The organism is Stenotrophomonas sp. 109824_Sma, assembly GCF_056480025.1.
Genome location: NZ_CM151078.1, coordinates 521,792 through 575,828, shown reverse-complemented (window position 1 = coordinate 575,828; position 54,037 = coordinate 521,792). Strand labels below are relative to the sequence as shown.

The window sequence follows — 54,037 nt, the reverse complement described above, 5'->3', positions numbered from 1 at the left end:
CCATTCTAAGGGCACAGCAAAGGCAGTCGAGCAGGCTCGACGCTACGGGCCGCCTGTGATGCCGTAGACTGCGCGCACTTCCAGGTGACCTGCGGCCACGGCCGGCAGGTTGAAACGGGAAGCCGGTGACGCGTGATGCCACGCCAGGCCGGCGCTGCCCCCGCAACGGTAAGCACGTCAGTTCCAGGCAACAACGCCACTGTGCCGCAGGCATGGGAAGGCGCCTGGACGGTGGCCTCGCGCCACCCGGCGGCAAGCCCGGAGACCGGCCAGGAAGCCTCAGGTCGCGATGCGGTGGGCATGGCGCTGGATGACCGCAGCCTGCGCTGCGGCGTCGGCGCATGCCCGCCTTCGCGGCTCCTCCCCTTCGCCACGCGGGCGTGCGTGGCACCTGGAGTCCCCCATGAAGCTGCAGTCCCGAATACTGTCCCTGGCCGTGCTGGCCGCCCTGCCCGCGCTGGCCCAGGCCGCCGATGACACCACCGCGCTCGACCAGATCCTGGTCACCGCCACCCGCACCCCGATCGCCCTGCAGGACAGCATCGCGCCGGCGCAGGTGATCGACCGCGCGCAGATCGAATCCAGCCAGGCCACCTCGCTGCAGGAGCTGCTGCGCGGCCGTGCCGGCATCAACCTGACCAATGCCGGCGGCCTCGGCAAGCAGAGCTCGCTGTTCCTGCGCGGCACCAACTCGGGCCACACCGTGGTGCTGGTCGATGGCGTGCGCATCAACAGTGCCGACCTCGGCCTGGCCATGTACCAGGACCTGCCGCTGGCGCAGATCGAACGCGTGGAAATCGTGCGTGGCCCGCAGTCCAGCCTGTACGGCGCCGACGCCATCGGTGGCGTGATCCAGATCTTCACCCGCCGCAACCAGGGCGATTTTGCTCCGCACTTCCAGCTCGGTGGCGGCAGCAACGGCCTGCGCGAAGCCAGCGGCGGCATCGGTGGTGGCACCGAACGCGGCTGGTTCGGCGCCGACATCGCCTACCAGCATTCCGATGGCATCGATGCCTGCCGTGGCTCGGCGACGCTGTTCGCCGGCTGCTTCGCCGATGAACCCGACCGCGACGGCTACCGCAACCTGTCCAAGAGCCTGCGTGGCGGCTACACCTTCAACGACCAGTGGACCGTGGAAGGCAGCGCGCTGCGCGCCGACGGCAAGAACCACTACGACGGCTATTACAACTACTCCGAGACCCGCCAGCAGGTGCTGGCCGGCAAGGTGCGCTACACCCCGTCCGAGCGCCTGGCGTTCACCGCCAACGTCGGCCGCAGCGACAACGAGTCGGACAACTTCGGCGACTTCGGCGCACGCGGCAGCGCACAGACCCACCGCGACAGCGCCTCGCTGCAGGGTGACTTCACCTTGGCCGAAGGCCAGCTGCTGAGCACCGGCGTGGACTGGAGCGAAGACAACCTGGATGGCAGCAGCGCGGGCTACCTCGTCGACAGCCGCCGCAACACCGGTGTGTTCGTGCAGTACCAGGGCCGCTTCGGCCGCCACCAGCTGCAGGCCAGCGCACGCAACGACGACAACCAGCAGTTCGGCAACCACGCCACCGGCAGTCTCGGCTGGGCGATGCAGCTGGACCACGGCCTGCGCCTCAACGCCAGCTACGGCACCGCGTTCAAGGCGCCGACCTTCAGCGACCTGTACGACCCGTGGAGCGGCGTGCCGACGTTGAAACCGGAGAAGTCCAAGAGCGCCAACCTCGGTGTTTCGCAGCAGGGCCAGGGCTGGCATTGGGGCCTGGATGTGTACGAGACCCGCATCGATGACCTGATCACCTACGATGCGTCCACGATGAAAATGCAGCAGGTGGAGAAGGCGCGCATCCGTGGTGCCGAGCTGACCGGTGGCGTGCTGTTGGCCGGCTTCGACATCAACGCGCAGCTGAGCTACACCGACCCGCGCAACCGCACCCATGGCAGCACCCAGTTCGACAACTGGCTGCCGCGCCGTGCACAGCAGACCGCACGCCTGGACGTCGACCGCCGCTTCGGCGATTTCCGCGCCGGCCTGACTGTGCAGGGTGCGGGCAAGCGCTATGACGATGCCGCCAACGCGGTGAAGGTCGGCGGCTACGGCACGCTGGACCTGCGCGCCGAGTACGCGCTGACGCCGGAGTGGTCGCTGCTGGCACGTGCCGCCAACGTATTCGATCGCCGCTACGAGACGGTGGCGTGGTTCAACCAGCCCGGCCGCGAGTACCAGCTGAGCGTGCGTTACCAGCCGAAGTGAAAGAGCGCGCCGGGCATCGCCCGGCGCCGCCGGATGCCATCGACGCATGGCGTCGATCTACTGTAGAGCCGAGCGTGGGTTCGGCTCTACACCCGAACGCCCGCGGCCAACCCCGGCAGCTCACGCAGGTCGTCAATCACTGCCACCGCCTCTGCGGTGGCCAGGTCCAGGCCACGCGGGTAGCCGTAACGCACCAGCGCGATCGGCATCCCTGCATCTTCGGCGGCGCGGTAGTCGGTCAGCGAATCACCCACCATCAGGCAGGCATCGGCCGGCAGCCCGAAGTGCGCAGCGATATGCCGCAGCGGCTCACCGCTGGGCTTGCGCTGCGGCAGCGAATCACCACCCAGCACCAGCGCGAACGCATCACCGATGCCCAGGTGCTGCAGCAGCGGCGGCACCAGCGCTTCGGGCTTGTTGGTGCAGATCGCCAGCGGCACATGGCGTGCACGCAGCTGCGTCAGCGCATCGGCCACGCCATCGAACAAGCGCGGGCTGCGCAGCAGGCACTCACGGTAGTGCACCATGAACACCGGCATCACTTCGGCCAGGTCGACCTCGCGATCGGCGGCATGCACGGCCTGCTCGACCAGGCGGCGCACGCCATCGCCGATCCAGCCCAGCACCGTGGCTTCCGGCACGCGTGCTACACCGATGTCCTCCAGCGTGCGGTTCAGCGCTTCAGCGATATCAGCCGCGCTGTCGACCAGCGTGCCATCGAGGTCGAACACGACCAGCGGATAGGGATACGACAAGGGACGGCACCTAGGGAACGTGGGGCCGTCCATTGTACGCCGCCGCTTTTTCCGCAGATCCTCCTGCCGCTGCGCCTCAGCCGATCCTGCGTGCGCGGGTGGCGAGGAAGGTGGGCAGATAGCGGTCGATCAGGAAGCGCGGCTGCGGCTGCCAGTCTTCCATGAAGCGGTCGATGACGAAGCCGGCATCCAGCTGCCCACCGATCAGTTCGGTCAGGCTGTGGCCGAAGGTCAGCGCATCGCCGCGGGCCAGCTTTGCCTCGCGCTCGGCCGGCGCGAGGTCTTCCAGGTCCGAATAGGGAATGGCGTACTGCGGCCGGATCAGACCCTGTGCATCCAGCTGCGGATCACGCGCACCGACGAACAGCACCGGGTTGTAGAAGCTCGCCATCAGCATCCCGTCGCGTGCCAGCACACGGCGGCATTCGGTCCACACCGGGCGCACATCAGGCACATACAGGTTCGAGATCGGGTGGAACACCACATCGAAACTGTCGTTGGCGAATACGTGCAGATCGCGCATGTCGCCCTGCACCGTGCGCAGCTGCAGGCCATCGCGCGCAGCGACCTGGCGGTCCTGCTCCAGCTGCCCGTCGGACAGGTCGAACACGGTGACGTCGGCGCCGGCCGCCGCAAGCACTGGTGCCTGCTGGCCACCGCCCGAGGCCAGGCACAGGATGCGGCGGCCGCGCACGTCGCCCAGCCAATCCAGTGGCAGCGCACGTGGGGTCAGATGCACCTGCCAGCGGCCTTCGCGCGCGGCGGCAATGGTTGAACTTTCCACCGGGCGCGACCATTCGCGCACTTCGCTGGCCTGGCGGTCCCAGGCAGCACGGTTGTGGTCGATCAAGGCCTGTCCATGGTTCATGTGTTCTCCTTGCCCGGTGGGCGCCAATCCAGATCCTGGAAGGCCGGGCTGGCGAAACACTCGGCCAGGTAGTCCAGGAATCGGCGCATGATAGCGGGCTGCTGGCGCCGTGATGCGTACACGGCATGAATGCCGAGTTCGTCCAGACTGAATCCGGGCAGCAGTTCGATCAGCTCGCCACTGCGTAGCAGCGGCGCCACCTGGTAGGTCGGCAGCATGGCGATGCCGGCACCGGCGCGCACCGCCTCCAGCAGCAGCGAGGCCTCGTTGGCACTGATGTTGCCGCCTACCGCCACCGACAGCGAACGACCGTCGCGGTGCAGCTGCCACAGGCTCTTGCCGACGTAGTGATGGGTCAGGCAGTTGTGCGCGGCCAGGTGCTCGGGAGCGGTCGGCGTGCCGCGTGCCTGCAGGTAGGACGGCGTCGCGCACAGCACCGAGCGGCAGGTGGCCAGCCGCCGTGCGATCAGGCTGGGGTCAATCTGGCGCGCGATACGCACCGCCAGGTCCACCCGCTCCTCCACCAGGTTCACCGTGCGGTCGACCAGCAGCAGTTCGATGCGTGCCGCCGGATGACGCGCAACAAAGCCGGCCACCGCCCGCGCCAGGTGGCTCTGCCCGAACGAGACGCTGGCAGTCACGCGCAGCGTGCCGTGTGGCTCGGGATCATCGCTGGCCAGCTCGCCCTGCAGTTCTTCGCCGATTGCCAGCATCTGCCGGAAGCGCGCCAATGCCGCTTCGCCCGGACCGGTCAGGCTGACCCGGCGCGTGGTCCGGTGCAGCAGCCGTGCACCCAGCCAGCCCTCGACCTCGGCCAGGTAACGGCTGACCATCGCCCGCGACATGTCCAGCACCTCGGCGGCGGCGGTGAGGCTGCCGCGCTCGGCGACCTCGACGAACACGGTCATGGCGGTCAATCGGTCCATATGCTCGATCCATGCAACAAACAAGCGCGTTATACGCTGTTTTTCGAGCGACTGCAGCGGCCTAGAGTGGCCCCATTCCCACCCCAAACCGCCCCACGGAGTCCTGCCATGAAGATCGCCCTCGTTGGTTCCACCGGCAACATCGGCCGCCAGATCGCCCGCCACGCGCTGGCCCGCGGCCACGAACTCACCGTCATCGTGCGCAGCGCACAGGACCTTCCGGCTGAACTGGCCGGTGCCCATCCGGTGATCGCCTCGCTGGATGACCCGGACGCGCTGGTCGCCGCCATCGCCGGCCACGACGTGCTGGCCAGCGCCTACGGCCCGCGCCCGGGCGATGACATCGGCCGCGTCGGCGAGGTCGCCGCACAGCTGGCCGCCGCCGCACGCAAGGCCGGTGTGCCGCGCCTGGTCGTGGTCGGTGGCGCCGGCAGCCTGGAAGTCGCGCCCGGCGTGCAGCTGGTCGATACCCCCACCTTCCCGGAGGCCTACAAGCCGTACGCACTGGCCCACCGTGAGGCGTTCAACCGCCTGCAGGCGGTGGATGACCTGGACTGGACCTTCTTCTCGCCGGCCGCCGAGATCGGCCCGGGCGAAGAGCGCGGCCAGTACCGCGTGCAGCCCAAGGCGTTCCTGGCCGATGCCAGCGGCCACAGCCGCATCAGCTACGCCGACTACGGCGCGGCGTTCGTCGCCGAGCTGGAAGCGCACGCGTATCCGAAGCAGATCATCACCGCGGCGTATTGATCCACGTGCGTCCCTTGTAGCGCCGAGCCCACGCCCGGCGCTACGCGAACCTGCAGCCGGGCATTGGCTCGGCTCTACACAAGGAATTCCGATGCGTACCGCTGCCCTGCTGCTTCCCCTCGCCCTGGCCGCCACCTTCACCAGTGCGCCGCTGCTGGCCGCGCCGGCCACCGCGGCGCCGGCCACGGCGACGAAATCCCAGCTGCAGCTGCAGACTTTCCATCCCGGCCCGCAGGCGATGTTCTCGGTGTCCTCGGTGCTGATCGAAGGCCGCCACGACGCGATCCTGGTCAATGCGCAGTTTGGTGCCAGCGACGCGCGCAAGCTGGTCGAGCTGATCCGCGCCAGCGGCAAGCAGCTGACCACGATCTACATCAGCCACGGCGATCCGGATTACTACTTCGGCCTGGCCACGCTGCAGGACGCGTTCCCGCAGGCACGCATCGTCGCCACCGCGCAGACCGTCGCCCACATCCAGCAGACCCAGGCCGGCAAGCTGGCCTACTGGGGACCGAAGATGGGTGCCGACGTGCCGGCACGCATCGTGGTGCCGCAGGTACTGGACGGCGACGCCCTGCAGCTGGAAGGCCAACGCCTGCCGCTGATCGGCCTGGATGGGCCGACGCCGGACCGCACGGTGCTGTGGGTACCGTCACTGCGCGCGATCGTCGGTGGCATTCCGGTGGTGGCGGGCGAGCACGTGTGGATGGCCGACACGCAGACGCCGAAGTCACATGCCGACTGGCTGCAGACCCTGCAGCGGCTGCAGGCGCTGAAGCCGAAGGTGGTGGTGCCGGGGCATTACGCGCCGGGTGCGGCGCTGGATGCCAGTGCGTTGCGCTTCACCGCGGACTACATCCGCGCGTTCGATGTCGAGACGGCAAAGGCCAAGGACAGTGCGGCGCTGGTGAAGGCGATGCAGGCGCGCTACCCGAAGCTGGACGGCGTGGCATCGCTGGAGCTGAGTGCGAAGGTGGCCAAGGGCGAGATGCAGTGGCCCTGAGGTAGGGGGTTTTCTTTTGCAGGGCTGTGCCCTGCACCTGCGGTAGTGCCGGCCGCTGGCCGGCACCCTCAACATCCAAAGCCAGCCTGAACGTCAACCGCTGTACGATGGATTGCGTAGGTGAGTAAACCGATGGAACGGAGAATTCACGATGAAGATCAAGAGTGTGTTGGTCAAACTCCTGCTGCCCATCACTGTACTGGCCGCGCACCCCGCGTTCTCTCAACAGGTGACGCCCTCCACCGACCCCGTTGTTCAGGCCTTTGCCCAGCATGAGGGATTGTCCACCCAAGAAGCCGACAGGCGGCTCAGACTTCGAATTGCGGCAGGGGAAGAGCTTGGGCGTATTCTGGAAGGAATGCCTGATCGCTTCGCTGGCAAGAGCTTCAGTGAGAATCCGATGATCGTGACGGTCCGTTTAACCGGGACCGAGCCAGTGCCATCCCGAACCGTGAGCACTGTCCATGGCACCATCACCTACCGCTTCACGGTCGGGGCAACCCACTCTCTGACGCAACTGAAGCAGATAGTGACGTCGGGAAAGGTGGCAGAACTTTTCCCGAAGCATCAGGGAATCATGATCGACGGACAGCGCGGTGTGATTGTTGTGGAGCTGCCCAGCACAGATTTCGAAAGAACCCATGTCGATGAGGAGCAGAAAGCGCGACGCATTCTATCCGCCCCCATTGAACTGAAGAAGTCCTAGGGGCGCTCCAAACTACTGTCAGCGCCACAGGTTCGTGCGGGTGGGAGCGCTGTTTGGCGAACGATCAATTGCCTGCAGAATCGCTCGATCCGTGCTCGAACAGCTCCCCCTGCACCACCGGCTCCTTTTCACGGAAGCCACCAAGTCCGACACCCACCAGCCGGTAGCGGGTCTCCGCCGGCAAGTCGACGCGGGCGCGCAGGGCCAAGGCGATGTCGCGCAGTTCTTCCATCGACTCGGGCGGGCGCTCGGGGGTGAAACTGCGGGTGAGGATGCGGAACTGCGCGGTCTTCAGCTTCAGCACCACGGTGTGGCCGACGCGCTCGGTCTTGCGCGTGGCATTCCAGGTCTTCTCCGCCAGCTGCACGATCGCCTCGCCCAGGTCTTCCAACGGCAGGTCCTCGGCGAAGGTGTCCTCCGAGGAGATCGACTGCACCTGCTGGTCCGGTTCCACCGGGCGCTCGTCGATGCCGCGTGCGCGGTTGTACAGGCTGCGGCCGAAACTGCCGAACGCCTCTTCCAGGTCGATCAGTGCCCACTGCCGCAGGTCGCCGCAGGTGACGATGCCGCGCGCGGCCAGCTTGCCTTCCATCACCTTGCCGACGCCGGGTACCCGGTTCACCGGCAGTGGCAGCAGGAAGGCGTCCACCCGCTGCGGTGGAATCACGAACTGGCCGTCGGGCTTGCGCCAGTCCGAGGCGATCTTGGCCAGGAACTTGTTCGGCGCGATCCCGGCTGAAGCAGTCAGCCGGGTTTCCTCGCGGATCTGGGTGCGGATGGTACGGGCGATGTCGGTGGCCAGTTCGATGCCGCTCTTCGGCTCGGTCACGTCCAGGTAGGCCTCGTCCAGCGACAACGGCTCGACCAGGTCGGTATGGCGCAGGAAGATCTCGCGCACCTGCTGTGACACCGCCTTGTAACGTGCGAAGTCCGGCGGTACGAAGATCGCATCCGGGCACAGCCGCTCGGCACGCACGGCCGGCATCGCCGAGCGCACGCCGAACACGCGCGCCTCGTAGGACGCCGCGCACACCACCGAACGCGCGCCACGCCATGCCACAACCACCGGCTTGCCCCGCAGTGACGGATCGTCGCGCTGCTCCACCGACGCGTAGAACGCGTCCATGTCGACGTGGATGATCTTGCGCAGTCGGGTCATGTCAGGCGGAAAGGGCGGGGGCGGGCCGGGCGGGCCACACGCCGAAGTATGGTCGTTGCACATCAACAGGATGCGCGTATTCCCTTGAAAACACTACGGTTGCGTACGGTTGAAATGTTTGATCGGGGCAGTTTCCACGGGCATCCTCGAGCGCTTGTTTCCCGTTTCCCCGCTTCCAGGATTGTGCTTCATGACCCGTCTCCACGCGTTCAACCGCGAACAGCTGCTGGCCAGCGCACGCGGTGAACTGTTCGGCACCGCTGCCGGCCGTTTGCCCAACGATCCGATGCTGATGTTCGACCGCATCACCGACATCCACGAGGACGGCGGACCGCACGGCAAGGGCATGGTACGCGCCGAGCTGGATATCCGCCCGGATCTGTGGTTCTTCGGCTGCCACTTCATCGGCGACCCGGTGATGCCCGGCTGCCTGGGCCTGGACGCCATGTGGCAGCTGACCGGCTTCTTCCTGACCTGGCTGGGTGCCCCCGGCAAGGGCCGCGCACTGGGCTGCGGCGAGGTAAAGTTCACCGGCCAGGTACTGCCGGACGCCAAGCTCGTGCGCTACGAGATCGACATCAGCCGGGTCATCAACCGCAAGCTGGTGATGGCCCAGTCGGACGCCCGCATGTACGTGGATGACCGCGAAATCTACAGCGCGCGCGACCTGCGCGTCGGCCTGTTCACTGAAACCGGGAGCTTCTGATGCGTCGCGTTGTCATCACCGGCATGGGCATCACGTCCTGCCTCGGCAATGATCTGGATACCGTTTCGACCGCGCTGCGTGAAGGGCGCTCGGGCATCACCCTGCTGGCCGACCATGCCGATGCCGGGCTGCGCAGCCAGGTTGGCGGCCGTGTCGACCTCGACCTGGACGCATTGATCGACCGCAAGCAGAAGCGCTTCATGAGCGATGCGGCAGCCTTCGCCTACCTTTCCATGCGCGATGCCATCGCCGACGCCGGGCTCAGCCCCGAGCAGGTCAGCAACCTGCGTACCGGCCTGATCGCCGGTTCCGGTGGCGGCTCCAGCGAGTGGCAGATTGGTGCGGTCGACCTGCTGCGCGAACGTGGCGTACGCAAGGTCGGCCCGTACATGGTGCCGCGCACGATGTGCTCGACGGTCTCGGCCTGCCTGGCCACGGCCTACCAGATCAAGGGCGTCAGCTACTCGCTGTCGGCCGCCTGCGCCACCTCGGCGCACTGCATCGGCGCCGCCGCGGACATGATCCGCCACGGTGCGCAGGACATCATGTTCGCCGGTGGTGGCGAAGACCTGCACTGGTCGATGAGCGTGATGTTCGACGCGATGGGCGCACTGTCGACCAGCTTCAACGAAACCCCGGCCAGCGCCTCGCGCCCGTACGACAAGGACCGCGACGGCTTCGTCATCGCCGGTGGCGGCGGCATGCTGGTGCTGGAGGATTACGACCACGCCGTCGCGCGCGGTGCGCACATCCACGCCGAGCTGATCGGCTATGGCGTGACCTCCGATGGCGCCGACATGGTCGCCCCGTCCGGTGAAGGCGCGGTGCGCTGCATGAAGATGGCGCTGCAGGGCGTCGATCGCCCGCTGGACTATCTCAACACCCACGGCACCTCGACCCCGCTGGGCGACGTCACCGAGCTCAACGCGATCCGCGAAGTGTTCGGCGACGCGGTGCCGCCGCTGTCCTCGACCAAGGCGCTGTCCGGCCATTCACTGGGTGCGGCCAGCGTGCACGAGGCGATCTACTGCCTGCTGATGATGCGCGATGGCTTCGTCGCCGGTTCGGCCAACATCGGTGAGCTGGACCCGAAGGTGGTGGATTTCCCGATCCTGCGCGAGAGCCGCGAGCAGAAGCTGGACACCGTGATGTCCAACAGCTTCGGCTTCGGTGGCACCAACGCCGCGCTGGTGTTCGGGCGCGTGTGACTGGGCAGGTGTGCCGACCAACGGTCGGCACCCACCTTATTTCGGCAGCAGCGGCAACAGCAGCGCGTGCGCGTCCACCAGCGAGCCGACGATGCGGTGGCCCAGTGCGCGCAGCTCTTCATCCGGATGCACCAGGTCCGGCACCTGGATCACGGTCATGCCTGCGGCCAGCGCTGCACGCGTACCGGCCGGTGAATCCTCCAGCGCCAGGCAGCGCTCGGGCGCCTGGCCCAGCCGCTGCGCGGCCAGCAGGTAGATGTCCGGCGCCGGTTTCGGCCGCGCCACGTCGCCACTGGTGATCACGGCATCGAAGTACGGCAGCAGGCCGGCAGCGGCCAGCTTGCGATTGGCGCGCGGCTGCCGCGTGGTGGTCGCCACCGCACGCGGTACCGCATGCGCCTTCAGCAGCTCCAGCAGCTCCAGGATGCCCGGCCGCAACGGCAGCCCGGTCTGCGTGCGTGCTTCGTACAGTTCATGGCATCGTGCCGCCACCGCGTCGATCACGCTGTCCTCGATGCCCTGCGCGCGCAGCAACGCATGCGTATCGCGGTCGCCGAGGCCGACCATGCGCAGGAACACCGCCTCGTCCAGGCCCAGCCCGAATTCGTCGGCGGCCTCGCTCCAGCAGGCCAGCGAGACCCGCTCGCTGTCGATCATCAGGCCGTCCATGTCGAAGATGACGGCGTCGGGGAGGAACGGCAGCGCAGCGATGGTGGTCATGGAGCGAACAGCGTGTCCAGGTCGGTGGAAGTGAGCTGCCGCCATTGCCCTTCGTCCAGTCCCTGCAGGTCCAGCCCGCCGACGCGGCTGCGGTGCAGGGCCTGCACGTGGTTGCCGGTGGCGGCGAACATGCGGCGTACCTGATGGTAGCGGCCCTCATGCAGTACCAGGCGCGCACGTCGCGTATCCAGCACTTCGAGTTCAGCCGGCAGCAGGGGGGTCTTCTCGGACTCCAGCATCAGCGTGCCGCTGGCGAACAACGCCACTTCGTCGCCGCGCAGGTCGTCGCTCAGTTCCACTTCGTAGACCTTGGGCAGCTTCGACTTCGGCGAGATGATCCGGTGCAGCAGGCCGCCATCGTCGGTCAGCAGCAACAGGCCGCTGGTCTCGCGGTCGAGGCGGCCCACGGTGGACAGCACCGGATCGCGGTCGCGGAAGCGCGGCGGCAGCAGGTCGTAGATCAGGCGGCCGGTGTCCTTGGTCGAACAGGTGTAGCCGGCGGGCTTGTGCAGCGCGATCGACAGCCCCACCGGCGGGTCCAGCGGCTCGCCATCGACGCGGATCGTCTCGTGCGGCACCTGGTCATCGGCGTACAGCACTTCGCCGTCGGCGTCGGTGACGCGGCCTTCGCGGAACATCCACTGCACCTGCTTGCGGCTGCCATAGCCCAGGTTGGCGATGAGCTTGACCAGCTTCACTTGCCCTTCCCCTTCACTGCTTCAACCAGCTTGAAACCGTCGCGCTCGGCAACCACGCGCACCGCACCGAAGCTGTCGTTGAGGGTGTGCTCGTACGGCAGGTGGCGATTGGCCACCACGTACAGGCGCCCGCCCGGGCGCAGCGCCTGCGCGGCCACGGCGATGAAGCGCTGGCCGATGTCCGGGCGGTCGGCACGCGACGGCGTGTGGAACGGCGGGTTGCTGATGATGACGTCGTAGCCCGGCTCGATGCCGGCGGTGACGTCCTGCCACAGGAAGCGCAGCGGCAGCGCGCGCGGCGGCGGCGCCAGGTTCAGTTCGGCCAGGGCCAGCGCGCGCTGCTCGGCCTCGTACAGATCCAGCGCGGTGATCTTCGGGCAGCGTTCCAGCAGCTCGCGCGACAGATAGCCGTAGCCGGCGCCAAGGTCGGCGGCGCGGCCGGCCAGGTCGGCGGGCAGGTGCTCGGCCAGCAGCGCCGACGCCGGATCGATGCGGTCCCAGGCGAACACGCCCGGGCGGCTGAGGAAGCGGCCGCCCATGATCGGGCGCACCGCATCCAGCGCCGACCAGCGCTTGGCCAGGTCGGCGTCGTGCTGGCCCTGCAGCGGGGCGGTCCAGTACACGCGGCAGTGGTTCTTGGTCAGGCAGCCACCGAGGCCGGTCAGCTGCTTGAGATCGCCTTCACCGGAGCACGCGCCTTCGTTGTTGGACTGGCAGGCAACGATACGGCCGCCTTCGGCGACCAGCGCCAGCGCGCGGGCGAACAGCGCACGGGCTTCTTCACGCTGGCGCGGGGGCAGCACCAGCACCAGCGGGTAACGGCCCTTGCCGGCCCCATCGTCCAGCTGGCCGCTGACGGTCCAGCCGTCGGCCTGCTGCAGCGGCTGCGCGAACGGGGCGAAGCTCTGTTCGCAGTGCACCTCGTGGTTGCCGGCGGCTTCGTGCAGCGGCCAGCCATCGCGGGCACGCAGGAAGGCCACCGGGCCCTCCGGCCAGCGCAGGGCGCCTTGGGAGAACGGCAGGAGCAGGGTCTGCAGGGGGGCGTCGTCGCTGGAGGCCATCGGCGCGGGTACTTCAAGCGTGAGGGCCGTCCATTGTACCGGCTTGGCCGGGCCGGCCCCGGCAGGCCGCTTTGCGAAACCCGAACGGGGCCTTGATCCGCCAGAAACATTGAAACGTTCAGGGTAGAGGTTCCCCCGGAAACCCAGGAGAACCTGCATGCGAGCCTTGTTCGTCGGTGGCGTGGTCGACAACAGTGAAATGGATCTGGAAGGCAGCCATCCGCCCGTGCATTACCCCGAGGACACCGGCGGCGGCCACTCGCGTTACCGGCTGCACCAGGTCGGCCATGGCGCCGATGGCAGCGTGGCCTATGCGGTATACGGCGCGCCGGACCTGGCCGATGACGAGGTGGCCCGGGTCGCTGAAGAACGCGCCTACGCGCGCCGGTTCGAGGCGACGCCGACGTTGTTCGAGCACTGATCCCAACAGCCACGCATGGCGTGGCTCTACTGCAACCCCTGGAAAATCCACGCCATGCGTGGATGGCATGAGGCCAGGCCGATGACGAGGTCACGCATATCCATGCGTGGCCCTTTCCAGTAGATCCACGCCATGCGTGGATGGGGTTGGCAGGTTGCCGTCAGACCCTGGGCGGCAACCTGCGGATGCTGGCGATCTCGTCCAGCCACACGTGGTGCTGCTGCACCGGCGTGTCGTAGTCATCCAGCCGCAACTGGCCGTTGCTGCCTTCGTCGCCAGCCTCGTTGCGGTACTGCTGCACCGTCGGTTTCACCGCGACGGTGCCGAGCAGCCGGCGACCACCGTGCAGGGTCAGTTCCACCTGCGTTTCGCCTTCCAGCTGCGGCAGCAGGGCTTCCAGGCGCGCGATCTGCGCCGGGTCGGTATGGATGCGGGGAGCTATGCGGGACATCGGCGACCTCCTGCATGCAGGGTCGCCGATCGGCCGTGAATGCTCAGTGCAGCGCGCTGTCCGCGCGTGGCACCTGCACCTTGCGTACCGCAGCCACCAGCTGTGCCACCGAATACGGCTTGGCGACATGCTCCTGGAAGCCTGACGCCAGCGCTCGGCGCCGGTCATCGGCACGCGCCAGCGCGGTCACGGCTACCGCGGGCAGGGTCATGGCATCCACGCCCATGTCCTCGCGCAGCGTGCGCACCAGGCCATAACCGTCCATGCCCGGCATGCCGATGTCGGTCAGCATCACGTGGTACTGCAGATGGCCGGTGTCGGCCAGCAACGCCAGTGCCTCGCCGGCCGAACTGGCCGCGGACACGCTGGCGCCCTGCTCTTCCAGCATGCGCCGCAGGTACTCCAGTACTTCCGGCTGGTCTTCCACCGCAAGCACGTGCATGCCGCGCAGCGGATACGGCTCGACGATCACCGGCTCCAGGATCGGCCCGCTGATCACTTCGCGCAGCGGGCGCCGCTCGGCATCGGGAATGTGCTGCGGCAGGCGCACGGTGAACGTAGCGCCATGGCCGTGGCCCTCGCTGGCCGCGGCGACCGTGCCGCCATGCAGTTCGACCAGCTGCTGCACGATCGCCAGTCCCAGTCCCAGTCCGCCATGGCGGCGGGTGGTGGTGCCATCGGCCTGGCGGAAGCGGCTGAACAGATGATTGAGGAATTCGGGCGCGATGCCATCACCGGTATCGCGCACGGTGATCTCCCAGTGGTTGCCGTCGGCCCGCAGCTGCAGGTCGATGCGGCCTTCAGCCGGGGTGAACTTGATCGCGTTCGAGAGCAGGTTCCAGAACACCTGCTGCAGGCGCGTGGCATCGCCCAGCACCAGGCTCGGTTGTTCGGGCAGCTGCAGGTGCACGTCCAGCGCCTTGCCTTCGGCCACCAACTCCTGCGCGCCGATGGCCTCGCCCAGCAGCGTGCTCAGGTCCAGCACTTCCACCTCCAGCTGCACCTTGCCCAGCAGCATGCTGCTGAGGTCGAGCATGTCCGAGATCAGCCGCTTCTGCGCACCGGCGCTGTTGGCGATCACGTTCAGGCCCTTGTACAGCGGGCTGGTGTTGTCCACGCGCTGCAGCAGCAGCTCGCTCCAGCCGAGAATGGTGGTCAACGGCGTACGCAGCTCATGCGACAGCGTGGCCAGGAACTCATCCTTCAGCCGCGCCATGTTTTCCGCAGCACTGCGCGCAGCACGCTCGGACTGCAGCAGTTCCTCGCGGGCCAGTTCGATCTCGCGGCGTTCGGTCACGTCCGGGCTGCTGCCGGCCAGGCCGATGAAGCGCCCCATGCGCGAGAAGCGCGGGCGGGCGTTCATCTCCAGCCAGCGCCACTGGCCATCAGCACGGCGCGCACGCACCAGCGCATGCATCGAGCGCTGCGCCTTCAGCGCTTCCTGCAGTTCGTACTCGAATACCGACGCATCATCCGGATGCACCAGGCCACGCCAGACGTCTTCCGGCACACGCGTCTCGTCACCGCCGAAGAACTCGCTGAAAGCGCTGTTGACGAAGCGGGCATGGCCGCGCTCGTCGAGCACCCACACCGGCATCGGCAGGCCATCGGCCAGCGCACTGAAGCGGGCTTCGCTCTCGCCCAGCTCCACTTCCATCTGCTTGCGCGCGGTGATGTCGAAGAACAGGATGCCGACCTTGTCCTCGCCCGGCCGGCCCACGCGCACCGCGTCAACCGCGAACGAGCGGCCCAGCGCGCGCGCTTCCATCTCGAACTGGGCGGGGCGACCGCTGCGTGCGACCTCGCCGTAGATGCGGAACCAGTCTTCCTCGTGGTGCGGCTCCAGCAGGCTCATGCGCTGGCCGCGCGCATCCTTCAGGCCGGTGTGGCGCTCGAAGGCGTCGTTGACCTCGATGAAACGATAGTCGACCGCACGGTCGCCCTCGAACAGCACCTGGATCACGCAGAAACCGGCGTTGATGCGCTCAAGCACGCCATGATGCAGGTCGGGTTCGGGCGCCGGCACCATCATCGGTGGGCGCTCCACGAGGGGCGGCAGTGTGGACAAGGGCGTCTGTGCAGGCCGGGTTGGAGGCACAGCATCTTCCAAAGGGCGTATTCACAGCGTCAAGCGCCGTCAGTCATGGTTGACGACGATGAATTGGCGGCAACCACTCTTGCGGATGTCGCAATCGGCCGTTGCGGCCACGGGAAAGCGGGATCACACTCGATCTGTAAACCGCATCGTCCCCATCGAAGGGGCGCAGGAGACCGTCATGAACCGCTCATTGGCCACTGCCCTGCTGCTGGCAGGCGCCCTCATGGCGGGCAGCGCGAACGCCGCGCCGCGCGCCGTCACCGATCCGGATGCGCCCCGTGCGCTGCAGGCCAATGGCCCGGTCAGCGTGAAGTGGGACGATCCGGCCAAATTCACCGAAATCCGCCAGAGCACCAACCGCTTCGAGGCCGAACGCGGCAACTGGGTGCAACAGCTGGCCAGCTACGTGCAGACCACGGCGGCCAAGCCGCTGCAGCCGGGGCAGACCCTGGACGTGACCCTGGTCGACATCAAGCGCGCCGGCGACTACGAGCCCTGGCACGGCCCGCGCGGCAGCGACATCCGGATCATGCGCGACATCTATCCGCCGCGGATCACCCTGCAGTACACGCTGAAGGACGCCAGTGGCCGTATCGTCGATGAGGGCGAAGCCAAGCTCAGCGACACCGGCTACCTGCACAACCTGGGGCTGAAGAGCGACAGCGACCCGCTGCGCTACGAGAAGCGCCTGATCGACGACTGGGTCAAGCGGCAGCTGACAACGCAGGCCACTGCTGCACGCTGATCCCGGGCGGCGCCACCCACCGGTAGGTGTCGACCAGTCCCTATCGGTAGGTGTCGACCTTGGTCGACACGCATTCAAAGCGCCGACCAAGGTCGGCCGCTACCAGAGCCGAGCGTGGGCTCGGCGCTACACGTACACCTTCGCCACGCGCTTGACCGCGCACGGCAGCTGGTAGGCACTCACGCCACAGCGCGGCGCCAATTCCGACAGCGTCGGCGCAGAACCCCACAGCTCCACCACGCTGCCGATGCCGGCCTGCGCATGCGCGGTCAGGTCCACGGTCAGCATGTCCATCGACACGCGCCCGATCAGTCCGCCCGGCTGGCCGTCGATCAGCACCGGCGTGCCATTCGGTGCGAACTGCGGATACCCGTCGGCATAGCCGAGCGCGACCACGCCCACGCGGGTGCGCGCCTTGGCCACGAAGCGGGCGCCATAGCCCACCGGCTCACCGGCCTCGATCCAGCGCTCGGCGATCACCTTGGACTGCATCGTCATCACCGGGCGCAGGCGCTCGGTCAACGCGGTGTTGTCCGGCAGCGGGTTGGCGCCGTACAGCATCAGGCCCGGGCGGACCCAGTCGCTGCGCACATCCGGCCAGCCCAGCAGTGCCGGCGAGTTGCACACGCTGGTCTCGCCGTGCAGGCCGTCGATGGCCCGCGCGAAGGTCGCCGCCTGCTCGTGCGTGCGTTCGCTGTCCAGCTCGTCGGCGCGCGCCAGATGGGTCATCAGCACGATGCGCTCGACCTGCGGCAGCGCCGACAGGCGTGCATGCGCCGCGCGGAAGCTGTCCACGTCCAGGCCGAGGCGATGCATGCCGCTGTCCAGCTTCAGCCACACCGTCAGCGGGCGCGGGCTGTCGAACGCGACCAGCGCTTCCAGCTGCCACGGCGAGCCCACTGCGAACCAGAAATCGTGTTCGGCCACCAGTGCCATGTCACTGGGTTCGAAGATGCCTTCCAGCAGCAGGATCGGCGCACGGATGCCGGCCTGGCGCAGTTCCAGTGCCTCTTCGATGGTGGCCACGCCGAAACCATCGGCCTCGCCTTCCAGCGCCTGCGCACAGCGCACCGCGCCATGGCCATAGGCATCGGCCTTGATGATCGCCAGGGCCTTGCCACCGCCCAGTTCACGAGCAAGCCGGTAGTTGCTGCGCAGGGCGCCCAGATCGATCAGCGCGCGGGCAGGACGCATGTGCGGTTCTCATGTTGCGGGGCGTGACCGTACTGGCCGTAGCGGAAAATATCCAGGCCTTCGGTGCTGATCTGCGGCTGGCGCGCGCTCATCAGGTCGGCCAGGTAGCGACCGGAGCCGCAGGCCATGGTCCAGCCCAGGGTGCCGTGGCCGGTATTGAGGTACAGGTTGCGGAACGGCGTGGCGCCGATCACCGGCGTGCCGTCTGGCGTGGCCGGGCGCAGGCCGGTCCAGAACTGCGCGCGCGACAGGTCGCCGCCCTTCGGGTAGAGGTCGCTGACCACCAGTTCCAGGGTCTCGCGGCGGCGCTGCGACAGCGACAGGTCGAAGCCGGCCACTTCGGCCATGCCACCGACACGGATGCGGTCGTCGAAGCGGGTCACCGCCACCTTGTAGCTCTCGTCGAGGATGGTCGAGGTCGGCGCCATCGCCGGGTCGGTGATCGGCAGGGTCAGCGAATAGCCCTTCAGCGGGTACACCGGCAGGCGCATGCCCAGCGGTGCCACCAGCGCCGGCGAATAGCTGCCCAGCGCGACCACGAAGCGGTCGGCGGTTTCCAGCTTGCCGTCGATGCGCACGCCAGTGATGCGGTCGCCATCGAACTCCAGGCCAGTGATGTCCTGGTCGAAGCGGAATTCGACGCCGGCATCCACGCACATCTGCGCCAGGCGGCGGGTGAACAGCTGGCAGTCGCCGGTCTGGTCACGCGGCAGGCGCAGCGCGCCGACCAGGCCATCGACATGGGCCAGGGCCGGTTCGGCCTGGATGATGCCGGCGCGGTCCAGCACCTCGTACGGCACGCCGTACTGGGCCAGGATCTCGATGTCCTGCGCCGAGGCATCCAGCTGCTGCTGGGTGCGGAACAGCTGGGTCGTACCCAGGTCGCGGCCTTCGAACTCGATGCCGATCTGCGCGCGCAGCTCGTTCAGGCAGTCGCGGCTGTACTCGGACATGCGCACCATGCGCGCCTTGTTGATCGCGTAGCGCTCGTGGGTGCAGTTGCGCAGCATCTGCCACAGCCAGCGGTACTGGGCCAGGTCCATGCCCGGCTTGATCGCCAGCGGCGCGTGCTTCTCGAACAGCCAGCCGATGGCCTTCTTCGGCACGCCCGGGGCCGCCCATGGCGAGGTGTAGCCGAACGACAGCTGGCCGGCATTGGCGAAGCTGGTCTCCAGCGCCGGGCCGGGTTGGCGGTCGATGACCGTGACTTCAAACCCGGCTTGTCGCAGGTACCAGGCACTGGTGGTGCCGATCACGCCGCTGCCGAGAACTAGGACTCGCATGGGACTTCTCCAACCCGATCATTCCCTGCACTGGAGCGTGCCGGGACCATAATTGGGGAAGTATAGACAGCCAATACCAGTTGATTTGCCTGATTTGAAATCAACCGGCAGGATGTTCTCCTGCAATTCATTCCCCAAGGTTGACGGCCATGGCCACCCGTACCCGCGAACTGGACAAGATCGACCGCAAGATCCTGCGCATCCTGCAGGCCGAGGGCCGTATTTCCTTCACCGAACTGGGTGAGCGGGTCGGCCTGTCGACCACCCCGTGCACCGAGCGCGTGCGCCGGCTCGAGCGCGAAGCGGTGATCACCGGCTACCACGCCCACCTCGACCCGGCGGCGGTGAAGGCCAGCCTGCTGGTGTTCGTGGAGATCAGCCTGGCCTACAAGTCCGGTGACATCTTCGAGGAGTTCCGGCGCGCCGCCCTTAAGCTGCCCAACGTGCTGGAGTGCCATCTGGTCTCGGGCGACTTCGATTACCTGCTGAAGGCGCGGATCAGCGAGATGGCCTCCTACCGCAAGCTGCTCGGCAGCACCTTGCTGACACTGCCGCATGTGCGTGAGTCGAAGAGCTACATCGTGATGGAAGAGGTGAAGGAGACGCTGAGCCTGCCGATTCCGGATTGAGGCCGGCGAACGGTTGGGGTCAGAGCCCGCAACGCGGGCTCTGACCCGGAGTCCGTCTCAGCGCTGCTGCGGATGCTTCTGCGAGCGCTGTTCCTGCTGCTTGCCACCCTTGTGCGGCTGCTGCGGCTCCATCTGCTGCTGTTGCTGCTGTTGCTGCTGCGGGTTGCGGCCCTGCGGTTCCTTGCCGGGATGACGGTTCTGCTGGTTTTTCATGATCGCGATCCAGTGGACGAAGGACATGCGGCGGCGGGATGCCGGCGCAGGGCCACGGTGGTCCCGGAACGGTTAATCGCAGGCGAAAAAGCAGTGATTGGCAGGAAGCCGTTTTCGTGCGTTCAGCCCGCACGGCGCGCAGTCGCTGCCAACCTTGCCTGGCACCCGAGGTCAGCGCTTGATCTGCTGGCCGTCGCCGGCCGGCACGCTGTCGTAATAGCGGCCGGTGCGTGAATCGAACACGCGGTTGGGGCCGGCCGGGCGCACGCCAGGCACGATGCGGCCATTGCGGTCATAGACCTTGTCGGCCGGCTTCGGCGCCGGGGTGGGTGCGATCGGGGCCGGACCGGTGGATTTGATCGGTTGCGCCGGCTGCGGCGACGGCAACACCTGCGGCTGCGGGCGGGCGGCCTGCGGCGGCGGTACCACCGGCGCCGGTGCCACGGTGGTCGCACTGCGGGTGGCGGTGGGGTCGGCGGTAGGCACCTGGGCCAGCGCCAATGCGGGCAACAGGGCCATCAACAGCAGGGGAAGGGTCGGTTTCATGGCACGCTCCGGCGTGGATCACATTCACCTTGCGCCTGTACCTGTGTGCCGCCCATGAACGGCCGTCACACTTGCAAGCGCGCGCCGGCACCCCCACGTTTTCCGGCATCCCCAGGCCATCGACCCCACGGAGAGCCGGCATGACTGCCTTCGACCTGACGCCCCCCACCGCCACCCAGACCGAGGCGCTGATTGCCGGCCTCAGCAGCGAAGAGCGCCGCGTGCTGCTGCAGCACGGCACCGAAGCGCCATTCTGCGGGGTGTTCCTCGACAACAAGCGCGAGGGCGTCTACTGCTGCCGGCTGTGTGCGCTGCCGCTGTTCCGCTCCAGCACCAAGTTCGATTCCGGTACCGGCTGGCCCAGCTTCTTCGCCCCGTTCGACCCGGCGCACGTGCGCGAGATCCGCGATACCAGCCATGGCATGGTGCGCACCGAGATCACCTGCGCGCGCTGCAGCAGCCACTTGGGCCATGTGTTCCCGGACGGCCCGCCGCCCACCTACGAGCGCCACTGCCTGAACTCCGTCTCACTTTCGTTCACCGGCAATGGCGAGCCCTGGCCCGACCCGTTGCAGCGTGGCGGCGCAGAAAGCGGCGTGGCGGGCTGAAACACCCCGCTGACCGATTTCACAGAATTCCCTCTTCAGAAAACCGGGTGACGGGCCGACAAGGAGATATCCCCTCTCCTTGCGTCGCCCCATGCTCATCATCGTTGGATTCCTGGTCGTCATCATCAGCGTGATCGGGGGCTACCTCGGTGCCCACGGCCGCCTGGGTGCCCTCTGGCAGCCCTACGAACTGGTCATCATCGGCGGCGCCGCGCTCGGCGCCTTCCTGGTCGGCACCCCGGCCAAGACGGTCAAGCAGACCCTGCAGGCCATGGTCGGCGTGTTCAAGGGCCCGCGCTACAAGCAGCAGGACTACATCGATGTCCTCAGCCTGCTCTATGAACTGCTCAATAAGGCCCGCCGCGAAGGCTTCATGGCGCTGGAAGACCATGTGGAGCGCCCGGCCGAGAGCGCGCTGTTCGGCAACTACCCCAAGGTGCAGGCCGATCACCACCTGATCGACTTCATCACCGACTGCCTGCGCCTGATGATCGGCAGCAACATCGAGCCGCACGAGCTGGAGCCGCTGCTGGAACTGGAGCTGGAAAAGCACCATGCCGAGGCGATGGCACCGTCGCAGGTACTGACCAAGGTCGCCGACGGACTGCCCGGTTTCGGCATCGTCGCGGCGGTGCTCGGCATCGTCATCACCATGGGCTCGATCGGCGGCGACATCGTCGAGGTCGGTGGCCACGTGGCTGGCGCGCTGGTCGGTACCTTCCTCGGCATTCTGCTGGGCTACGGCTTCGTCGGCCCGATGGCGGCCGCGATGGAGGCCCGCGCCGAGCAGGACAGCCGCATCTACGAATCGGTCAAGACCGCCCTGCTGGCCTGCCTGCGCGGCTACAACCCGAAGATCGCGCTGGAGTTCGCCCGCAAGACGCTGCCGTCGAACGTGCGCCCGGCCTTCTCCGATTTCGAGCAGCACCTGAAGACGGTCAAGTAAGCCATGGCCGAGACCAAGCCCACCGTCATCGTCCGCCGGGTCAAGAAGACCGGCCACGCCGCCCATCATGGCGGCTCGTGGAAGGTGGCCTATGCCGACTTCGTGACCGCGATGATGGCGTTCTTCCTGGTGCTGTGGCTGATGGCCACGACCAACAAGAACGACCGTGCGGCCATTTCCGAGTACTTCCGCAACCCCAGCCCGCTGAGCGGGCAGAACGCCACGCCGGCGCCCGGCATGGCCGGCCCGGGCGGCGCCAGCACCTCGATGATCAAGCTGGGTGGTGCCACCGACATCTCGCGGGGCAGCAGCAACGATCCCTTCCAGAACCAGAAGGAAGCGGTGCCGCAGCCGGTGGACCAGCAGCAGCGCGACAAGCAGCAGCTGGAAGCACTGATGAAGGAACTGCAGGAAGCGATCAGCAAGAGCCAGGCACTGGAGCCGTTCAAGGACCAGCTGCTGCTGGACCTGACCCCGGAAGGCCTGCGCATCCAGATCGTGGACAAGCAGAACCGGCCGATGTTCGACCTCGGCAGCGCCACGCTGAAGCCGTACACGCAGCAGATCCTGCACGAGCTGGCCAACTACCTGAACCACGTGCCGAACCGGATCAGCCTGACCGGCCACACCGACATCACCGCCTATTCGGCTGCGCGCGGCTACGGCAACTGGGAACTGAGCGCCGATCGTGCCAACGCCGCACGCCGCGCGCTGGTGGACGGCGGCCTGGAGGACAGCAAGATTACCCGCGTGGTCGGCCTGTCTTCGTCGGTGCTGTTCGACAAGGCCGACCCGCAGAACCCGATCAACCGCCGCATCAGCATCGTGGTGATGACCCAGGCCGCCGAAGCAGCCGCCCTGGCCGGTGCCGGCCCGCAGGTGGGGCTGTCGGCCCCCGCCGCCGACCCGGACGTGCAGGCCGCGCAGGGGCCGGCGCGCTGAATCGGGGTCAGATCCCTTTCCATGGGAAAGGGATCTGACCCCACCTGCACGCGGCCGCTACAATGGCGGTCTTTCCGTTTCCAGGTGACCCCACCCCATGTCCCAGAACTCCAAGGCCAAGCGCGACAAGCGCAAGAAGCAGCAGGCCAAGCGCCCGTTCCTCCGCCTGAACGCCCAGCAGCAGGTGCAGAACCATGCCGTGCTGACCAACGAAGACGGCCAGGTGGTTGCGGCCATCGGCCTGCAGGGCCGTGAGTGGCTGCTGGCCATCGGCGGCCAGACCATGGGCAACGCCGAGAATCCGGTGCCGATGCTGGCCATGCTCAAGCACCTGGCCAACGTGCAGGAGAAGGAAGGCCGCAAGGTCAACCTGGAATACTCCGAACTGCTGCAGAAGCTGCTGGACACCCTGGCCGCCGAATCCGAGCAGACCGCTGACGAGTACCTGGACAAGCTGGTCGCCGAGTTCGAAGGCGTCGACGCTGCAGAGGGCGAGGAAGGCGAAGCCGCCGAGGGCGACGTGGCCGAAGACGCCGCTGCCGAGGCCACCCCGGCCGCTGACAGCGACAGCAAGCCGCAGGCCTGAACCGGCCGCGGCGGTGACGGTCTACGTCGATGACGCGGTGCATCCCTGGCGCGGACAGCGCTGGGCGCACCTGATGGCCGACACCCTGGCCGAGCTGCACGCGATGGCGGCGCAGCTCGGCATTCCCCCGCGGGCCTTCCAGAACAAGGCCAGCGGCGCCCACTACGATGTCACTGCCGAGCTGCGCGCGCAGGCGATCGCGCTCGGTGCGCGGGCGATTTCCCGGCACGCCGACCGCGAGCTGGTCAAAGCAGTGATCGCCAACGCCAGGGCGCAATACCGGCCGTAGGCAGGCGTGGGTGGCTACCGCTTGCTGTGCTGGGTGGGGCTACCACTTGCTGTGGTGGGTGCGGACCTTGGTCCGCACATCAGGCACAGGGCATGCCGAGCAAGGTTGGCATCCCCCATAGGCGGGCTCCGCACCCACCTGCCCTGCTCAGAACGGGTCGCTGCCCAGCCGGATTTCCACGTTCAGCAGCGAGCACAGCGCCAGCATCGCGTCGTCGTCGCGGGTCAGCGCCATCACGCCGGTGAAGCCGTCGCTGCCGGCATCCACGCTCCACAGCGTGTAGTTGTGCTCGCGCAGGCGGTCGAAGGCGGTGGACATCAGCTGCACGCCGTCCAGGTCTTCGGTGAAGTCCTCGTCGTCCAGGTCGCCGCCCCAGTCCAGCTGCAGGTTGAAGCGTGCCGACAGCTCGTTCACCGCCGACTGCAGCGATTCCAGGTCGTCACGCTCGACCTCGAAACCGGACTGCCAGGCAATGGCCGTGAACAGCGCCGGCAGCCAGTCGCTGTCCGCTTCCAGCGGCTGCCCGTCCTCGGACAGGTGCTCGCGCCAGCGGTTGAACTGCTGCAGGGCCAGCTCTTCGTCGCCCGGGTTGATCAGCACCAGCAGGTTCCAGACCCGCGCCTCGAAGCCCTCCTCGTCGAAGTCGTGGATGTCTTCCTCGAAGTCGAAATAGTCGCTGTTGTCGGGCATGGCGGAACTTCCTCTGGGGCAGGCCGGCATTCTACGGTTTATCCTGTGCCGCTGAAGCCGGCCTTGGTGGCCGCCACTGTGAATGAAGCGATGAGCGATACCCCTCCCGACCACCTGGCGATCAACCCGGCCAGCCCCTTCCATGATGCGCAGGCGCTGGAGCGCGGCGTCGGTGTGCGTTTCAACGACGTCGAGCGCGACAACGTCGAGGAATACTCGATCAGCGAAGGCTGGATCCGCGTGCAGGCCGGCAAGGCCCGCGACCGCCGCGGCAACCCGATGACCATCAAGGTCAAGGGCAAGGTCGAGGCGTATTTCCTGGAAACGAAGCCGGAATAAGCACGGCTCCCGGATCCTGGGGTCAGGTCCCTTTCCTGCGGGAAGGGATCTGACGCCGATCGACGGCGCCCAACCGCAGCGTCACTCGCGCTTGCGCGATTCCAGCAGGTCCAGGTTGCGGATCAGGCGCCGCGAGATCTCGTCGGAAATCACCCCGCGCCGGGTCAGCCGGAACAGTTCCTCGCGCTCGGCATTCAGGCCCGCGCTGCGCAGCTGGCGGTAACCCAGTTCCATGCGCCGCACTTTCTCCGGGTCCACGTCGGGCCCGTCGTTGTCCTTCTCCAGGTGCCGCTGGTACAGCAGGCTCACCCGCGAGGCAGCATCGTTGTACAGCTGCACGTTCTCGGTGTTCTGGTTCATCACCAGCTGCTGGCGCATGCGTTCGACCCCGGCCAGCGCAGCCTTGGAGGACAGCTTGCGTGCCAGGTCCTCTTCCTTGCGCTCGCCCGAATCGGCTGGCAGCTGCAGGCCCTTCAGCAGCTGCGGCAGCGCCACGCTGGCGCCGATCAGCGAGAACAGGATCACCGCCGCGGCCAGGAAGATCACCAGGTCGCGCGCCGGGAACGCACTGCCATCGGGCAGGAACAGCGGCAGCGTCAACACACCGGCCAGGGTGATCGCGCCGCGCACGCCGGCCACCGAAGTCGCCACCACGATGCGCCAGTTCGGTGCCTCGCCCCGCTCCAGGCCACGCCGACGCGCGCGCAGCAGGTTCCAGCGCAGCGACAGCCATACCCACAACAGGCGCAAGGTAATCAACGCCAGGTTGATCACCACCACGTACACCACCAGCCACCACGCACTCTGGTGGCCGGACTCGTTCATGGTGGTGGTGGCGCGTTCTACGATGCCCGGCAGCTGCTCGCCCAGCAGCACGAACATGATGCCGTTGAAGCTGAACTGCAGCATGTTCCAGACCCCCGCACGCTGCACGCGCATGCTGCCGGAGACACGGCCGGTCAGCTCGACGTAGCTCATCGCGATACCGGCGGCGACTGCGGCGAGGATGCCCGAGGCATGGATTTCTTCGGCCAGCAGATAGGCCGCGAACGGGATCAGCAGGTTGACCAGCATCGCGGCACCCGGCTCTTCGCCGAAGCGGCGCCACAACCAGCGCTGGAACGTGGACACGCCGAGGGTGACCGCCACGCCCACGGCAAGGCCAGCCACCGCCACCCACAGGAAGGTCAGCGAGGCCGTGGCCAGCGAGAAGGAGCCGGTCATCACCGCCGCCACCGCGAAACGGAAGCAGACCAGGCCGGACGCATCGTTGAGCAGCGACTCGCCTTCCAGGATGTGCATCAGCCGCTTCGGGATCGGTGCCTTGGAGGCGATCGCCCCGACCGCCACCGGGTCGGTCGGCGACACGATGGCCGCCAGCGCGAAGCACACCGCCAACGGCATCACCGGAATCATCCAGTGGATCAGCAGGCCGGCACCGATCACGGTGAACACCACCAGGCCGAACGCCAGTTCGAGGATCGCGCCCTTGTCGCGGAACAGGCCCTGCTTGGGAATGCGCCAGCCATCCAGGAACAGCAGCGGTGGCAGGAACAGCAGGAAGAACACCTCCGGCTCCAGCGCATGGCCGCGGTTGAACACGCCGGCGATCACCGCGCCCAGGCCGATCTGCACCAGCGGCAGCGGCAACGAGAACGGGAGGACGCGAACCAGGTAGCCGCTGGCGACAACGGCCACCAGCATCGCCAGGACGACTTCAATGGTATGCATGCTTCTTCCAGGAAGCGGCGCGCGGGGAGGCTCGAGGGCCAGCGCCGGAAACCCGGAAAAAACTACCACATGCGGCCATGACCGCGACGGCCGGGGCCGTCGCGCGTCAGCCCCGGCTCATGCCCCGTCGAAGCGGTACAGATCCATGGCGAGGAAGCCAGCATCGATGCCGGCGTCGATGCGGCGTGCACCGAAGCCGCCCTCGCCGGCCGCGCCCATCGCGAAGAACAGCGGCAGCAGGTGCTCGTCGGTCGGGTGCGCACGTTCGGCGAACGGCGCCTGCCGGCGGTAATCGAGCAGGGCCTGGCGGTCGTCGGCGGCCAGGCGCTGCTCCACCCACTCGATGAAGGGCCGCACGTACGGCGCTTCCTTGCCGTCCTGGTAGTCGCCCCAGTCGTGCAGGTTGTGGGTGATGCTGCCCGAGCCGACCAGCAGCACGCCCTGCTCGCGCAGCGGTGCCAGCGCGCGGCCCAGCGCGAACTGGTGCTCGGGGCCGAGCAGCGGCTGGATCGACAGCGGTACCACCGGGATGTCGGCCTGCGGGCGCAGCAGCCGCAGCGGCACCCACGCGCCATGGTCGAGGCCACGCTGCGGGTCGAGTGCCACCGGCAGGCCGGCGGCGGCGATGCGGCCGGCCACCTCTTCGGCCAGCGCCGGATCACCCGGCGCCGGGTACTGCAGTTCGAACAGCGCGCGCGGGAAGCCACCGAAGTCGTGGATGGTGGGCGGCTGCGGATGCGCGCCGACCAGCGGCTGCCGGCCCAGCCAGTGCGCCGAGGCCATCACGATGGCGCGCGGCGTCGGCAGGTCGCGCGCCAGCTCGGCCAGGCGCACGCCGACCTGGCCCGGCTGCAGGGCGGTCATCGGCGAACCATGGGAGATGTACAGCGAAGGCAGGCGGGACATGGAATTCTCCAGTTGCAGGGTCAGGCGGCGATCAGCGCGAACGCAGGGTCCACTTGCCGTCGCCGACCAGGAACAGCACCACCAGCGCCAGTGCCCAGAACGCCGGGTATTCCCAGCCGCCGCCGGCATTGGCGAAACCGAAGCCGTTGGCACCATGCACGGTGACGATGGTGCCCAGCAGCAGCGGCACGCCGACCAGGCCCACCCAGCGCGCGTAGATACCCAGCAGGAGCGCGACGGTGATCACCAGCTCCACGCCGATGGTGAGGTAGCCGAGCACGCCGGGCAGCCCCAGCGACTCGAAGAACGCCGCCGTGCCGGCCGGGGTGAATACCAGCAGCTTGATCAGCGCATGCACCAGGAACAGCACACCCAGGGCCAGGCGCAGCAGGGTGGCGCCGTACGGGGCCAGCGGCGAAACAGGAGCGGTCGTGGTGTGCATGGGGAAACACCTTGAAGGGAGTGGGCACAGGTTATTGCGCCTTCGCGAGCCAATAAATACGATGGATTGACCGTATTTATTTCAAAAGGCGCAACAATGGACACCCTCGAGGCGATGCGCGTGTTCGTGGCGGTGGTCGAGCGCAACGGCTTCAGTGCCGCCGCCCAGGCCCTGGACATGTCCACCGCCGGCGTCACCCGCCAGGTCGCCGCGCTGGAAAAGCGCCTGTCCACCCGCCTGCTCCACCGCACCACGCGCCGGGTCAGCCCGACCAGTGCCGGCGCCGCCTACTACGCCCAGTGCGTGCGCCTGCTGGCCGAGTTCGATGCACTGGAAGCCAGCATCGGTGCGCAGGCGCTGGAGCCTTCCGGCACGCTGCGCATCAACGCACCGGTCAGCTGGGGCATCGCCCGCCTCGGCCCGCTGCTGGCCAGCTACCGCGAACGCTACCCGCAGGTGGAACTGGACCTGGCCCTGTCCGACCGCCTGGTGGACATGGTCGAGGAAGGCTACGACGTGGCCATCCGCATCACCCGCGAGCCCGGCCCCACCCTGATCGCGCGTCGCCTGGGAGAGTCGCGGGTGAGCCTGTGCGCCGCGCCGGCCTACCTGGCCGCACGCGGTACGCCACAGACGCCGCAGGAGCTGCAGGCACACGCCTGCCTGAGCTACAGCTACTGGGCCGCCGGTGACCACTGGCCGCTGCAGGGGCCGGGCGGCGAAGTGAAGGTCTCGGTGAGCAGCCTGCTGCATGCCAACAACGGCGACGTGCTGCGCGAAGCGGCGATCGCCGGCATGGGCGTGATCCTGCAGCCCGACTTCCTGCTGGAAGACGCGCTGGCCGATGGCCGCCTGGTGCGTGTCCTGCCCGAGTGGGAGGCCTCGCCGATCGGCATCTTCGCGGTCTATACCAGCCGCAACCACCTGGCACCGAAGGTGCGCAGTTTCATCGACCATCTGGTGGAAGCCGGGGTATAGCCGAGTCTGGCGCCTGCCGGTAGTGCCGGCCGCTGGCCGGCAATCCGACACATCCCGGTCCTGGGCGAATGCCGGCCAGCGGCCGGCACTACCACTTAGGCGGCCACTTCATCCAGCGCGTCGATGATCCGTTCCAGCGGCGCCGGTCGCCCCAACAGGTAGCCCTGCACCTGGTCGCAGCCGTGCGCAGCCAGCCAGTCCAGCTGCCCCGGCGTTTCCACGCCCTCGGCGATGATGGTCAGGCCCATGCTGTGGCCCAGTGACAGCAGCGCACGGCAGATCGAGGCATTGCGTGGATTGGTTTCCACGTCAGCGACGAAGCTGCGGTCGATCTTCAGGATGTCCAGCGGCAGGTGCTGCAGGTAGGACATGCTGGAATAGCCGGTGCCGAAATCATCCAGCGACACACTGATGCCCTGCTCGTGCAGGCGCTGCATGGTCTGCATCGCCTGCGCCGGCTTGCGCATCAGGCTGCTCTCGGTCAGCTCCACGTGCAGCGCACCGCGGGCCAGGCCGAAGTCCTGCTGGGCGCGGGTGAACTCGGCCACCAGGTCGCTGTTGAAGAACTGCACCGCCGATACATTGACCGCGATCGGCAGCTCACCCCAACCGGCCTCGACCAACCGGCGCTGCGCCTTCGCCGCCGCGCGGATCACCCAGCGGCCCAGCGCCAGGATCAGCCCGGTGTCCTCGCATAGTTGGATGAACTCGTTGGGCGGAATGAAGCTGCCGTCGGCCTGTGGCCAGCGCAGCAACGCTTCCAAGGCCGCCGGGCTGCCATCGCTGGCATGCCGGATCGGCTGGAAATACAGCTGGAACTCGTTGTCGATGGCGGCGTGGATGCGCCCGGCCAGGCGCAGCCGGTCGGCCAGCCGCGTGGTCACCGCCGCATCGAACCAGACCACCACGTTGCCTTCGGCGCGTGCCGCGTGCGCGGCCTGCGCGGCCATGCCGATCACCTGCTCGGCGCTGTGGCCGTCACCGGCGATGTGCACGGCCACACCGATGCGTGGTTCGAACTGGTGCAGCGAATCCTTGCCGCGCATCGGCGCCGACACGATCTGCAGCAGGTCGTCCAGCACGCGCTGGGTATCGTGCTCGGCACCGATGGCGAACACGAAGTCCTCCGCCGGCTGGAATGCCAACGTGCCACAGCGCGCGCCCAGGCCACCGAGCCGGGTCGCCATCGACTGCAGCACCGCATCGCCGATCTCGCGGCCCAGCGTATCGGCCACCAGCTGCAGGCCGCGCAGCTGCACGAAAGCGATGGTGTAGCCCTCCTGCTGCTCGTCCAGCTGCTCGGTCAAGGCGCGCACGTTGAGCAGGCCGGTGGCCGGGTTGTGCCGTGCCTGGTAGGCCAGGTCACGCTCGTAGGCCAACCGTTCGCTGACATCCTCGGCCAGCACCAGGCACGCGGGCTGTCCGTCGAAATCGAGCCTGGACAGGTGGGCGCGCACTTCGAACACGCTGCCGTCCTTGCGCCGGTGCAGGCGCACGGTGGCGTCCTGCAGCTCGCCGACGCGGGCCTTGGCGATCGCCCCCTTCACCTCATCCCAGCCTTCGCGCGGGCGGATGTCGAGGATGCTCATCGCCAGGAACTCGTCGCGGCTGTAGCCGTACTGGCGCACCGCCGCATCGTTGACCTCGATGAAGCGCAGCGTGTCCGGGTCGAACACCCAGAACGGCGCCGGGTTGCGGTCGAACAGCAGGCGGAAGCGGCGTTCCACCTCGCTCACCTGTTCGCGGGCCTGGTAGCGCTCACTCAGGTCGGTCAGCGCACCGATCATGCGCCGCTCGCTGTCGGCCACTTCCACCCGCTGCCCACGCGCGCCCACCCAGCGCACCTCGCCCCCGGGCAGTACCAGGCGGAACACCTGGTCGAGCACGGCGCTGCCGGCGAAGGCCTGGTCAAAGGCCTGCTGCAGGCGCGCGGCATCATCGCGATGCACGCGTGCAAAGAAATCGGCAACCGGCAGGGCATCGGTCTGCACCCCGAAGATCTCGCGCGCCAGCGGTGACCAGCGCAGCAGTGCGGCGTCCTCGTCAACGTACCAGGTACAGACGCGCCCGACCTGGTGTGCAAGGCGCAGCTCGGCGTGGCCTGCCTTCAGCTCCTCGGCCATCGCCTGCTGGCTGCGGGTGCTGCGGCGCACCGCGTACAGCAGCACCAGCAACACCGCGATGTAGGCCAGTACGATCGCCACTGACGCCTGCAGGTACGGCCACCACGGCGCCAGTACGTCTTCGTCGGCCAAGCCGACCTGCACCGCCAGCGGGCTGCGTTCCAGCGTGCTGATGGTGATGATGCGCGGCACGCCGTCGACGGCGCCGGGCAGGCTGCCCAGCTCGACCACCGCCTGCTTGCCGAGCAGGTCACGGCGCGGCAGATCATAGCGGCGACCCACCGTGCCGTGCGGATCGGGCACGCGGGCCAGCATGTAGCCCTCGGCATCGCTGATCGAGACCAGTCCGTTGGGGCCGACATCGAGGCCACCGACGATGCGCTGCAGTTCGCCACAGCGCAGCCGCGCCAGCAGCCAGCGGTCGCCGGCCATCGGCAACGCCAGCGGGACCACCCAGCCGCCATCACTGGCCCGCTGCGGCGGGCCGATATACAGCGCGCTGCCCTGGCCGCGGCGCTGCGGGTCGGTCCACAGCGGCAGCTGCAGGTCGCCCTTGCCGGCCGTCAGCGGTCGGCCATAGCTGTCGAGCACGACGATGCTGTGCAGCTCGGCATGCCGGCGCAGCACGCCGCCGATGGAGGCATCCAGCAAGGCCGGCGCCTGTGCCGGCACGCTGCGGAACAGTTCGGCGGCGTCGGCGGCGATGCCGGACATGGCCCGTTCCAGGTTGCGCAGCTCCAGCGCCAGCAGGCGCTCGCTGCCCACCGCCAGCGCACGGCTCTGCCGCTGCGCCGCTTCCAGGCGGCGGTGGTGGTCATTGACCAGCATGGTGGTCAGGCCGGCCACCAGCAGCACGCCCAGCAGCACGCCGCCCCAGGTGATGGCGCGCAGCGGCCGGGCCAACGCCCGTTTCAGCGCGGGCATCGGTTGATCTTCCTTGTGCAGTCGGCTGGCTTCATGCGCGAACGAATCCTCCACGTCCCCGACCTCAACGGCCGGCGGACGCCATTCTTGACGCCTGACCCCGTCCTGCATGGCCACCTCCCCGTGTCCGCGCAGGGCTCCAGGGTCCAGCATGCACCACCCCGGTGACGGCGTGAAGATCGCGTCTGCGCGTTCAGCCAGATCCTGCACAGGGCGGGCCGCCCAAGGGGGCGGCCAGTGGCGCTGGAGCGGATTAGACTTGGGGTTTTCCGCTGCAAGAGAAGTCCATGTCCAAGCTGCGCCGTCCCACCCTGGCGCTGGCCATCGTTGCCAGCCTGTCCCTGGCCGCCTGTGACCGCCCGGCCGACCCGGCCGCCGGTGCCACCGCGCCGGCCGATGCCGCCCCCGCTGCGGCCAAGCCGATGCTGGGCAGTTTCGGCTTCGATGCCAGCGGCATGGACCGCAGCATCGCCGCCGGCGATGATTTCTTCGGCTTCGCCAACGGCACCTGGGTGAAGAACACCGAGATTCCGGCCGATCGTTCGCGCTTCGGCAGCTTCAACGTCATCGCCGAGAAGACCCTGGCCGATACCCGCGCGATCCTCGAAGGCGCCGCCGGCAACACCCAGGCCAGCGGTGACGACAAGCTGATCGGCGATTACTACGCCGCCTACATGGACGAAGCCGGCATCGAGCAGCACGGTCTTGCGCCGGTGCAGCCGCAGCTGAAGGCCATCGATGCGATCGCCAACAAGGCCGGGCTGGCCCGTGCCCTGGGTGGCGACCTGCGCGCCGACGTCGACCTGCTCAACGCCACCAACTTCTACACCGACCGCCTGTTCGGCCTGTGGGTGTCGGTGGACATGCTGCAGCCGGACCGCACCGCGCCGTACCTGGTGCAGGGCGGCCTGGGCATGCCCGATCGTGATTTCTACCTGGGCGATGGCCGCATGGCCGAACTGCGCAAGCAGTACCAGGCCTACATCGCGCAGATGCTGCAGCTGGCCGGCGTCGCCGATCCGGCGGGCAAGGCGCAACGCATCCTCGCGCTGGAAACGAAGATCGCGCAGGCGCACGCCACCCAGGAAGAAACCAACGACGTGACCAAGGGTGCCAATCCGTGGACCCAGGCCGACTTCGCTGCGAAGGCACCGGGCATGGACTGGAACGCTTTCCTCGACGCAGCCGCGCTGGGTAACCAGCAGGACTTCATCGTGTGGCAGCCCAAGGCCGTGGCCGGCCTGTCCAGGCTGGTCGCCACCGAGCCGCTGGACGCCTGGAAGGACTACCTGGCCTTCCACGCGCTGGATCGTGCCGCCGCCTACCTGCCGAAGAAGTTCGCCGATGCCCGCTTCGCCTTCCACGGCACCGCGCTGAGCGGCACGCCGCAGCAGAGCGACCGCTGGAAGCGCGCGGTGGACGATGCCAACCATGCGGTCGGCGAAGCGATCGGCAAGCGCTACGTCGAGAAGCACTTCGATGCGAAGACCAAGGAGCGTGCGGACGAGATGGCGAAGAACATCATCGCCGCCTTCGCCAAGCGCATCGATGCACTGTCGTGGATGTCGCCGCAGACCAAGGCGCATGCCAAGGCCAAGGTCAACGGCCTGACCGTGGGCATGGGCTATCCGGAAAAGTGGCGCGACTACACCGGCCTTGAGATCCGCCGTGATGATCCGCTGGGCAATGCACAGCGCGCCGAGCTGTTCGAGTATCAGCGCAACATCGCCAAGCTGGGCAAGCCGGTCGACCACAGCGAGTGGGCGATGCTGCCGCAGACCATCAATGCGATGAACGTGCCGCTGGAAAACCGCCTGGTGTTCCCGGCTGCGATCCTGCAGCCGCCGTTCTTCGACGGTGCGGCCGACGACGCGGTGAACTACGGTGCGATCGGCGCGGTGATCGGCCACGAGATCAGCCACGGCTTCGACAACGCCGGCGCCCTGTTCGACGAGACCGGCAAGCTGCACAACTGGTGGACTGCCGAGGACCTGAAGCAGTTCAATGCTGCCGGTGATGCGCTGGCCGCGCAGTTCAGCAGCTACGAGCCGTTCCCCGGCGTGCACGTGAACGGCAAGCTGACCCTGGGCGAGAACATCGCCGACGTGGCCGGCCTGGGTACCGCCTACGACGCTTACCAGCTGTCGCTGCAGGGCAAGCCGGGCCAGACCCTGGAAGGCTTCACCCCGGATCAGCGCTTCTTCCTCGGCTTCGCCCAGGCGTGGCGCAGCAAGAGCCGCGAGCAGGCGCTGCGCAATTCGCTGCTGACCGATGTGCATGCACCCGGCCAGTTCCGCGCATTGACCGTGCGCAACATCGACGCCTGGTACCCGGCGTTCGAAGTGAAGGAAGGCCAGAAGCTGTACCTGGCCCCGGACAAGCGGGTCAAGGTGTGGTGATGTAACCGGAACGGGCGCCGCAAGGCGCCCGTTTCATTTCCGGGTAGCGGCCAACCTTGGTTGGCACTGCGTGGATCTACCGACGCGTTGTGGCAATCACCAGCGTGGCGACCATGGCAAGCCCGGCCGCTGCCCACAGATTCGCATGCTGGCCCACGCCATCGAGCAGCCGGCCACCGCCCCATGCACCCAGTGCGATGCCGATGTTGAACACCGCGACATACAACGCCGTGGCGATCTCCACGGCCTGCGGCGCCGCCTTCATCATCCAGCTCATCAGGCCCACCGATACGCCGCCGTAGGCCAGGCCCCACAGCAACAGCACCGCAATGCCACCGGCCGGCGTGCCACCCAGCCACAGGAACAACAGCGGCGTCAGCAGCAGGCCCGATGCGATCGCCAGCAACGTGCCACGTGGATGCCGCGCGGCCATCGGCCCGGCAATGAAGTTGCCAGCGATGCCGGCCAGGCCATAGGCGAACAGCAATGCACCGATCCACGACGCATCCACGCTGGAGGCGGATGTCAGCAACGGCCGCACATAGGTGAAGGCGATGAAGTGCCCGGCCACCAGCAGCAGGGTCAGCCACAGGCCCCGCTGCAGGCTGCGATGTCCGAGCTGCTGCACGAACTGGCCTGGCCGCACCGACGAGGTGACCGGCAACGCCGGAACAACGCGCAGATGCAGCAGCATCACGGCCGCGCTGAACAGCGCCATCGCCGCAAACGCGCAGCGCCAGCCCAGTGCATCGCCGATCAGCGCGCCCATGGGCACGCCCAGCACGGATGCCGCCGCCACGCCACCGAAGATGATCGAGGTGGCCAGGCCGATACGGTGCGCAGGTGCCAGCCGCGCTGCCAGCCCACCGGCGATGGCCCAGATGCCGCCCATGCAGAACCCCACCAGTACGCGCGCGGCCAGCAACCAGCCGATGCCCGGTGCCAGCGCCGAAGCGATATTGGCGACCAGCAGCAGGCCCAGCAGCGTGCACAGGATGCGACGGCGATCGATGCCACCGGCCGCGATCACCACCAGCGGTGCGAACAGCGCCGCCAGCAGGGCCGGCAGCGAGATCATCAGCCCGGCGGTGCCGTTGGAGGCGCCGAGATCGTCGGCGATAGGGGTCAGCAGGCCCACCGGCAGCATTTCGGTGGTGACCACCGAGAACGTGGCGAGGCCGACAGCGGACACCGCCCACCAAGAATGGCGGGGCACAGGCGCGGCATGCGCAGGCGATGAAGCGCTCACGGGATGATTCCTTCAGGGGATGTGGATGCAGCAGACGGGTGCAGTGCACGTTGCGCGAGCACGGCGAACAGCAGCACGCCACCGCCTGCCACCAGCGCAACGACAAAGCCGCTGCGCACGCCACCGGCGTCGATGCTCTGTCCGGACAGCGCAGCCCCCAGCGCCACACCGATGTTCAGTCCGGCCAACAACCAGGTCATGCCTTCGGTAAGACGCGTTTCGGGCACGCGCTGTTCGACCAGCGACATCGCCACGATCATCGTCGGCGCGAAGAACGCCCCGGCCAGCAGCACCGCCACGGCCAGCGCCGGCAGGCTGCCGACCCACAGCAGCGGCAGCGTGGTCAGCGCGGTGGCTGCAGCGCCCAGCAGCAACAGCCGCTGCAACGGCACCTGCAGCTTCAGCGCACCGAACAGCAGGCCCGCCGCACAGCTGCCCAGCGCATAGGCCGACAGCACGACGCTGGCGGCAAGCGGCTGCCCCCGCTGTTCGGCGAAGGCCACGCTGGTGATGTCGACAGTGCCGACGATCACGCCCATTGCCAGCATCAGCAACGCGAGCAGCCGGATCTCCGCTTGCCGCAGCAGTGAGCGCGAGGGCGTTGAACCTTCGCCGTTCTGCAGCGGCGGTTCGGTGCCACGCTGCAGCACCAGCGCAGCCACGCCTACCACCAGCAGCAGGGCGGCCGCCAGCACGCCGGCCTGCGGCCATACCGCCACCGACAACCCGACCGACAACGGCGGGCCGGCAATGAAGGTGACCTCGTCGAACACGGTCTCCAGCGAGTACGCGGTCTGCAGTTGCGGGCGACCGCGGTGGATCGCGGTCCAGCGCGCGCGCACCATCGCCGACACGCTGGGCATGCAGCCGGCCAACATCGCTGCGACGAACAGCATCCAGTCCGGCGCGGCCAGCAGCGTGCACGCGAGCAGCAACAGCAGGCCGGCCGCACTGGCCGCCGTGGCCCACGGCAGCACCCTGCGCTGCCCACGCCGGTCGACCCAGCGCGATACCTGCGGCGACAGCAGTGCGTAGGTCAGCACGAAGGTGGCCGACACCGCACCGGCCAACGCGTAGCTGCCGCGCAACTGCGACAGCAGGGTGATGATGCCGATGCCGGTCATCGGCAGCGGCAGGCGTGCCAACAGGCCCGCGAGGGCAAGGCCAGCGGTGCCGGGGGCGGCGAACAGGTCGCGGTAGGGGGTAGCCATCGAATTCTCCAGGGCAGCGGCTTGCCTGGCGCACGCGGCGCCACGACAATACATACAGAGCGTATGAATAAGAGGCTACATTCATACGCACCGTATGTAAATAATCATGCACCGCGTATGTAAGGAGCTCCGGATGGTCCGCCGCACCCGCGCCGAGATGGAAGAAACCCGCGCCAGCCTGCTAACCACCGCCCGCCGGGTGTTCAGTGAGCATGGCTATGCCGCGACCTCGATGGATGACCTGACCGCCCAGGCCGGTCTGACCCGGGGTGCGCTTTACCACCACTTCGGCGACAAGAAGGGCCTGCTGGCGGCCGTGGTCGCGCAGCTCGACGCCGAGATCGACCTGCGCCTGCAGGCGATCAGCGACGGCGCAGACGATGCCTGGGACGGCTTCGTGCAACGCTGCCGCACCTACCTGGAATTGGCGCTGGAACCGGAGATCCAGCGCATCGTGCTGCGCGACGCGCGCGCGGTGCTCGGTGGCGCCTCACCGGAATCGCAGCGCCACTGCGTGCACTCGATGCAGCAGTTGATCGAACAGTTGATCGCGCAGGGCGTGGTGGCAGCGGTGGATGCGCAGGCACTGGCGTCGCTGATCTACGGCAGCCTGGCCGAAGCCGCGTTCTGGATCGCCGAGGGCGAAGACGGTGGTGCGCGCCTGCGGCGGGCGACGGCAGCGCTGGAGATGTTGTTGCGTGGGTTGAAGGTCGCCGGGTAACGCCCATCCACGCATGGCGTGGATCTACTGCGGAATCCGCTCTGGTAGATGCCAACCCTGGTTGGCGCTTCTGTGGCATCGCGAAGTGCGTGCCAACCAAGGTTGGCACCTACCAGGCAACCGCGGGCCACTCGCGCAACACCGCCACCGGCACGCCCATGCGCGCGCAGGCGCGGCTGGCCAGGCCATCGGGTAGCGCCCGGCGGAACAGCGGCGCCATGCCCTGCATCAGCTTCGCCGACGCCGCCGCCTGCGCGCGCTGGCGCGCACTGCGTTCAAGCATGCCTTCGGCCCAGTCCGGCAGCAGTGCCGCGCCCGCACCCAGGAACACTTCGCGCGACAGCCCCGGCACCGGTACCGGCAGGCGCACCCCGGACAGCACCTCCAGCACCTCGCGCGAGCGTTCGTCGACGCGCAGCTCCGGCTGCCGCGCACAGAAGTACGCCGCCACTTCCGCTTCGCTGCGCGGCACGTCCACCGCGCCCAGCGCCTCGGCCACGCAGCGGTATTCGTCGTAGTAGCGATCGGCGATGTGCGCCGGCACCTCGCGTCCGTAGCGGCGGAAGCCCTGCAGGAACCCGAACGCCTCGGTCACATGCACCCAGGTCAGCAGCTGCGGATCATCGGCGGCGTAGGGTTCGCCCTGCGCGGTCTGCCCGAGGATCTGCGCATGGATGCGGCGCACCTTGGCCACCAGCGCCTCCACCTCGCCGCTGGGCGCATAGCTGGTGCCGGCCACGAAGGCCGTGGTGCGGCGCAGGCGACCCACCAGGTCCTGGCGGAAATTGGAGTGGTCATAGACCCCGGCCAGCGCGCGCGGGTGCAGGGTCTGCAGCATCAGCGCGCAGAGGCCACCGGCGAGCATCGAGGGGAATTCGGCATGCAGCCGCCAGGTGACGCTGTCCGGGCCGAACCAGCCCGGATCGCCCTGCGGATGGTCGTAGTCGATGCCGCTCTGGCCACGCGGGAAGGCCTCCAGTACCCAGCGCCGGATCGGCGCGGTGACGGGGCGGGAGAGTCGCTGCAGCAGAGCCGGCATCGCAGGTCCAGGAAAGGCGGAAGAACGGCCGCAGGTTGCGCGGTCGCCCCCGATTCTGGGCGATCACGACGGCGGCGGCGAGTCTCCGCGCTCAGCCACGGTTCCATGTGCGGCCGCAGCACGTTTCACCCTGCGACATCCTGTCGCAGGCTGCGACCACGATGCTGCGCCGCACCAAGATTCACCCATTCAGACAAAACCCTTACGCCGCTTGGCATTGCGCCCATTGCACGGCTCGCTGGAAGTGCTAGAACTGAACCCGCCACACCGTCCAACGCTGATCGACGCACGTTCCACAAGGAGCCAGCCATGATTGCTTTGTTCAAGGGTTTGGGACTACTGCTTCGCGACAACGAGCTCTACAGCAGCCCGTTCGAAAAACAGGTCGCGCACTGGCGCAGCCTCAGCGAGCAGCAGATCCGCGATGAAGTGGCTGTGCTGGCCCAGGCCAAGTGCCAATGGCTGATCGCCTCGATCGTCGGCTGGCAGGCGGCCTCGCTGCTGATCCTCGGCCTGATCACCAACTACCTGTGGCGCGACGACTACCACATCACCTTCACCCGCGTGGTCGTGGTGTTCGGTTCGTGGATCTCGATCCTGTTCGTGATCTGGTTCATGGCCAACATGTTCGACCGCACCGCCGGTTTCGAGCGCTGGATGAAGGCCTTCAACAGCCGCGCCCGCATCAGCTCCAAGGCTGACAGCGTCGAGCACGTGGCCGAGGCGCTGGACCTGGCCGAGCACTACCCGGAAGTGCTGGACTACAAGCAGGCGGTTACCGCCAAGCGCGAACTGCGCCACGAGGACATCCGCATCATGACCGAGATCGGGCGGATGAAGCAGCACTCCGAACTGGTCGGCCGCCTCAACCATGTGGGCGAGACCGAACACCACCATGACCTGACGCTGCAACCTGCCTACTGACCCTTCAGGGAAGCGGGGGACCCACAATGCCACCGTGATCACTCACGGTGGCATTGTTCTATCGGGTCCTGGCTGACGCACTGGCGGAAGCCGTTGGGCAGGCCACGCATGGCCTCGGTCTTTCCCACCGCCACTGCGAACCGGCGCAGCGGCGGCGTGGCACACGCGGCGTCGGGGCTGCAGGCCGGATCAAGCACCAGGTAGTGGCAGGCGCCACTGCTGCTGGCAATGCACTGGAAGCGTGCCTCGCCATCGACGACGGTGCCCTTGCTGTACAGCGTATCCACGCCGTTGGCCTGGGTGCGGGTGATCGAGGTGTTGCGGGATTTTTCGCAGCCGGCCAGCGCCAGCACGACGACGCACGCAATCAACAATCGGGGCATGTTCGTTCCTCGGTGCAAGGGCGATGCTGCTGCGGCTACATGCCGCGGAACAGGCTCATGAACGGCTGGCTGACCACCAGTGTTTCCGTGCGCCCGCGCAGGCGCAGCACGCCGCGCCCGGTATCGTCGCGGCTCACCGCCGCCACCGCCTTCATGTTGACGATGGTGGAGCGATGGATCTGGCGGAAGTGCTGCGGATCGAGCACTTCCAGCAGCTCACGCAGCGGTGTGCGCAGCAGGCTTTCGCCGGCGGCGGTGACCACGGTGGTGTACTTGTTGTCGGCGCGGAAGTAGGCCACGTCTTCCAGCATGATCAGCTGCGTCTCGCGGCCGTTGCTGGCGGTGATCCAGGCCAGCGGTGGGCGCTCCACTGCACCCTGCGATGGGCCCAGCCGCTGCAGCAGGCGCTCCAGCACGGCATCGTCCTGTCGCGTCGATGGCAGCCGCGACAGGATGCGCTCGCGGGTGGCCAGCAGGCGCTCGTCGCTGACCGGCTTCAACAGGTAATCCATCGCGCCCTGCTCGAACGCATCGATGGCGTACTGGTCGTAGGCGGTGACGAACACTACCTGGGTGCGCGGGCTCAGTTCGGACAGCGAGCGCGCGACCTCGATGCCGCTGATGCCGGGCATGCGGATGTCGAGGAAGGCGATGTCCGGCTGTTTCTCGGCCAGCTGCTCCAGCGCGCTGGCACCGTCCTCGCACTCGGCCACCAGTTTGAGGTCCGGCCACAGCCGGCCCAGCTGCTCCACCAGTGACTGCCGCAGCAGTTCTTCGTCTTCGGCGATCAGGGCTTCAAGCGGCATGGCTGCGCTCCTTGTGCGACTGCGGCAGGGTCATGGTCGCGGCCACGCCGCTGGGAAAGTTGGCAACGATTGCCACGCCGGCCTGCTCGCCGCAGGTCAGGCGCAGGCGTTCGCGCAGGTTCTTCAGGCCGATGCCGGTTCCGCTGGTGCCCTGGCCGAAGCCGAGCCCATCGTCGGCCACGGTCACGGTTACATGGTCATCGAAGCCGCGCGCCAGGATCCAGATCGTGCCACCGCCGGGCTTGGGTTCCAGGCCGTGCTTGATCGCGTTTTCCACCAGCGTCTGCAGTGCCATCGCCGGCAGGTGCACGCCGTGCAGTTCGTTCGGCACCTGCACTTCCACCGCCAGCCGTGCGCCCATGCGGATGCGCAGGATTTCCAGGTAGGCACGGGTGCGGTCCAGCTCCACGCCCAGCGTGGATACCGATTCGTCCACCTGCGGCAACGAGCTGCGCAGGTACTGGATGAGGTGGCCGAGCATCTGCTCGGCACGGGCCGGATCGGTGCGGGTCAGCACCTGTGCGTTGGCCAGCGTGTTGTAGAGGAAGTGCGGTTCCACCTGCGCGTGCAGCAGGTTCAAGCGCGCCACCGACAGCTCCTTTTCCACCTGTGTCTGTTCGGCGGCGGCCTGTTCGTCGCGGCGCTGGTCGGCGACACGGCGGCTGATGGCACGGGTGACCGCTTCAGCGTTCTCGAAGTTGCTGCCCTCGTCCAGCGCCAGCAGGTCGGCCCACCAGCCGGCATCGGGTTCGAACAGCAGGGTGACGGTGCTGGTGCCCTGCCCCGGCGTGACCGTGGCCAGCACGCTGTTGCGCTTGATCGCCAGCCGCGCCGGCAGGTTCCAGCGCGACGGCTGGCGGCCGTTCCAGAGGTCGACCCGGCGAACATAGGCGCGCACCTGCAGGCTGCCGGCCGAGCTTTCCACATCCTCGACGCGTGGCAGTTCGGCGATTGCCGCTTCCACCACGGCGTAGGCCTGGCCGGCATCCATCGGCAGTTCCACCTGGCGGCGCTGGCGCCCGGACAAGGTGGTCGAATCCAGCCGTCCGGCGACCAGCCAGACCCGGCGTACATGGGTGATCGCGCTACCCAGCGCGGAGATCATCAGGAACATCGCCAGCAGGCCGAAGACCCAGCCGGGGCCATCGTTCATGCCGCTGAAGATGCCGCTCCAGACCATGCCGGCGACAACCAGCGCGGCAGCCCAGGCCAGCAGGTGGCGGATCAGGAGAGAGAGGCTGGCAAACACGGCGGCGCCTTGGAGGAAGGGGGTGAGCCGAGCATAGGGCGGCCCGCCGGGCAAGCAAGCGGGCTGCGACGAAGGCCGGGAAAGTGGGGATGGAAGGCCATCTGGTAGTGCCGGCCGCTGGCCGGCTCCCCATGACCTCCGCAAGCATCACAAGGTTGCCGGCCAGCGGCCGGCACTACCCGGGAGGCGCCGGGCGAACCCGGCGCATTCCCTTACTTGCGCTGGTCGGCGCTGGCGTCACGCACGGCGCGGAACGACTCGTCCTTGCTCCAGTTCGGCCAGCTGCGCGAGTTGGCCAGCTGGTTGCCCAGCGTGTACAGCACTTCCAGGTCGCGGGCGGCACCGGCGAACACCCAGTCCGGCTGCCACTCGTCGCCCTGCTGGTGGTAGCGCTTGGCGGTGTAGTCCTCGGAGGCCTTCTTGCCTGCGGCCACGCCACCATCCACCCAGTCCTGGCCGGCCGACCAGGACAGCGCCGGCACGCCGCGCTTGGCGAACGGGAAGTGGTCGGAGCGGAAGAACAGGCCCGCTTCCGGCTTCGGGTCCGGCGTGTAGCGGATATCCCAACCCTTGGCCACGTCCTTCAGCTGGTCCAGCAGCTCGAAGCGCGCGGCACCGTAGATGCCGAAGTCACGCGATGGGCCGAACGGCGCCATGCCATCCATGTTGATCACCGCCACGGTCTTTTCCAGCGGGTACAGCGGATGGGTGGCGTAGTACTCCGAACCCAGCAGGCCCTTCTCCTCGGCGGTGACCGCCAGGAACAGCAGCGAGCGCTGCGGGCGCTTTTCCTTGGCAAAGCCACGGGCCAGTTCGATCAGCGAGGCAGTACCGCTGGCATTGTCCAGTGCGCCGTTGAAGATGCGGTCACCGCGCGCGTCCGGCTCGCCCACGCCGATGTGGTCCCAGTGCGCGCTGTAGATGATCGTCTCGTCCGGGTGGCGGCTGCCTTCCAGGCGCGCGGCCACGTTGTGCGAGGTGATCACTTCGGTCTTCACCGCGTACTTCGCGTCCAGGCTGGCGCCGGTCAGCGGCACCGGGGTGAAGTCGCGCTGCTGCGCCTTCTTCTTCAGCGCCTCGAAGTCCTGCCCGGCGGAGCGGAACAGTTCCACCGCCAGGTCACGCTGGATCCAGCCTTCCAGCAGCGGATGGCTCTCGGCCGGGTTGTCGCGTACCACGTCGAACATGGTGTTGGTGTTGGAGCCGGCCACGGTGGCCCAGCCATACGACGCCGGCGCGGTCTCGTGCACGATCAGCACGCCCAGCGCACCCTGGCGGGCGCCTTCCTCGTACTTGTAGGTCCAACGGCCGTAATAGGTCATGCCCTTGCCGTCGAAATCACCCTGTCCGGTTTCGAAGTCCGGGTCGTTGATCAGCACGACAGCGATCTTGCCCTTCAGGTCCACGCCCTTGAAGTCGTCCCAGTTGCGCTCCGGGGCTTTCACGCCGTAGCCGAGGAACACCAGCGGGGCCTTGCTGATGTCGACGTTGCTGGCGCCGTTCATGGCGGCGCGCACGGCGATCTGCTTGCCCTGCTCCAGCGGCACGGTCTTGCCACCCTGGTGCAGTGCCAGCCGCGGTGCGCCGACGATGTCGCCCTTGCGCAGCGGCACGGCCTGGGTCCACAGGCGCTTGCCGTCCTTGAGATCGCCGCCCGGCTGCAGGCCGGCGTCGGCAAACTGCTTGCTGAGGTAGGCGATGGTCTTCTCTTCGCCGGCAGTGGCCGGCGAGCGGCCTTCGTAGGCGTCGGAGGCCAGTTCCTTGACGTCGGCGGAGATCCGCGCGCCATCGAATTTCGGGGTGGCCGCCATCAGTGCGCTCGACACCGACAGGGCCAGCACGCCCAGTACCACTCGTTTCATTGCTCTCTCCAGCAGGGAAATCCTTCTGGAGTGTAAGGGGTTCGGCAGGGCTGCGCCCTGCACCTGCAGAAGCCAGGGCAACAGCAACAGCCGAAGCAACAGCGGGAGCTGGCTTCCTGAAGGTAGGCGGGGTGGGTCCGGTTGCGGGGGACGCCGTAAACCCTTCCTTGGGGGCTTGGCCGCGGCATCCATGCCGCGGACACCCCCGCAACCGGACCCACCCCGCCTTCGACAGTTTCCCGCTGCTGTTGGTGATTGTCGACCTTGGTCGACACGAACGGAAACAGGAAGGGGTCAGACCCCTTTCCCGGCGGGAAAGGGCTCTGACCCCATCTGTGTGTTGCTTGAGCCTGTTACCAGTTCGGGTCTTCGGCCGGGGCGGCCGCAGCCTTGGGCTTCGGCTTGGCCGCCGGGCGCGCGGCGGCGGCCGGTGCTGCCGAGGCCGTTGCGCCAGCAGCGGCGGCAGCCGGCTTGCTGCCCAGCTTCTGGCGCAGTTCGATCTGGCCCGGACGGAAGCCGCCGCGCATCGCGTCGACACCGTCTTCGATGGTGCCGTACGAGGTCTGTGCAGCGACGCGGTCGATACGGATGGTGCAGCACGGGTGTTCACTGCGGCCCAGCGAGCGGCCGGTCTGCGGGTCCTTCAGTTCCTCGCCCAGGCGCACGGCCTGCCAGCGCTGGCCGGCCTGCAGGGTTTCGCCCCCCTGGCTCAGCACCACCTGGTCACCGTCCACCGACACCACCGACACCGGGAACAGCGTGGTGACGATGGTGGTGCCGATCTGGCCGGACAGCGATTCCATCATCGCCGCGGCCATGTTGCGGCCGTTGACCACGCGCGGCAGGGTGCTCGGGCCGGTCGAGGCCAGCTGGTGATCGAAGCTGTCGGACATCACCACCTGGCCGGTGGTGGCGTTGATCAGGCGCAGGGTGATGCGGCCGCCACCGGAGTACGAGGTCACCTGGCGGTCGGACATGCGCAGGTTGCGTACGCTGCGCGGGTACTCGAAGCGTTCGATGGTCGGGATCAGGATCAGGTCGGTCGCCAGCTGCTGGCCGACGCGTGCGGTGTCCTGCAGGCGTACGTTACCGCTGTTGATGTGGTCGATCTCGGCCTGCAGTTCGTCGCCGAACTCGCGGTCCAGCACGATGAAGCGCTGGGTCTGGGTCAGCGTGTCGGACAGGCGCGCGCGGATCGCGTCGGCCACTTCATCGGCACTCACGCGGCCATCGCCCACGGCATAGCTGCCGGACTTGGTGCGCGGCAGCGCGACCACGATCTTCGGCTTGCCCTGCTCGTCCGGTGCGCGGTACTGGGCAATCTGTGCACGCACGCGCACCTTCCAGTAGCTGCGCATGCTGCGATGGGTCACGTCGGAGTCGAACGAGCTGGCGCCACGCTTGGCATCGACACTGACCTTCTCGTCGTAGCTTTCCCTGACGCTGGCCGAGCCGCCGGCGCCCTTGGCGGTGGCTTCGCCGGAAGCGCTGGCGGATGCCGAGCCCTTGAAGCTCCAGCCTTCATCGCTGGCGCGCACGCGCGCGATGGTTTCCTCGTCCAGCTGCCGCACTTCGTCCTGCGACAGGATTTCATAGCCCAGCACCGCGCCCTGCGAGCCGGCGATCATCTGCTGGGTGAACGCGTCGGCGCGGATATCGCCGACGTGTTCGTCATCCACATCCACATGCAGGCCTGCACGCAGGCTCTGCATCTGGCTGGCCACGCGTACGCCGTTGACCTGCGCCACCGCCGACTGCAACGCCGCCAGCACCGCCAGTTCCGGGGTGCTGCCGATGCCGTCGGCCTCGCGCGCGACCTGGGTGGTGCCGCCGAAATCCGGCGTGCCACGCAGGGGCGCTGCTTCCACTGGCGCATTGCTGGCCAGTGCACTGGTTGCCTTGTCCTTGGCGGGTGCGGGCGCTTCGGCCGGGGTGTCCTGCTTGCCGCAGGCTGCAAGCAGCACGGCAGCCAGGCCCAGGCCGATCAAACGGGGGGTCGTACGCATGGGGATTCGCCTCGGATCAGTTCATCTTGTCCAGCTGGCCCAGCATCGAGTCGGCGTTGGACGGCACCTTCACCTTGCTCTTCTTGGCGAAGGTCACGGCCGACTTGGTCGAACCGTACAGGCCCTGGATGAAGCCCGGCGATTCCTTGGCCACCCATGCACCGGCGGCCAGCTTGCGGCCAACGGTAGCCATCTGGGTCGCGCCCAGGTTCTTCATGCCGGCGGTGAAGTTGCTGGCTTCGCCACCCAGCTTCTGCGCTTCGGCAGCCGAGGACAGCAGCGAGACCAGGCCTTCGGCGTAGTGCTGCTTGGATTCAGCGTTCAGCTCCGGCTGCGCGGCCTGGCGCTCGTCGATCGCGGCCTGCGCGGCTTCGCTGACCGACACCGACTTCTTCATCGCATCGACGCTGACCGAACCCGACGACAGCGCCTGGCGCTCGGCTTCCAGCAGCTGCACCTGCTCGGCCAGGCCGAAGGCACGGGCGAACGAGGTCTGGGCCTGCAGCGAGTGCGACTGCGAGCTGACGAAACGACGCACCAGTGCTTCCTGCGCAGCTTCGTTCGGCGCGGCGGCGCTGGAAGTGCTGCTGGAGGAGCCGGTGGAGGCGCCCGTCAGGTCCTTCAGCTTGCCCAGGCCAGCGTGGGCCGGCATCGACAGGGTGGCGGCCGCGATGGCCAGGACAAGAGCGGTATTGCGGATCATGTGAGAGTCCTTTGGGAGAGACGGCCGCGGTGCGGCACGTGGGGAATCGGTAACCCCGGGCGATGCCGAGCTCGGCACCCACCGGGGTGGCGGATCAGCGGACCGCCTTGACGTTCAGCTCGTTGATCATCTGCTGGGCGGCCTTTTCGGCAGCCAGCTGCAGCGCATTGGTACGGGCCACGGTTTCATTCGGGCCAGTGCCGGAGAACTGCACCGGGCCGACCGACGACACGGTGCGCGGGAAACGACCGGTCACGTCCAGCACCTTGCCGGTGACGGTGACGAACACGCGGGTGTTGCCGCTGGCCGGATCGCGGTCACGCATGCCGACGTCGAGGGTGCCGACGGCGATGTACGGGATGTTGGCTGCACGGATGCCGTTGGCGGTGTCGCGCAGGGTGGCCGGGGCCAGGTCGTTGCCGGTGCTGAAATCCTTGCGGATGCGCTCGATGCTGAGCAGGCCGCGCGACTCACCTTCCACGTATTCGGCTTCAACCACTTCGTAGCCGGCGGCACTGAAGGCGCCGGTCATCGCGGTGTTGACCTCGGCGGCGTTGGCCACCTTCCAGGTGATGTTGTCGGCACGCGCGGTGGTGCTGCCGCCGCTGGTGACCGACACCGAACCGTTCTGGTTGATGCTGCCGCTGGTGCTGACCGAGTTGCCGCGGAAGCTGTCGCCTTCACGGGTGTTCTCGCTGTAGCTGCTGCTGGCGTCGACGCGGCGGTATTCCTTGTCCTGGAACGACTGCACGGTGTCCTGCGAGCGCGCCATGAACAGGAAGGTCAGCAGCGAGCGCTGCGCGGCGGTGGCGCCGGCCACGGCCGAACCGGCGTCCAGCTTGGTCTGCAGCAGGGTGGTGTTGATCTCGGCGCGGACGGTGACGCTGTAGGTCTTGGCCTTCTTGTCTTCGGTGTCCGACAACTGCACCGCGCTGAGCACGTAGCGATCGATCTCGCCGATGAACTCGGCGCGGCGTGCTTCGAACAGGCGCAGCTTGGCTGCACCGGTTTCGGCGATGTACGCCTCCAGGGCATTGACCTTGGCCTTGTTCAGGGCCTGGGCGCGGGTGTCGGCACTCAGGCGCAGGCCGTAGCTGGCCGAGCCGGTACCGCGCGAACTCGCGGTCTGCGCAGCGACCGGCGAGGCCACCACCAGCGCGATGAGGATGAGCAGGATGGTACGCATCAACGACATGACTTGATCAACTCCTGGAGGGCTTGGGTCTGCTGCTGCAACGGGCGGCCGCCCGGCTTCTGTTCGTCCAGCCAGGCGCGCGAGTCGGCACGCTTGGCGGCGGCGCCGGCGAAGGCGTCGAAGCCGGCCAGCAGGGTTTCGTAGCTGGCCGACCACTGGTCGACCTGCCACTGCGTGACCGGCACCACCTTGGTGGCACCCTTGCGCAGCGGCTGTTCGAAATAGACCTTGCCCGAGAACGGCTCGGTCACCTTGGCGGTGAAGAAGGCGCCGAACAGCATCGTCTTCATTGCCGGGGTTTCCTCGATCACGCCGTTCTTCAGTGCATCGACCTGCAGGTTGATGACGTAGTCGGGTTCGGGAATCTTCAGCTGGTAGACCTTGCCGTCGGCAAAGCGGGCGGCCATCGCGCCACCGATCGCCTGGCCCGAGGCCGGCGGCAGCAGGCCGACGCCGGTGTTGGACGACAGCGTCTTGGACAGCTCATGGGCCAGGGTGGCGCGCAGCGGCGCGTCCCACTTCGGGTCGGGCAGCTTGGCGCGCACCGCGTCGGACAGGGTCACCCCACCCACCTGCAGGCGACGCACGGCGGCGTCGGGCAGCCGGGCCTGCGCCAGGCTGGCCGCCAGTACCTGCGACAGGCTGGTATCGGCGCCGCCGTACAGCAGATCGGCGACGATCGCGTCGATATCGTCGTTGTCCGGACGGTAGTCCTGCACGTCGATGCGCTGCAGGGTGAGCGGATAGGAGGCGATCACCTGGCGCTCGCGGAAGTCGAAGAACAGCGCCTGCAGCGCCACTTCCACCAGCACCTTGTACTGGTCGCCGATCGGCTCGACCGAGACCAGTTCACGGTCCAGCGCTGCGGCCAGCACGGTGGCGCTGGTGGTGCCATCGAGCATCGCCACCGGCTGGTCGATCAGCTCCAGGTGCGCCGGTGCGCGGCGCTTGAGCGACTGCGCCAGCGTCTGGTTCAGCGGGACCAGGCCACGCCGTTCCAGCACCGCATGCGCATGCGGCGTGGTCGCCTGCACGGCGGCGGCGTCAGCGGTATAGGCAAAACCGGCCCAATAGGCCTGCTGCGATTTGTCCGCGGCCTGCACGGCCATCGGCCACACGGCCAGGCACAGGGCACAGGCAAGCAGGCGCGCAAAAGCGCGCGATGCGCTCTTCGTCCTTGAATACATCCAACCGCTCCTCGGTCAATACGCACGGATCGCGGACGCTCATGCGTCCGCTGGGCGCGAAACATAGCCGCTCACGGGCCCGCCGACAAGTGCTGCCTTTGTCGGTTCACTCCGTGGGGGGCAGGCCCGCCCGTTGCCGCAGCAGTCCGCGCTCGGCCTGGTTCTGGCTGAGCCGGAAGGCTTCGGCAAATGCATCGCGCGCGTCCTGCTCCCGTCCCAGTGCCTGCAGCAGCTCGCCGCGCACCACCTGCAGCGGCGCGTAGTCGCGCAGGCGCGGATCGACCAGCAGTGGCTGCAGTTGCGCCCACGCGGCGAAGGCACCGTCGCTGCGCAGGATCGCCACCACCCGGTTCAATGCCACCACCGGCGAAGGCTGCACCTGCAGCAGCTGTGTATAGAGCGCAGCAATACGCGGCCAATCGGTGGCGTCAGCGCGACGCGCAGCCGCATGGCAGGCCGCGATGCGCGCCTGCAGCACATAGGGGTCCTGGTCGCCACCGAGGGCCAACGCGCGCGCCAGCACCTGCTGCCCGCGGTCGATCTGCAGCCAATCCCAACGCGCACGATTCTGCTGGTCCAGCAGCACCGGTGCACCCTGCGCATCCACGCGCGCTGCTGCGCGCGAGGCCTGCAGTTCCATCAACGCCAGCAGGCCCAGCACCGGCGCCACCGGCAACCGATGCGCCAGGATGCGGGCCAGCCGCAGCGCTTCCTCGCACAGCGCCGGGCGCATCCAGTCATCACCGGCACTGGCCGCATAGCCTTCGTTGAACACCAGATAGATCGCCTCCAGCACCGAGGCCAGGCGCTCCGGCATCGCCTCCGCGCGCGGCACTTCATAGGGCACCTGCTTCTGCGCCAGGGTGCGCTTGGCGCGCACGATGCGCTGGGCGATGGTCGGCTCCGGCTGCAGGAACGCACGCGCGATCTCGATGGTGGTCAGGCCACCGAGCAGGCGCAGGGTGAGTGCCACGCGCGCATCGGCCGGCAGCACGGGATGGCAGGCCACGAACATCAGCCGCAACAGGTCATCGCCCAGGTCATCCTCCAGCGCCTGGGTGTCATCGGGTGCCGGCAGCGCCGCCGGATGCAGTTCCTCGCCCCATTGCGCGTGCTGCTGCGCCACCCGCTGGTGCTGGCGCAGCACATCGATGGCACGGTTGCGCGCGGTGGTCATCAGCCAGGCTCCGGGGTTTTCCGGGATGCCCTGCTCCGGCCAACGCTCCAGCGCGGCCAGCCAGGTGTCCTGGGCCAGTTCCTCGGCACGGCCGACATCGCCACCGAGCAGCCGCGCCAGGCGCGCGATCAGCACTGGCGACTCCATCCGCCAGAGGGTTTCCAGACGCTGCGTCAGTGCGGGCTCGAGCATGCGCCGATCACAGCACGCACGCCCGGCCCGCACAAGCGCCGCAGCTCACGCTTCAACAATCGGCTTGAAGCCGCCCCAGAACATGCGCCGGGTATCGAACGGCATGTCCTTCGGGCCCAGCGACGCCAGCCGCGGGTCGGCCATCACCTTTGCGTTGATGCGGTCGCGTGCCGCGCGCGAGCGGAACACCACGAAGGCGACGATCACCGTTTCACCCGGCTTCGCCTTGACGGCGCGCGGGAACGAGGTGCTCTTGCCCGGTTCCACATCGTCGGCTACGCATTCCATGTACTGCAGCGCGCCATGGTCCTTCCACACCGCGCCCGCCTTGCGGGCAAGGCGGCGGTAGGCCGCCACCTTGTCCTGCGGGCACGGCAGCACGTAAGCATCCACGTAAGCCATGCGGGTTCTCCCTGCGGCGGCCGTCAGCCCGGCTCGCCGTCCATGTGTGCGATTTCCCAGAGATGGCCATCCAGATCCTGGAAGCCACGCTGGTACATGAAACCGTAGTCGCGCGCGGGCTGCGGTTCGCTGGCGCCGGCCGCCAGTGCCTTGTCCACCATCACGTCCACGGCCTTGCGGCTGTCGGCCGACAGGCAGGTGATCACCTCGGTCTGCTGATGCGCGTCAGCAATCGACTTGGTGGTGAACTGCTTGAAGAACGGCTGGGTCAGCAGCATCACGAAGATGCTCTCGCTGATCACCATGCAGGCCGCATCGTCATTGGTGAAGGTCGGGTTGAAGCTGTAGCCCAACGCGGCGAAGAAGGCCTTGGACGCGTTCAGATCCTGCACGGGCAGGTTGACGAAGATCATCTGCGGTTGCGGTGCACTCATCGGTAAAGCTCCTGGGTGGATGAAAGAGACGGGATCAGGGCTGCTTCATGCAGTTGACCATCCACGGCTTGCCGTAGCGGTCAATCAGCATGCCCCAGCGGTGTGCCCAGAACGTTTCGGCGATCGACATCTGCACCTGGCCACCCTCGGCCAGCGCGGCGAACACACGTTCGGCTTCTTCAATGCTGTCGACGTCGACATTGATGGTGGTCGAGCCACCCTCGCCGCCGCCGGGGCCATCGGCCGCCATCACGATGGCGTTGCCGATCTCCAGCTGGCTGTGCGCAACGTGGTCCAGGGTCTGCGCCGGCATCTCGTTGCAGCCGGGCATGCCATCGGACGGCGGCATGTCGCGGTACTTCATTTCCGAGGTGACCTGGCCACCGAGTGCCTTGGCGTAGAACGCCATCGCGTCGTGGGCCTGGCCGCTGAAGCCGAGGAAGGGAATCAGTCTCATGGCAATACTCCGTGGTGTGGTTCAGGGCAGTAGCGCCGGGTCGTGCCCGGCAGGGAGATGAATCGGGTCAACCTTCCAGCTGTGCACGCAGACGCTGTTCCTGCTGCTGTAATTCAGGGGTGAAGGCTTCGCCGAAGTCTTCAGCGGAGATCAAGGGACGCAGTTCGAGGGTGCCGCCACTGCCGAACGGCGCACGGCTGGCCCACTCGACGGCCTCGTCCAGCGACCGCACCACCCACAGCCAGAAGCCGGCGATCTGTTCACTGGCAGGACCGAACGGACCGGCCTCGACCATGGGTGCCGCGCCGCCGAAGTGAATACGGCGGCCGCGCTGGGTGGCGTGCAGCCCTTCACCGGCCAGCATGATGCCGGCGGCCACGAGTTGTTCGTTGAAGGTGCCCATTTCGGACAGTTCCTGTTCGCTGGGCATGCGGCCGGCTTCGGAGTCGGCGTTGGCCTTCACGATCACCATCACTTTCATTGTGGTCTCCCGTGGGGACGCGTGGTGCGTGCCCTTCACTGGGTACAACGAACCAGGGTCATCGGAATCGACACGTTTCCGGAAGTTTTTTTTCTGCGTGGAAAGCACGCCTTCGGCGGGAGTCGGCGAACGGCGGAGCCCCTCCGTGGTGGGGTGGGTTGGTCGCTGAAAGCTGGGTTTCTGAGGATGGGCCGGGCGGGTGGGATTGGCGGGGACGCCGTGAACCCGTCCATGGGGGCTTAGCCGCGGCATCCATGCCGCGGATACCCCGCCAACCCCACCCGCCCGGCCCCAGACAGATCTCTGCGGCTGACCCACCACGGGAAGATCAAGAGAAAAGGCAGAAGCAAAGGCAACAACAACGGCGGTTGGCTGGCAGCCTCGGCTTTGCGAGCGAAGCGACCCGCTTTTGCTCTTGCTTGTGATTTTCTGTGGTGGACGCCGCAGGAACCTGTCCAGGGCCGGGTGGGTAGGCGGGGCGGGGGTGTCCGCGGCATGGATGCCGCGGCCAAGCCCCCATGGATGGGTTTACGGCGTCCCCCGACCCGCCTACCCACCCGGCCAAGCCCAAGAATCACGCTGTAGCTCCACCACGGAGGGGCTCCGCCGTTCGCCGATCCCCGCCGAAGGCGCGCCTCCCGCGCTGCAACATGCCCACGCGCCATCCTGCGCCATCATGGGCACCCCGCCCCCGCCAGGACCGTGCCATGCAGCAGTACCTGCTTCTGATCTATATCGAGCCTGCCCTGCTGCAGGCGCTGCCCACCGAAGAATTCAACGCGCTGATGCGCGACTGCCTCGCCCACGCCGACAAGCTGCAGGCCGAAGGCACGCTGCTGGCCGCGCAGAAGCTGCAGCCGGTCGACACCGCGCAGACCCTGCGTGTGCGCGATGGCCACAGCCGTGTGCTCGATGGCCCGTTCGCCGAAACCCGCGAACTGCTGGCCGGCTTCAACCTGATCGTCGCCCGCGACCGCGACGAAGCCATGCGCATCGCCCGCGACTTCCCCTGGGCGCGCTTCGGCAGCATCGAGGTGCGGCCGCTGGAAGACATGGACGCCGAACGCGAACGCTGCGGCGCCCCGGCTGCCGCTATGGCAGCAGCCGTACTCTGATCTCGCGCGGGCCGACGCCTTCGTTGCCGCTGTAGTCGCGCACGCTGGCGCGCACGATGTACTCGCCCGGCGGCAGCGCCGCCGGCTGCCAGCGCCCGGTCTCCATCAGGCCGTCACGCACGGTGTTGGTGGCCAGGTAGCGGAAACGGGTGACCGCGCTGCCATGCACGGTGATGCCGCTGTCCGGTGCGTAGGCCACGCGCACCGCTTCCTTCTGCGGCGGCATGCGGTTGAACACGATGTTCCAGCGCGGCTGCTCGTAGCCCTGCAGCGGCTGTCCAGCGGCATCGAGGATCTGGTAGCCCACCTGGTACATGCCCAGGCGGCGACGCGGCAGGTTGTTGTCGACCTGGTCCCAGGCCTCGATCACGATCTGCACGCCGCGGCCCTGGCGCGCCACCATCACTACGCCGTCGCTGCCCGCCGCCATCGGCTGGTCGTTGTCGTCCAGCAGGGCCACATCGGTGATGCGCGGCGCGAAGTGGTCGGCGTAGTTGTGGAAGCCCAGCGCCACCGCGTTGGTCTCGAAACCGCCGGTACCCACCGCCAGATGCACGTGCGCCTGGTTGTTGATGCTGCCCAGGCGGTCACCGACGTGGATGCGCATGCCACGGCGCACGCGCATCCGTTCCAGCTTGCCCTGCTCGTCATACAACGCCTGCCAGCGCGCATCGAACGGCTGGTCGCGCGGGCTGCGGCCGACCCGCATGTGGATGTACTTGAGACGATCCACGGCCAGGCCCTCGGCCTGCTCGCCCAGGTTCCAGGCCGCCACCGGGCTGCTGATCTTGCCGTCGGCGATCGCCAGCACGGTCTGGCCCACATCACCGCGCACGTCGAAGCCGCCGTGCAGGTGGTGGCGGCTCTCGCCGCTGAAGTTGCCACGCACTTCGCCCAGCGTGCCGACCACTTCGTGCCAGCCCTCCTGCGGTGCCAGCGGCCAACGGCCCCCGGTCTTC

At 67.8% G+C, this 54,037-nt stretch carries 55 protein-coding genes and 1 riboswitch (1 of these 56 only partly in view); of the genes, 20 read left to right on the top strand and 35 right to left on the bottom strand.

All coding sequences use genetic code 11. From position 1 onward, the window contains the following. The first annotated feature begins 65 nt into the window (after nt 1–65). A riboswitch (cobalamin riboswitch) is annotated at nt 66–288 on the top strand. Between the two features lie 115 nt (nt 289–403). Continuing rightward, nucleotides 404–2,245 carry a TonB-dependent vitamin B12 receptor gene (btuB, locus tag ACZK1G_RS02685; protein WP_101764881.1) on the top strand — a complete coding sequence of 614 codons (1,842 nt, stop codon included), beginning with the start codon at nt 404–406 and terminating at the stop codon, nt 2,243–2,245. Nucleotides 2,246–2,331: 86 nt separating this feature from the next. Here the strand turns inward: btuB and gph are convergent, their stop codons facing one another. The 3 genes from gph to ACZK1G_RS02670 all read right to left on the bottom strand — a co-directional run bounded on the left by gph (nt 2,332) and on the right by ACZK1G_RS02670 (nt 4,794). After that, complete coding sequence (gene gph / locus ACZK1G_RS02680; RefSeq protein ID WP_101764880.1) at nt 2,332–3,000, bottom strand: phosphoglycolate phosphatase; 669 nt, start codon at nt 2,998–3,000, stop codon at nt 2,332–2,334. 76 nt (nt 3,001–3,076) lie between these two features. Next, nucleotides 3,077–3,868, bottom strand: coding sequence for a class I SAM-dependent methyltransferase (locus ACZK1G_RS02675; RefSeq protein ID WP_101764879.1), 792 nt, complete (start codon nt 3,866–3,868; stop codon nt 3,077–3,079). After that, complete coding sequence (locus tag ACZK1G_RS02670) at nt 3,865–4,794, bottom strand: LysR family transcriptional regulator (protein WP_005415135.1); 930 nt, start codon at nt 4,792–4,794, stop codon at nt 3,865–3,867. Before ACZK1G_RS02670 ends, ACZK1G_RS02675 begins: the two co-directional genes overlap by 4 nt. Nucleotides 4,795–4,902: 108 nt before the next feature. On the opposite strand from ACZK1G_RS02670, the gene ACZK1G_RS02665 reads away from it, so the two are divergent. The 3 genes from ACZK1G_RS02665 to ACZK1G_RS02655 all read left to right on the top strand — a co-directional run bounded on the left by ACZK1G_RS02665 (nt 4,903) and on the right by ACZK1G_RS02655 (nt 7,250). Then, nucleotides 4,903–5,541 (top strand): NAD(P)-dependent oxidoreductase, encoded by a 639-nt coding sequence (locus ACZK1G_RS02665; protein ID WP_101764878.1) that lies wholly within the window; start codon nt 4,903–4,905, stop codon nt 5,539–5,541. Between the two features lie 91 nt (nt 5,542–5,632). Beyond that, entirely contained in the window at nt 5,633–6,544 is a 912-nt protein-coding gene (locus ACZK1G_RS02660) for an MBL fold metallo-hydrolase (protein WP_101764877.1), read from the top strand. 151 nt (nt 6,545–6,695) lie between these two features. Next, complete coding sequence (locus ACZK1G_RS02655; RefSeq protein ID WP_101764876.1) at nt 6,696–7,250, top strand: hypothetical protein; 555 nt, start codon at nt 6,696–6,698, stop codon at nt 7,248–7,250. A gap of 64 nt (nt 7,251–7,314) precedes the next feature. Here the strand turns inward: ACZK1G_RS02655 and dinB are convergent, their stop codons facing one another. Beyond that, nucleotides 7,315–8,409 carry a DNA polymerase IV gene (gene dinB / locus ACZK1G_RS02650; protein WP_101764875.1) on the bottom strand — a complete coding sequence of 365 codons (1,095 nt, stop codon included), beginning with the start codon at nt 8,407–8,409 and terminating at the stop codon, nt 7,315–7,317. Nucleotides 8,410–8,599: 190 nt separating this feature from the next. Here dinB and fabA point away from each other — a divergent pair, with 190 nt between their 5' ends. Both fabA and fabB read left to right on the top strand, forming a co-directional pair. Beyond that, on the top strand, nt 8,600–9,115 hold the full coding sequence (gene fabA / locus ACZK1G_RS02645) for a 3-hydroxyacyl-[acyl-carrier-protein] dehydratase FabA (RefSeq protein WP_014035851.1): 516 nt from the start codon (nt 8,600–8,602) through the stop codon (nt 9,113–9,115). Then, a complete protein-coding gene (fabB, locus tag ACZK1G_RS02640) occupies nt 9,115–10,323 on the top strand; it encodes a beta-ketoacyl-ACP synthase I (protein ID WP_101764874.1) in 1,209 nt (402 codons plus the stop codon). The genes fabA and fabB overlap by 1 nt, the downstream gene beginning before the upstream one ends. 36 nt (nt 10,324–10,359) lie before the next feature. Here fabB and ACZK1G_RS02635 read toward each other — a convergent pair whose 3' ends face one another. The 3 genes from ACZK1G_RS02635 to ACZK1G_RS02625 are packed head-to-tail and all read right to left on the bottom strand — an operon-like array spanning nt 10,360 to nt 12,802. Beyond that, on the bottom strand, nt 10,360–11,043 hold the full coding sequence (locus tag ACZK1G_RS02635) for an HAD family hydrolase (protein ID WP_101764873.1): 684 nt from the start codon (nt 11,041–11,043) through the stop codon (nt 10,360–10,362). Continuing rightward, nucleotides 11,040–11,741: a pseudouridine synthase gene (locus ACZK1G_RS02630; RefSeq protein ID WP_101764872.1), complete on the bottom strand. Its 702-nt coding sequence runs from the start codon at nt 11,739–11,741 to the stop codon at nt 11,040–11,042. The genes ACZK1G_RS02635 and ACZK1G_RS02630 overlap by 4 nt, the downstream gene beginning before the upstream one ends. Further along, nucleotides 11,738–12,802, bottom strand: a complete 1,065-nt coding sequence (locus ACZK1G_RS02625) for a class I SAM-dependent methyltransferase (protein ID WP_478448033.1) — start codon at nt 12,800–12,802, stop codon at nt 11,738–11,740. The genes ACZK1G_RS02630 and ACZK1G_RS02625 overlap by 4 nt, the downstream gene beginning before the upstream one ends. Nucleotides 12,803–12,959: 157 nt before the next feature. Between ACZK1G_RS02625 and ACZK1G_RS02620 the strand changes: the two genes are divergently transcribed. Further along, a complete protein-coding gene (locus tag ACZK1G_RS02620; protein WP_005407925.1) occupies nt 12,960–13,223 on the top strand; it encodes a hypothetical protein in 264 nt (87 codons plus the stop codon). 160 nt (nt 13,224–13,383) lie between these two features. Here the strand turns inward: ACZK1G_RS02620 and ACZK1G_RS02615 are convergent, their stop codons facing one another. Both ACZK1G_RS02615 and ACZK1G_RS02610 read right to left on the bottom strand, forming a co-directional pair. Continuing rightward, the gene (locus ACZK1G_RS02615) at nt 13,384–13,674 is read right to left on the bottom strand and encodes a DUF3247 family protein (protein ID WP_101764870.1); all 291 of its coding nucleotides are present in this window, start codon (nt 13,672–13,674) and stop codon (nt 13,384–13,386) included. A 43-nt stretch (nt 13,675–13,717) separates the two neighbouring features. After that, the gene (locus ACZK1G_RS02610; RefSeq protein ID WP_101764869.1) at nt 13,718–15,706 is read right to left on the bottom strand and encodes a hybrid sensor histidine kinase/response regulator; all 1,989 of its coding nucleotides are present in this window, start codon (nt 15,704–15,706) and stop codon (nt 13,718–13,720) included. Nucleotides 15,707–15,950: 244 nt separating this feature from the next. Here ACZK1G_RS02610 and ACZK1G_RS02605 point away from each other — a divergent pair, with 244 nt between their 5' ends. Next, nucleotides 15,951–16,517: a DUF3016 domain-containing protein gene (locus tag ACZK1G_RS02605; protein WP_075675473.1), complete on the top strand. Its 567-nt coding sequence runs from the start codon at nt 15,951–15,953 to the stop codon at nt 16,515–16,517. 126 nt (nt 16,518–16,643) lie between these two features. Here the strand turns inward: ACZK1G_RS02605 and alr are convergent, their stop codons facing one another. Both alr and ACZK1G_RS02595 read right to left on the bottom strand, forming a co-directional pair. Next, complete coding sequence (alr, locus tag ACZK1G_RS02600; protein ID WP_101764868.1) at nt 16,644–17,711, bottom strand: alanine racemase; 1,068 nt, start codon at nt 17,709–17,711, stop codon at nt 16,644–16,646. Then, nucleotides 17,690–18,994 (bottom strand): D-amino acid dehydrogenase, encoded by a 1,305-nt coding sequence (locus tag ACZK1G_RS02595; RefSeq protein WP_014035841.1) that lies wholly within the window; start codon nt 18,992–18,994, stop codon nt 17,690–17,692. The genes alr and ACZK1G_RS02595 overlap by 22 nt, the downstream gene beginning before the upstream one ends. 149 nt (nt 18,995–19,143) lie before the next feature. Between ACZK1G_RS02595 and ACZK1G_RS02590 the strand changes: the two genes are divergently transcribed. Then, complete coding sequence (locus ACZK1G_RS02590; RefSeq protein WP_004140558.1) at nt 19,144–19,623, top strand: Lrp/AsnC ligand binding domain-containing protein; 480 nt, start codon at nt 19,144–19,146, stop codon at nt 19,621–19,623. A gap of 57 nt (nt 19,624–19,680) precedes the next feature. Here ACZK1G_RS02590 and ACZK1G_RS02585 read toward each other — a convergent pair whose 3' ends face one another. Both ACZK1G_RS02585 and ACZK1G_RS02580 read right to left on the bottom strand, forming a co-directional pair. After that, nucleotides 19,681–19,863 carry a hypothetical protein gene (locus ACZK1G_RS02585; protein ID WP_032128744.1) on the bottom strand — a complete coding sequence of 61 codons (183 nt, stop codon included), beginning with the start codon at nt 19,861–19,863 and terminating at the stop codon, nt 19,681–19,683. Nucleotides 19,864–20,007: 144 nt separating this feature from the next. Further along, on the bottom strand, nt 20,008–20,382 hold the full coding sequence (locus ACZK1G_RS02580) for a classical arabinogalactan protein 4 (RefSeq protein WP_101764867.1): 375 nt from the start codon (nt 20,380–20,382) through the stop codon (nt 20,008–20,010). Nucleotides 20,383–20,522: 140 nt separating this feature from the next. Between ACZK1G_RS02580 and msrB the strand changes: the two genes are divergently transcribed. The 5 genes from msrB (at nt 20,523) to ACZK1G_RS02555 (ending at nt 23,753) form a co-directional block, all read left to right on the top strand. Continuing rightward, nucleotides 20,523–20,990, top strand: a complete 468-nt coding sequence (gene msrB, locus ACZK1G_RS02575; protein ID WP_101764866.1) for a peptide-methionine (R)-S-oxide reductase MsrB — start codon at nt 20,523–20,525, stop codon at nt 20,988–20,990. Nucleotides 20,991–21,081: 91 nt separating this feature from the next. Then, entirely contained in the window at nt 21,082–21,936 is an 855-nt protein-coding gene (motA, locus tag ACZK1G_RS02570; protein WP_005407915.1) for a flagellar motor stator protein MotA, read from the top strand. A gap of 3 nt (nt 21,937–21,939) precedes the next feature. Further along, nucleotides 21,940–22,878 carry a flagellar motor protein MotB gene (motB, locus tag ACZK1G_RS02565; protein ID WP_101764865.1) on the top strand — a complete coding sequence of 313 codons (939 nt, stop codon included), beginning with the start codon at nt 21,940–21,942 and terminating at the stop codon, nt 22,876–22,878. A 97-nt stretch (nt 22,879–22,975) separates the two neighbouring features. After that, on the top strand, nt 22,976–23,464 hold the full coding sequence (locus ACZK1G_RS02560; protein WP_014035836.1) for a hypothetical protein: 489 nt from the start codon (nt 22,976–22,978) through the stop codon (nt 23,462–23,464). 13 nt (nt 23,465–23,477) lie between these two features. Further along, nucleotides 23,478–23,753 carry a DUF4031 domain-containing protein gene (locus ACZK1G_RS02555; RefSeq protein ID WP_004153991.1) on the top strand — a complete coding sequence of 92 codons (276 nt, stop codon included), beginning with the start codon at nt 23,478–23,480 and terminating at the stop codon, nt 23,751–23,753. A gap of 147 nt (nt 23,754–23,900) precedes the next feature. On the opposite strand, the gene ACZK1G_RS02550 is transcribed toward ACZK1G_RS02555, so the two are convergent. Further along, entirely contained in the window at nt 23,901–24,443 is a 543-nt protein-coding gene (locus ACZK1G_RS02550) for a DUF6630 family protein (protein ID WP_075675476.1), read from the bottom strand. 90 nt (nt 24,444–24,533) lie between these two features. On the opposite strand from ACZK1G_RS02550, the gene ACZK1G_RS02545 reads away from it, so the two are divergent. Continuing rightward, nucleotides 24,534–24,782, top strand: a complete 249-nt coding sequence (locus ACZK1G_RS02545) for a DUF3297 family protein (RefSeq protein WP_101766371.1) — start codon at nt 24,534–24,536, stop codon at nt 24,780–24,782. A gap of 81 nt (nt 24,783–24,863) precedes the next feature. Here ACZK1G_RS02545 and ACZK1G_RS02540 read toward each other — a convergent pair whose 3' ends face one another. The 3 genes from ACZK1G_RS02540 to ACZK1G_RS02530 form a co-directional block, all read right to left on the bottom strand. Further along, on the bottom strand, nt 24,864–26,513 hold the full coding sequence (locus tag ACZK1G_RS02540; RefSeq protein WP_014035832.1) for a Na+/H+ antiporter: 1,650 nt from the start codon (nt 26,511–26,513) through the stop codon (nt 24,864–24,866). Between the two features lie 117 nt (nt 26,514–26,630). Continuing rightward, nucleotides 26,631–27,419, bottom strand: a complete 789-nt coding sequence (locus ACZK1G_RS02535) for a dioxygenase family protein (RefSeq protein WP_101764864.1) — start codon at nt 27,417–27,419, stop codon at nt 26,631–26,633. Between the two features lie 31 nt (nt 27,420–27,450). Continuing rightward, nucleotides 27,451–27,861: a DoxX family protein gene (locus ACZK1G_RS02530; protein ID WP_049424804.1), complete on the bottom strand. Its 411-nt coding sequence runs from the start codon at nt 27,859–27,861 to the stop codon at nt 27,451–27,453. Nucleotides 27,862–27,957: 96 nt separating this feature from the next. Between ACZK1G_RS02530 and ACZK1G_RS02525 the strand changes: the two genes are divergently transcribed. Then, entirely contained in the window at nt 27,958–28,839 is an 882-nt protein-coding gene (locus tag ACZK1G_RS02525; protein WP_101764863.1) for a LysR family transcriptional regulator, read from the top strand. Between the two features lie 95 nt (nt 28,840–28,934). Here ACZK1G_RS02525 and ACZK1G_RS02520 read toward each other — a convergent pair whose 3' ends face one another. Continuing rightward, complete coding sequence (locus ACZK1G_RS02520; protein WP_101764862.1) at nt 28,935–31,997, bottom strand: bifunctional diguanylate cyclase/phosphodiesterase; 3,063 nt, start codon at nt 31,995–31,997, stop codon at nt 28,935–28,937. Between the two features lie 176 nt (nt 31,998–32,173). On the opposite strand from ACZK1G_RS02520, the gene ACZK1G_RS02515 reads away from it, so the two are divergent. After that, the gene (locus ACZK1G_RS02515) at nt 32,174–34,285 is read left to right on the top strand and encodes a M13 family metallopeptidase (RefSeq protein WP_101764861.1); all 2,112 of its coding nucleotides are present in this window, start codon (nt 32,174–32,176) and stop codon (nt 34,283–34,285) included. A 76-nt stretch (nt 34,286–34,361) separates the two neighbouring features. On the opposite strand, the gene ACZK1G_RS02510 is transcribed toward ACZK1G_RS02515, so the two are convergent. Then, the gene (locus tag ACZK1G_RS02510; RefSeq protein ID WP_101764860.1) at nt 34,362–35,534 is read right to left on the bottom strand and encodes an MFS transporter; all 1,173 of its coding nucleotides are present in this window, start codon (nt 35,532–35,534) and stop codon (nt 34,362–34,364) included. Next, on the bottom strand, nt 35,531–36,745 hold the full coding sequence (locus ACZK1G_RS02505; RefSeq protein ID WP_101764859.1) for an MFS transporter: 1,215 nt from the start codon (nt 36,743–36,745) through the stop codon (nt 35,531–35,533). Before ACZK1G_RS02505 ends, ACZK1G_RS02510 begins: the two co-directional genes overlap by 4 nt. A 133-nt stretch (nt 36,746–36,878) precedes the next feature. Here ACZK1G_RS02505 and ACZK1G_RS02500 point away from each other — a divergent pair, with 133 nt between their 5' ends. Next, on the top strand, nt 36,879–37,466 hold the full coding sequence (locus ACZK1G_RS02500) for a TetR/AcrR family transcriptional regulator (protein ID WP_101764858.1): 588 nt from the start codon (nt 36,879–36,881) through the stop codon (nt 37,464–37,466). Nucleotides 37,467–37,575: 109 nt separating this feature from the next. Here the strand turns inward: ACZK1G_RS02500 and ACZK1G_RS02495 are convergent, their stop codons facing one another. After that, a complete protein-coding gene (locus ACZK1G_RS02495; protein WP_101764857.1) occupies nt 37,576–38,505 on the bottom strand; it encodes an oxygenase MpaB family protein in 930 nt (309 codons plus the stop codon). A 309-nt stretch (nt 38,506–38,814) separates the two neighbouring features. Here ACZK1G_RS02495 and ACZK1G_RS02490 point away from each other — a divergent pair, with 309 nt between their 5' ends. Then, a complete protein-coding gene (locus tag ACZK1G_RS02490; RefSeq protein ID WP_014035825.1) occupies nt 38,815–39,429 on the top strand; it encodes a hypothetical protein in 615 nt (204 codons plus the stop codon). A 38-nt stretch (nt 39,430–39,467) separates the two neighbouring features. On the opposite strand, the gene ACZK1G_RS02485 is transcribed toward ACZK1G_RS02490, so the two are convergent. The 13 genes from ACZK1G_RS02485 to ACZK1G_RS02425 all read right to left on the bottom strand — a co-directional run bounded on the left by ACZK1G_RS02485 (nt 39,468) and on the right by ACZK1G_RS02425 (nt 51,963). Continuing rightward, nucleotides 39,468–39,812, bottom strand: coding sequence for a hypothetical protein (locus ACZK1G_RS02485; RefSeq protein WP_014035824.1), 345 nt, complete (start codon nt 39,810–39,812; stop codon nt 39,468–39,470). Nucleotides 39,813–39,847: 35 nt separating this feature from the next. Then, the gene (locus ACZK1G_RS02480) at nt 39,848–40,618 is read right to left on the bottom strand and encodes a LytR/AlgR family response regulator transcription factor (protein WP_101764856.1); all 771 of its coding nucleotides are present in this window, start codon (nt 40,616–40,618) and stop codon (nt 39,848–39,850) included. After that, nucleotides 40,608–41,867 (bottom strand): sensor histidine kinase, encoded by a 1,260-nt coding sequence (locus ACZK1G_RS02475; protein WP_101764855.1) that lies wholly within the window; start codon nt 41,865–41,867, stop codon nt 40,608–40,610. Before ACZK1G_RS02475 ends, ACZK1G_RS02480 begins: the two co-directional genes overlap by 11 nt. A 212-nt stretch (nt 41,868–42,079) precedes the next feature. Then, nucleotides 42,080–43,729, bottom strand: a complete 1,650-nt coding sequence (locus tag ACZK1G_RS02470; protein ID WP_101764854.1) for a M28 family metallopeptidase — start codon at nt 43,727–43,729, stop codon at nt 42,080–42,082. Nucleotides 43,730–44,082: 353 nt separating this feature from the next. Further along, nucleotides 44,083–45,735, bottom strand: coding sequence for a CsgG/HfaB family protein (locus ACZK1G_RS02465; protein ID WP_101764853.1), 1,653 nt, complete (start codon nt 45,733–45,735; stop codon nt 44,083–44,085). A gap of 16 nt (nt 45,736–45,751) precedes the next feature. Further along, the gene (locus ACZK1G_RS02460) at nt 45,752–46,438 is read right to left on the bottom strand and encodes a hypothetical protein (RefSeq protein WP_014035819.1); all 687 of its coding nucleotides are present in this window, start codon (nt 46,436–46,438) and stop codon (nt 45,752–45,754) included. Between the two features lie 94 nt (nt 46,439–46,532). Next, on the bottom strand, nt 46,533–47,633 hold the full coding sequence (locus ACZK1G_RS02455; protein ID WP_101764852.1) for a hypothetical protein: 1,101 nt from the start codon (nt 47,631–47,633) through the stop codon (nt 46,533–46,535). Further along, nucleotides 47,624–48,820, bottom strand: a complete 1,197-nt coding sequence (locus tag ACZK1G_RS02450) for a hypothetical protein (RefSeq protein WP_101764851.1) — start codon at nt 48,818–48,820, stop codon at nt 47,624–47,626. The genes ACZK1G_RS02455 and ACZK1G_RS02450 overlap by 10 nt, the downstream gene beginning before the upstream one ends. 106 nt (nt 48,821–48,926) lie before the next feature. Further along, nucleotides 48,927–50,189, bottom strand: coding sequence for an RNA polymerase sigma factor (locus tag ACZK1G_RS02445; protein ID WP_101764850.1), 1,263 nt, complete (start codon nt 50,187–50,189; stop codon nt 48,927–48,929). Nucleotides 50,190–50,234: 45 nt separating this feature from the next. After that, nucleotides 50,235–50,591, bottom strand: a complete 357-nt coding sequence (locus tag ACZK1G_RS02440; protein WP_014645774.1) for a DUF1428 domain-containing protein — start codon at nt 50,589–50,591, stop codon at nt 50,235–50,237. Between the two features lie 23 nt (nt 50,592–50,614). Beyond that, nucleotides 50,615–51,025: a VOC family protein gene (locus tag ACZK1G_RS02435; RefSeq protein ID WP_101764849.1), complete on the bottom strand. Its 411-nt coding sequence runs from the start codon at nt 51,023–51,025 to the stop codon at nt 50,615–50,617. 34 nt (nt 51,026–51,059) lie between these two features. Further along, a complete protein-coding gene (locus tag ACZK1G_RS02430; protein ID WP_101764848.1) occupies nt 51,060–51,482 on the bottom strand; it encodes a VOC family protein in 423 nt (140 codons plus the stop codon). Nucleotides 51,483–51,549: 67 nt separating this feature from the next. After that, complete coding sequence (locus ACZK1G_RS02425) at nt 51,550–51,963, bottom strand: YciI family protein (protein ID WP_101764847.1); 414 nt, start codon at nt 51,961–51,963, stop codon at nt 51,550–51,552. 707 nt (nt 51,964–52,670) lie between these two features. On the opposite strand from ACZK1G_RS02425, the gene ACZK1G_RS02420 reads away from it, so the two are divergent. After that, a complete protein-coding gene (locus ACZK1G_RS02420; protein ID WP_005412102.1) occupies nt 52,671–53,078 on the top strand; it encodes a YciI family protein in 408 nt (135 codons plus the stop codon). Here ACZK1G_RS02420 and ACZK1G_RS02415 read toward each other — a convergent pair. Continuing rightward, on the bottom strand, nt 53,056–54,037 hold the final stretch of the coding sequence (locus ACZK1G_RS02415) for an NHL repeat-containing protein (protein ID WP_197659482.1). The gene runs 1,100 nt beyond the window's last position; the window shows 982 of its 2,082 coding nt (coding positions 1,101–2,082); its start codon lies beyond the right edge, outside the window; the stop codon is at nt 53,056–53,058. The genes ACZK1G_RS02420 and ACZK1G_RS02415 overlap by 23 nt on opposite strands.

What these genes read in the sequence shown, in the direction of transcription:
- btuB (WP_101764881.1), top strand. Translation starts at nt 404, where the DNA reads ATGAAGCTGCAGTCCCGAATACTGTCCCTGGCCGTGCTGGCCGCCCTG.
- ACZK1G_RS02675 (WP_101764879.1), bottom strand. Translation starts at nt 3,868, where the DNA reads ATGAACCATGGACAGGCCTTGATCGACCACAACCGTGCTGCCTGGGAC.
- ACZK1G_RS02670 (WP_005415135.1), bottom strand. Translation starts at nt 4,794, where the DNA reads ATGGACCGATTGACCGCCATGACCGTGTTCGTCGAGGTCGCCGAGCGC.
- ACZK1G_RS02665 (WP_101764878.1), top strand. Translation starts at nt 4,903, where the DNA reads ATGAAGATCGCCCTCGTTGGTTCCACCGGCAACATCGGCCGCCAGATC.
- ACZK1G_RS02660 (WP_101764877.1), top strand. Translation starts at nt 5,633, where the DNA reads ATGCGTACCGCTGCCCTGCTGCTTCCCCTCGCCCTGGCCGCCACCTTC.
- ACZK1G_RS02655 (WP_101764876.1), top strand. Translation starts at nt 6,696, where the DNA reads ATGAAGATCAAGAGTGTGTTGGTCAAACTCCTGCTGCCCATCACTGTA.
- dinB (WP_101764875.1), bottom strand. Translation starts at nt 8,409, where the DNA reads ATGACCCGACTGCGCAAGATCATCCACGTCGACATGGACGCGTTCTAC.
- fabA (WP_014035851.1), top strand. Translation starts at nt 8,600, where the DNA reads ATGACCCGTCTCCACGCGTTCAACCGCGAACAGCTGCTGGCCAGCGCA.
- fabB (WP_101764874.1), top strand. Translation starts at nt 9,115, where the DNA reads ATGCGTCGCGTTGTCATCACCGGCATGGGCATCACGTCCTGCCTCGGC.
- ACZK1G_RS02635 (WP_101764873.1), bottom strand. Translation starts at nt 11,043, where the DNA reads ATGACCACCATCGCTGCGCTGCCGTTCCTCCCCGACGCCGTCATCTTC.
- ACZK1G_RS02625 (WP_478448033.1), bottom strand. Translation starts at nt 12,802, where the DNA reads ATGGCCTCCAGCGACGACGCCCCCCTGCAGACCCTGCTCCTGCCGTTC.
- ACZK1G_RS02620 (WP_005407925.1), top strand. Translation starts at nt 12,960, where the DNA reads ATGCGAGCCTTGTTCGTCGGTGGCGTGGTCGACAACAGTGAAATGGAT.
- ACZK1G_RS02615 (WP_101764870.1), bottom strand. Translation starts at nt 13,674, where the DNA reads ATGTCCCGCATAGCTCCCCGCATCCATACCGACCCGGCGCAGATCGCG.
- ACZK1G_RS02610 (WP_101764869.1), bottom strand. Translation starts at nt 15,706, where the DNA reads ATGATGGTGCCGGCGCCCGAACCCGACCTGCATCATGGCGTGCTTGAG.
- ACZK1G_RS02605 (WP_075675473.1), top strand. Translation starts at nt 15,951, where the DNA reads ATGAACCGCTCATTGGCCACTGCCCTGCTGCTGGCAGGCGCCCTCATG.
- alr (WP_101764868.1), bottom strand. Translation starts at nt 17,711, where the DNA reads ATGCGTCCTGCCCGCGCGCTGATCGATCTGGGCGCCCTGCGCAGCAAC.
- ACZK1G_RS02595 (WP_014035841.1), bottom strand. Translation starts at nt 18,994, where the DNA reads ATGCGAGTCCTAGTTCTCGGCAGCGGCGTGATCGGCACCACCAGTGCC.
- ACZK1G_RS02590 (WP_004140558.1), top strand. Translation starts at nt 19,144, where the DNA reads ATGGCCACCCGTACCCGCGAACTGGACAAGATCGACCGCAAGATCCTG.
- ACZK1G_RS02585 (WP_032128744.1), bottom strand. Translation starts at nt 19,863, where the DNA reads ATGTCCTTCGTCCACTGGATCGCGATCATGAAAAACCAGCAGAACCGT.
- ACZK1G_RS02580 (WP_101764867.1), bottom strand. Translation starts at nt 20,382, where the DNA reads ATGAAACCGACCCTTCCCCTGCTGTTGATGGCCCTGTTGCCCGCATTG.
- msrB (WP_101764866.1), top strand. Translation starts at nt 20,523, where the DNA reads ATGACTGCCTTCGACCTGACGCCCCCCACCGCCACCCAGACCGAGGCG.
- motA (WP_005407915.1), top strand. Translation starts at nt 21,082, where the DNA reads ATGCTCATCATCGTTGGATTCCTGGTCGTCATCATCAGCGTGATCGGG.
- motB (WP_101764865.1), top strand. Translation starts at nt 21,940, where the DNA reads ATGGCCGAGACCAAGCCCACCGTCATCGTCCGCCGGGTCAAGAAGACC.
- ACZK1G_RS02560 (WP_014035836.1), top strand. Translation starts at nt 22,976, where the DNA reads ATGTCCCAGAACTCCAAGGCCAAGCGCGACAAGCGCAAGAAGCAGCAG.
- ACZK1G_RS02550 (WP_075675476.1), bottom strand. Translation starts at nt 24,443, where the DNA reads ATGCCCGACAACAGCGACTATTTCGACTTCGAGGAAGACATCCACGAC.
- ACZK1G_RS02545 (WP_101766371.1), top strand. Translation starts at nt 24,534, where the DNA reads ATGAGCGATACCCCTCCCGACCACCTGGCGATCAACCCGGCCAGCCCC.
- ACZK1G_RS02540 (WP_014035832.1), bottom strand. Translation starts at nt 26,513, where the DNA reads ATGCATACCATTGAAGTCGTCCTGGCGATGCTGGTGGCCGTTGTCGCC.
- ACZK1G_RS02535 (WP_101764864.1), bottom strand. Translation starts at nt 27,419, where the DNA reads ATGTCCCGCCTGCCTTCGCTGTACATCTCCCATGGTTCGCCGATGACC.
- ACZK1G_RS02530 (WP_049424804.1), bottom strand. Translation starts at nt 27,861, where the DNA reads ATGCACACCACGACCGCTCCTGTTTCGCCGCTGGCCCCGTACGGCGCC.
- ACZK1G_RS02525 (WP_101764863.1), top strand. Translation starts at nt 27,958, where the DNA reads ATGGACACCCTCGAGGCGATGCGCGTGTTCGTGGCGGTGGTCGAGCGC.
- ACZK1G_RS02520 (WP_101764862.1), bottom strand. Translation starts at nt 31,997, where the DNA reads ATGCAGGACGGGGTCAGGCGTCAAGAATGGCGTCCGCCGGCCGTTGAG.
- ACZK1G_RS02515 (WP_101764861.1), top strand. Translation starts at nt 32,174, where the DNA reads ATGTCCAAGCTGCGCCGTCCCACCCTGGCGCTGGCCATCGTTGCCAGC.
- ACZK1G_RS02505 (WP_101764859.1), bottom strand. Translation starts at nt 36,745, where the DNA reads ATGGCTACCCCCTACCGCGACCTGTTCGCCGCCCCCGGCACCGCTGGC.
- ACZK1G_RS02500 (WP_101764858.1), top strand. Translation starts at nt 36,879, where the DNA reads ATGGTCCGCCGCACCCGCGCCGAGATGGAAGAAACCCGCGCCAGCCTG.
- ACZK1G_RS02495 (WP_101764857.1), bottom strand. Translation starts at nt 38,505, where the DNA reads ATGCCGGCTCTGCTGCAGCGACTCTCCCGCCCCGTCACCGCGCCGATC.
- ACZK1G_RS02490 (WP_014035825.1), top strand. Translation starts at nt 38,815, where the DNA reads ATGATTGCTTTGTTCAAGGGTTTGGGACTACTGCTTCGCGACAACGAG.
- ACZK1G_RS02485 (WP_014035824.1), bottom strand. Translation starts at nt 39,812, where the DNA reads ATGCCCCGATTGTTGATTGCGTGCGTCGTCGTGCTGGCGCTGGCCGGC.
- ACZK1G_RS02480 (WP_101764856.1), bottom strand. Translation starts at nt 40,618, where the DNA reads ATGCCGCTTGAAGCCCTGATCGCCGAAGACGAAGAACTGCTGCGGCAG.
- ACZK1G_RS02470 (WP_101764854.1), bottom strand. Translation starts at nt 43,729, where the DNA reads ATGAAACGAGTGGTACTGGGCGTGCTGGCCCTGTCGGTGTCGAGCGCA.
- ACZK1G_RS02465 (WP_101764853.1), bottom strand. Translation starts at nt 45,735, where the DNA reads ATGCGTACGACCCCCCGTTTGATCGGCCTGGGCCTGGCTGCCGTGCTG.
- ACZK1G_RS02460 (WP_014035819.1), bottom strand. Translation starts at nt 46,438, where the DNA reads ATGATCCGCAATACCGCTCTTGTCCTGGCCATCGCGGCCGCCACCCTG.
- ACZK1G_RS02455 (WP_101764852.1), bottom strand. Translation starts at nt 47,633, where the DNA reads ATGTCGTTGATGCGTACCATCCTGCTCATCCTCATCGCGCTGGTGGTG.
- ACZK1G_RS02450 (WP_101764851.1), bottom strand. Translation starts at nt 48,820, where the DNA reads ATGTATTCAAGGACGAAGAGCGCATCGCGCGCTTTTGCGCGCCTGCTT.
- ACZK1G_RS02445 (WP_101764850.1), bottom strand. Translation starts at nt 50,189, where the DNA reads ATGCTCGAGCCCGCACTGACGCAGCGTCTGGAAACCCTCTGGCGGATG.
- ACZK1G_RS02440 (WP_014645774.1), bottom strand. Translation starts at nt 50,591, where the DNA reads ATGGCTTACGTGGATGCTTACGTGCTGCCGTGCCCGCAGGACAAGGTG.
- ACZK1G_RS02435 (WP_101764849.1), bottom strand. Translation starts at nt 51,025, where the DNA reads ATGAGTGCACCGCAACCGCAGATGATCTTCGTCAACCTGCCCGTGCAG.
- ACZK1G_RS02430 (WP_101764848.1), bottom strand. Translation starts at nt 51,482, where the DNA reads ATGAGACTGATTCCCTTCCTCGGCTTCAGCGGCCAGGCCCACGACGCG.
- ACZK1G_RS02425 (WP_101764847.1), bottom strand. Translation starts at nt 51,963, where the DNA reads ATGAAAGTGATGGTGATCGTGAAGGCCAACGCCGACTCCGAAGCCGGC.
- ACZK1G_RS02420 (WP_005412102.1), top strand. Translation starts at nt 52,671, where the DNA reads ATGCAGCAGTACCTGCTTCTGATCTATATCGAGCCTGCCCTGCTGCAG.